Source organism: Pseudomonas sp. ICMP 3272, assembly GCF_001466905.1.
GTDB classification, from domain to species: Bacteria; Pseudomonadota; Gammaproteobacteria; order Pseudomonadales; family Pseudomonadaceae; genus Aquipseudomonas; species Aquipseudomonas amygdali.
In genome coordinates this window covers 1-44647 of record NZ_LKEK01000071.1, presented here as the reverse complement: position 1 = coordinate 44647, position 44647 = coordinate 1, and the positions used below count along the sequence as shown (strand labels likewise).

General features: G+C 59.4%; 35 protein-coding genes, 1 tRNA gene and 3 pseudogenes. 20 read left to right on the top strand and 19 right to left on the bottom strand.

Features of this window, described 5'->3' with window-relative positions; translation table 11 throughout:
* Positions 1–118: 118 nt before the first annotated feature.
* From AO068_RS20145 to AO068_RS20115, 7 genes are all read right to left on the bottom strand, one after another.
* Positions 119–841: an oligogalacturonate-specific porin KdgM family protein gene (locus AO068_RS20145; RefSeq protein WP_058409263.1), complete on the bottom strand. Its 723-nt coding sequence runs from the start codon at positions 839–841 to the stop codon at positions 119–121.
* A 135-nt stretch (positions 842–976) separates the two neighbouring features.
* Positions 977–1741 carry an ABC transporter ATP-binding protein gene (locus tag AO068_RS20140; RefSeq protein ID WP_005731967.1) on the bottom strand — a complete coding sequence of 255 codons (765 nt, stop codon included), beginning with the start codon at positions 1739–1741 and terminating at the stop codon, positions 977–979.
* Between the two features lie 10 nt (positions 1742–1751).
* Positions 1752–2591 carry an ABC transporter ATP-binding protein gene (locus AO068_RS20135; protein ID WP_029240939.1) on the bottom strand — a complete coding sequence of 280 codons (840 nt, stop codon included), beginning with the start codon at positions 2589–2591 and terminating at the stop codon, positions 1752–1754.
* A gap of 49 nt (positions 2592–2640) precedes the next feature.
* Positions 2641–3546, bottom strand: coding sequence for an ABC transporter permease (locus tag AO068_RS20130; RefSeq protein ID WP_058409262.1), 906 nt, complete (start codon positions 3544–3546; stop codon positions 2641–2643).
* Positions 3546–4583, bottom strand: coding sequence for an ABC transporter permease (locus tag AO068_RS20125; RefSeq protein ID WP_058409261.1), 1038 nt, complete (start codon positions 4581–4583; stop codon positions 3546–3548). The genes AO068_RS20130 and AO068_RS20125 overlap by 1 nt, the downstream gene beginning before the upstream one ends.
* A 40-nt stretch (positions 4584–4623) precedes the next feature.
* Positions 4624–6246: an ABC transporter substrate-binding protein gene (locus AO068_RS20120; protein ID WP_058409260.1), complete on the bottom strand. Its 1623-nt coding sequence runs from the start codon at positions 6244–6246 to the stop codon at positions 4624–4626.
* 86 nt (positions 6247–6332) lie between these two features.
* On the bottom strand, positions 6333–7487 hold the full coding sequence (locus tag AO068_RS20115; RefSeq protein WP_058409259.1) for a mandelate racemase family protein: 1155 nt from the start codon (positions 7485–7487) through the stop codon (positions 6333–6335).
* Between the two features lie 519 nt (positions 7488–8006).
* Between AO068_RS20115 and AO068_RS20110 the strand changes: the two genes are divergently transcribed.
* The 3 genes from AO068_RS20110 to AO068_RS20100 are packed head-to-tail and all read left to right on the top strand — an operon-like array spanning position 8007 to position 10265.
* Positions 8007–8702, top strand: a complete 696-nt coding sequence (locus AO068_RS20110; RefSeq protein WP_058409258.1) for a histidine phosphatase family protein — start codon at positions 8007–8009, stop codon at positions 8700–8702.
* Positions 8702–9571: a phosphatase PAP2 family protein gene (locus tag AO068_RS20105; RefSeq protein ID WP_058409257.1), complete on the top strand. Its 870-nt coding sequence runs from the start codon at positions 8702–8704 to the stop codon at positions 9569–9571. The genes AO068_RS20110 and AO068_RS20105 overlap by 1 nt, the downstream gene beginning before the upstream one ends.
* A 19-nt stretch (positions 9572–9590) precedes the next feature.
* Positions 9591–10265 (top strand): response regulator transcription factor, encoded by a 675-nt coding sequence (locus AO068_RS20100; RefSeq protein WP_004665622.1) that lies wholly within the window; start codon positions 9591–9593, stop codon positions 10263–10265.
* A 7-nt stretch (positions 10266–10272) separates the two neighbouring features.
* Here the strand turns inward: AO068_RS20100 and AO068_RS20095 are convergent, their stop codons facing one another.
* Positions 10273–11310, bottom strand: a complete 1038-nt coding sequence (locus tag AO068_RS20095; RefSeq protein ID WP_005755753.1) for an AraC family transcriptional regulator — start codon at positions 11308–11310, stop codon at positions 10273–10275.
* A 9-nt stretch (positions 11311–11319) separates the two neighbouring features.
* Positions 11320–12234, bottom strand: a complete 915-nt coding sequence (locus tag AO068_RS20090) for a GGDEF domain-containing protein (RefSeq protein ID WP_054072615.1) — start codon at positions 12232–12234, stop codon at positions 11320–11322.
* Between the two features lie 523 nt (positions 12235–12757).
* On the opposite strand from AO068_RS20090, the gene AO068_RS20085 reads away from it, so the two are divergent.
* From AO068_RS20085 to AO068_RS20065, 5 genes are read left to right on the top strand one after another with little or no spacing between them, the layout of a single operon-like run.
* On the top strand, positions 12758–15274 hold the full coding sequence (locus AO068_RS20085; RefSeq protein WP_058409256.1) for a TonB-dependent receptor: 2517 nt from the start codon (positions 12758–12760) through the stop codon (positions 15272–15274).
* A gap of 37 nt (positions 15275–15311) precedes the next feature.
* Positions 15312–17240, top strand: a complete 1929-nt coding sequence (locus tag AO068_RS20080; RefSeq protein ID WP_058401854.1) for a phytase — start codon at positions 15312–15314, stop codon at positions 17238–17240.
* A 55-nt stretch (positions 17241–17295) separates the two neighbouring features.
* Positions 17296–18006: a protein TolQ gene (tolQ, locus tag AO068_RS20075; protein WP_058401855.1), complete on the top strand. Its 711-nt coding sequence runs from the start codon at positions 17296–17298 to the stop codon at positions 18004–18006.
* 9 nt (positions 18007–18015) lie between these two features.
* Positions 18016–18462, top strand: a complete 447-nt coding sequence (gene tolR, locus AO068_RS20070; protein WP_057407804.1) for a protein TolR — start codon at positions 18016–18018, stop codon at positions 18460–18462.
* Complete coding sequence (locus tag AO068_RS20065) at positions 18459–19301, top strand: energy transducer TonB (RefSeq protein WP_058409255.1); 843 nt, start codon at positions 18459–18461, stop codon at positions 19299–19301. Before tolR ends, AO068_RS20065 begins: the two co-directional genes overlap by 4 nt.
* A gap of 41 nt (positions 19302–19342) precedes the next feature.
* Here the strand turns inward: AO068_RS20065 and AO068_RS29800 are convergent.
* Positions 19343–19918: pseudogene (locus AO068_RS29800) on the bottom strand (methyl-accepting chemotaxis protein); the annotation flags it as partial.
* A gap of 285 nt (positions 19919–20203) precedes the next feature.
* Positions 20204–21073, bottom strand: a pseudogene (locus AO068_RS29795) (HAMP domain-containing protein); the annotation flags it as partial.
* A 512-nt stretch (positions 21074–21585) separates the two neighbouring features.
* Between AO068_RS29795 and AO068_RS20055 the strand changes: the two are divergent.
* Positions 21586–21661: transfer RNA gene (locus tag AO068_RS20055), tRNA-Asn, on the top strand.
* A 167-nt stretch (positions 21662–21828) separates the two neighbouring features.
* Here the strand turns inward: AO068_RS20055 and AO068_RS20050 are convergent.
* Positions 21829–22869, bottom strand: coding sequence for a GlxA family transcriptional regulator (locus AO068_RS20050; protein ID WP_003435886.1), 1041 nt, complete (start codon positions 22867–22869; stop codon positions 21829–21831).
* Between the two features lie 122 nt (positions 22870–22991).
* On the opposite strand from AO068_RS20050, the gene AO068_RS20045 reads away from it, so the two are divergent.
* Genes AO068_RS20045 through AO068_RS20035 form a run of 3 tightly spaced genes read left to right on the top strand, consistent with a single transcriptional unit; the run spans position 22992 to position 24869 of the window.
* Positions 22992–23837 (top strand): alpha/beta hydrolase, encoded by an 846-nt coding sequence (locus AO068_RS20045; protein ID WP_122265413.1) that lies wholly within the window; start codon positions 22992–22994, stop codon positions 23835–23837.
* Between the two features lie 55 nt (positions 23838–23892).
* Positions 23893–24525, top strand: coding sequence for an FMN-dependent NADH-azoreductase (locus AO068_RS20040; RefSeq protein ID WP_003371994.1), 633 nt, complete (start codon positions 23893–23895; stop codon positions 24523–24525).
* Between the two features lie 26 nt (positions 24526–24551).
* Complete coding sequence (locus AO068_RS20035) at positions 24552–24869, top strand: YciI family protein (RefSeq protein ID WP_003435885.1); 318 nt, start codon at positions 24552–24554, stop codon at positions 24867–24869.
* 125 nt (positions 24870–24994) lie between these two features.
* Here AO068_RS20035 and AO068_RS20030 read toward each other — a convergent pair.
* The 5 genes and pseudogenes from AO068_RS20030 to mapR all read right to left on the bottom strand — a co-directional run.
* Positions 24995–25675: pseudogene (locus AO068_RS20030) on the bottom strand (alpha/beta hydrolase); the annotation flags it as partial.
* Between the two features lie 2 nt (positions 25676–25677).
* Complete coding sequence (locus AO068_RS20025) at positions 25678–26340, bottom strand: carboxymuconolactone decarboxylase family protein (protein WP_122258102.1); 663 nt, start codon at positions 26338–26340, stop codon at positions 25678–25680.
* Positions 26341–26465: 125 nt separating this feature from the next.
* Positions 26466–26945 (bottom strand): (R)-mandelonitrile lyase, encoded by a 480-nt coding sequence (locus AO068_RS20020; protein WP_058401860.1) that lies wholly within the window; start codon positions 26943–26945, stop codon positions 26466–26468.
* 65 nt (positions 26946–27010) lie between these two features.
* Positions 27011–27946 (bottom strand): aldo/keto reductase, encoded by a 936-nt coding sequence (locus AO068_RS20015; protein ID WP_058409253.1) that lies wholly within the window; start codon positions 27944–27946, stop codon positions 27011–27013.
* A 603-nt stretch (positions 27947–28549) separates the two neighbouring features.
* A complete protein-coding gene (gene mapR, locus AO068_RS20010) occupies positions 28550–29959 on the bottom strand; it encodes a GntR family transcriptional regulator MpaR (RefSeq protein WP_058409252.1) in 1410 nt (469 codons plus the stop codon).
* Between the two features lie 391 nt (positions 29960–30350).
* On the opposite strand from mapR, the gene AO068_RS20005 reads away from it, so the two are divergent.
* On the top strand, positions 30351–31838 hold the full coding sequence (locus AO068_RS20005) for a SulP family inorganic anion transporter (RefSeq protein WP_058401863.1): 1488 nt from the start codon (positions 30351–30353) through the stop codon (positions 31836–31838).
* A 23-nt stretch (positions 31839–31861) separates the two neighbouring features.
* On the opposite strand, the gene AO068_RS20000 is transcribed toward AO068_RS20005, so the two are convergent.
* Complete coding sequence (locus tag AO068_RS20000) at positions 31862–33037, bottom strand: sensor histidine kinase (RefSeq protein ID WP_058409251.1); 1176 nt, start codon at positions 33035–33037, stop codon at positions 31862–31864.
* A 5-nt stretch (positions 33038–33042) separates the two neighbouring features.
* Entirely contained in the window at positions 33043–33732 is a 690-nt protein-coding gene (locus tag AO068_RS19995) for a response regulator (protein WP_058409250.1), read from the bottom strand.
* A gap of 98 nt (positions 33733–33830) precedes the next feature.
* Between AO068_RS19995 and AO068_RS19990 the strand changes: the two genes are divergently transcribed.
* From AO068_RS19990 to AO068_RS19960, 7 genes are all read left to right on the top strand, one after another.
* On the top strand, positions 33831–35303 hold the full coding sequence (locus AO068_RS19990; RefSeq protein ID WP_058409249.1) for an efflux transporter outer membrane subunit: 1473 nt from the start codon (positions 33831–33833) through the stop codon (positions 35301–35303).
* A 19-nt stretch (positions 35304–35322) separates the two neighbouring features.
* On the top strand, positions 35323–36174 hold the full coding sequence (locus tag AO068_RS19985; RefSeq protein WP_004665610.1) for a MipA/OmpV family protein: 852 nt from the start codon (positions 35323–35325) through the stop codon (positions 36172–36174).
* Positions 36175–36256: 82 nt separating this feature from the next.
* Positions 36257–37324 (top strand): efflux RND transporter periplasmic adaptor subunit, encoded by a 1068-nt coding sequence (locus AO068_RS19980; RefSeq protein ID WP_058409248.1) that lies wholly within the window; start codon positions 36257–36259, stop codon positions 37322–37324.
* Positions 37321–40374: an efflux RND transporter permease subunit gene (locus AO068_RS19975; protein ID WP_058409247.1), complete on the top strand. Its 3054-nt coding sequence runs from the start codon at positions 37321–37323 to the stop codon at positions 40372–40374. Before AO068_RS19980 ends, AO068_RS19975 begins: the two co-directional genes overlap by 4 nt.
* 73 nt (positions 40375–40447) lie before the next feature.
* Positions 40448–41689: a M20/M25/M40 family metallo-hydrolase gene (locus AO068_RS19970; RefSeq protein WP_058401868.1), complete on the top strand. Its 1242-nt coding sequence runs from the start codon at positions 40448–40450 to the stop codon at positions 41687–41689.
* A gap of 698 nt (positions 41690–42387) precedes the next feature.
* On the top strand, positions 42388–44097 hold the full coding sequence (locus tag AO068_RS19965) for a ShlB/FhaC/HecB family hemolysin secretion/activation protein (RefSeq protein ID WP_058401869.1): 1710 nt from the start codon (positions 42388–42390) through the stop codon (positions 44095–44097).
* 39 nt (positions 44098–44136) lie between these two features.
* The coding region (locus AO068_RS19960) for a filamentous hemagglutinin N-terminal domain-containing protein (protein ID WP_152999753.1) at positions 44137–44647 on the top strand (511 nt) is incomplete at its 3' end.

Genomic DNA, 44647 nt, shown 5'->3' with positions numbered 1-44647 from the left:
AAAGAGGACGCAGAGCGTCCAGAACGGCATGCGACGCGGAGCGTCGGCACGATAATCAGAAGCCAGACAATGCATGCGACGCGGAGCGTCGCACGATGGTGTGCTCCAGTGGGACCCGCTACAGGAAGTTGTACTGCACGCCCACGCGCAATCTCAGTTGGCGCTTGTCATCTTCGGAATCGACCTTGATGTCGCCCACTTCAAAGAACGGCACCCAGTGCTTGTCCCATTTGTATTTGAAGGCCGCGTTCTGTTCGTAGTCGGTCTTGCCGTTGTCATAGCGAATGTAGTCGGCATCGAAGTAGGTGAACTGATACTCGTACGCCCACGGGCCTTTGCTGGCGTAGTTGACCCAGACGTCGTAACGATTGATCGACTGATCGTCCATCTGGTTGTCAGGCATTTCGTGGTTGACCTTGTCCCTGTCCAGCTTGATCGAGTCGTAGCGATAGCGGCCTGACACGCTCAACTGATCGTTTACTTTGTAACCCAGCTTCAGGCCCATTTTATAGGCCGTCGATTTCTCGATGCTTTCCAGTGCAAACGAAGGCGTCAGCAGCCATTTGTCGTCGAGCCGGTATTGATAGCTGACCGTCAATTCGTGGCCGTTGCCGACGGTGTTGTCGAACGCTACGTCCTGGCGGTCGCCTGCGGTCTTGTATTTGAGTTCACCTTCGAAGCCCCAGCCGCTGTCCAGCCGGCTGCCGAATTTGACCCGGTCGGCATGCATGCGTGTGCTTTCTGCATATTGGTGACGGTAGTTGATGTACGCGCTGTCGGCATTCGCCCAGGCGCCGGGGAACAGAGCAGTCAGAGAGATCAGTGCGAGTGATTTTTTCATTTTTTTATTCTTGTTTGATGGCTGTTTTGGGTGTGTTGAGGCAAATCGCAGGCAGCCGGATCCCTTGGCCGAGAGGGCCGGGGATCACAGTGTCGGCAGGGTTACGGGTTCAGCGGTCGTGAGCCCGGCGGCGGCTCATCCCGTCGGGCGCAGGTCCATGTCGCGGCTGGCCTGAATCAGCAGTCGCGAATACTCGTGCCGAGCCTGGTTGTTGATCAACTGGCTGCTGTCGAGGGTTTCCAGCACCTGGCCTTGCTGCATGACCGCAACCCGGTCACACAAGTGCGCCACTACACCGAGGTCGTGGGTCACCATGAGGTAGGTCAGGCCTTGCTGATGACGCAAGTCGGCCAGCAGGTTGAGAATTTCGGCCTGCACCGAAACATCCAGTGCCGAGGTGGGTTCGTCGAGCAGCAGCACACGTGGTTCGAGAATCAGCGCTCTTGCAATAGCGACCCGCTGGCGCTGGCCGCCGGACAGCTGATGCGGGTAACGGAAACGAAAGCTTTCGTTGAGACCGACCTTGTTCAGCACTTCACAGACGCGACGGTCGCGGTCACCGATCCGGTGGATGCTCAATGGCTCCTTGAGTGCCGCGTCGATGGTGTGGCGCGGATGCAGTGAGGCATAGGGGTCCTGAAAGACCATCTGCACGGTGCGGTAGTGACTGGCATCGAGCTTGCGCTGTACGGTCTGGCCGGCCACGCTCAGTGCGCCGCTCCAGTGATGATATTGTCCTGCCAGGCAGCGCAGCACGGTGGTCTTGCCCGAGCCGGACTCGCCGACCAGGCCGAACGACTGGCCTTGCTCGACCTGCAGGTTGACGTCACGCAGCACCTGATTCAGCGCTGGGCCAGTGCCGAAGCTCAGGTTCAGTGAATCGACTGTGATCATTGCCATGGGAGCATTCTCAGTGAGTGAGCCAAAGGGGATCGCGTTGCAGAACCGGCAGGCTGGCACGCGGGTGATCCAGGCTGGGCAGGGCGGCCAACAGGCCTTGCGTGTAGGGATGACGCGCCTGGTCCAGCTCGCTGGCGTTCAGCGATTCCACGACCCGCCCGGCGTACATCACCAGCACCCGGTCGCAGAAGTGACGGACCATATTCAGGTCGTGGCTGATAAAGATCAGGCCCAGATCGCGCTCGCTGACCAGCTCTTCCAGCACGTTGAGCACCTGACGGCGCACCGACACATCCAGTGCGGAAGTCGGCTCGTCGGCGATGATCACTTGCGGGTCGGTGATCACCATCATCGCGATCATGATCCGCTGGCCCATACCGCCCGAAACTTCATGGGGATACAGTTCGTAGACTCGCGCCGGTTCGCGGATGTGCACCTTGGCGAGCATGTCCAGCGTGCGTTCGCGGGCTTCCTTTTTAGAAACCCTGTGATGCGCCAGATAGGCCTCGGCGATCTGTTCGCCTACCTTGATCACCGGGTTCAGCGAGTATTTCGGGTCCTGCATGATCATCGACATGCGCCGCCCGCGAATGCTCTGCATCTGTTTTTCGCTGCATTCAAGTAAATCGATATCGCCGAAACGCAGGGTTTTCGCCGTGACCCTGGCCGTTGCCGGATGCAGACGCAGCAGGCTGCGACCGACCGTGGATTTGCCCGATCCCGATTCGCCAACAATCGCCAGCTTTTCCCGGCCAAGGCTGAATGACACGTCGCGAACGGCTGCCGTGACCTTGCCCGCATGACTGAACTCGACGCGTAAATCTTCTACTGCAAGCTTTATCTGTGGCATGGCTGTGTGTGACATGGTGTTAGCCCCTTTTATTATTGTTCGATGCGTGTCATTCGCTGCGTGGATCAAGTACATCGCGCAATCCATCGCCCAACAGGTTGAACGCCAGACTGACCAGCATGATGGTTGCGCCGGGTGCGGCCACCAGCCACCAGCTTTCCAGCATGTAACGACGGCCGCTGGAGATCATCGCGCCCCATTCCGGCAGCGGCGCCTGTGCGCCGAGGCCGAGAAAGCCCAGTGCGGCGGCGGTAAGAATGATGCTGGCCATGTTCATGGTCAGGCGGATGATCACCGAAGACAGGCACATCGGAATGATGTGACGGCCGATCACCCGCACTGCCGAGGCACCTTGCAGCTTCACCGCGACAACGAAATCGGCGTTGCGCAACGACAGGGTTTCGGCCCGCGCCAGGCGGGCGATCGGTGGCCACGCAGTCAGGGCGATGGCGATCACTGCGTGTTCCAGGCCAGGGCCCAGGGCGGCGATGAAGGCCAGTGCCAGCACCAGACTGGGGAACGAGATGAAGATGTCGGTGATGCGCATGAACAGGCTGTCGACCCAGCCGCCGAAATAGCCGGACACAGTGCCGATCAGCAGGCCGATCGGGCCGACGATCACCGTCACCAGCATCACGATGTACAGCGTGATGCGCGAGCCGTAGACCAATCGGCTGAACACGTCGCGGCCGTATTCATCGGTGCCTAACCAGTTCTGTGCACCGGGCATGCGCAGCGCGGCCGACAGGTCCTGAGCCAGCGGGTCGTGAGTGGCGATCCACGGCGCGAACAGCGCGACGATCATCAGCGTGCCGATGACGATCAGCCCTGCCAGCGTCATCGGGTTGCGCAACAGAAAACGCATCAGGCGCGCACTGCTGGCGGCCAGTGCCGCGAGGCTGGAGGTTGGCGCCTGAACCATGGGCGTGGCGCTGCTTGCAATGGAAGTCGTCATCAGCGGGTTCTCGGGTCGAAGACTTTATAAAGGGCGTCACTGATCTGATTGAGGATCACGAAGATCAACCCGATCAGCAGAACGCAGGCCATCACGGCATTCATGTCGCCCAGCAGCAGGCTGCTGGTCAGGTACTGGCCGAAGCCGGGCCAGGCGAACACGGTTTCTATGAGCACCGCGCCCTCCAGCAGGCCGCCGTAGGCGAGGGCGACGATGGTCAGCAGTTGCACGCGAATGTTGCGGAACGCGTGGCCCCAGACGATACGTCGCTGCGAGAGGCCCTTGACCCGGGCGGTGATGATGTATTCCTGCGAAAGCTGTTCGAGCATGAAGCTGCGGGTCATGCGGCTGATATACGCCACCGAATTGAAACTGAGGATTACCGCAGGCAGGAGGATGTGGCGCAGTGCGCTGCGAAAGGCTTCCCAGTCGCCGGACAGTGCGGTATCGATCAGCAACAGGCCGGTGCGGGTTTCGATCAGGCCGTCATAAGCCAGGCCAATGCGTCCGACCCCTCCGGCCCAGCCCAGCCAGGCGTAGAACACCAGAAAAGCCATCATGCCCAGCCAGAAGATCGGCGTGGAATAGCCAAACAGGGTGATGACCCGGGCAATATGGTCGCCGCTGCGGCCCTGATGCGTGGCTGCATACACCCCCAATGGCAAACCCAGCAACACGCCGAACAGGATTGCCAGGGTGGCCAGCTCCAGCGTGGCCGGGAAAACCCGCACGATATCGTCTATCACCGGGTGGCCGGTCAGCAGGGCTTTGCCCAGATCACCATGTAACAGGTCACTGAGGTACATGACGAACTGGGTGGTCAGCGGTTTGTCCAGGCCCAGTTCCTGATACGCCTGAGCGTAGGCGGCCGCATCTGCGTCGGGGCCGACGATGGCCAGCACCGGGTCCAGCGGCATGACCCGGCCAATGAAGAAAGTGAGCAACAGCAGGCCGAACAGGGTCGCCGCCACTGATCCGCTGCGACGGGTGCCGTGGGCAACCCGACTGCTCCAAATTGAAATCGATGCACTCGACATGGTTATTCCTGCCTTGGCTTGAGCGATTGAACGCATGGGTTCAGCGTTGCTTGTAGACGTCACGCAGGCGCGTGGTCGCGGCGCTGTGACCCAGGTAATCCCGGACGTCAGCGTGAATGACCACTTCATCGGTCATCTGCGAAATCGGCATGATCGGCCCGGCTTTCTGGTCATACAGGGTCTGGATGCGCTGGTAGTCGGCCAGTTGCCGGCTGGCGTCACGCTCGCGTTCGGCCTGCTCGATCAACTGGTTGATCTCGGCGTTGTAGAACGAGGTGCGCCAGCCCTGAAAGTTGCTCAACCTGGCTTCTTCGCGGTTGTCCGGGTTGTAAATGAGCGCTCGCAGGCTGGAGTGCGGATGGCGCTCGGCACCGCCACCGCCACGCCCGACCAGAATGTCGAAGCGCCGGTCGCGCATTGCGCCGTAGATCTGGTTACCGGTGCCGGTAATGATCGACGCCTGAATGCCTGCCTGGGCGAGCGTCGATTGCAGGCTGGTGGCGATGTTGATGAAGGGCGAGTCGGTCAGCGAGCGAATGGTGATCTTGAAGCCATTCGGGTGCCCGGCTTCGGCCAGCAGGCGCCTGGCCTCGGCGACGTTGAGCGCATAGCCCGGATCATCCAGTCTGGCCGCCAGCCCCAGTTGCAGCGGGCGCTGGTTGATAACTCCGTAATGTGGCATGACCACGGAGTTGATGCCTTGATAGTCGATCAGCGCACGAATCGCCTGGCGCACCCGGATATCCTGAAACAGTGGCTGCTCCATGCTCAGTGCGACGTAGTACAGGGTGCCGCGCGGGATGGTCTGCACATTGACGTCTTTCGAGCGGGTCAGTGCCTTGATGTCGGTGGCCGCCATGCCGCGCGCCACGTCCAGGTCTCCGCGCTCCACCATTAGGCGCAGCGCCTGGGATTCGGTCATGTTGCGCATGATCACCCGACGCAGTCTGGCCGGGCCGCGCCAGTATTGCTCGAAGCGGCTCATCAGAATCACGTCGTTGGCACGCCAGATGTCCAGCTTGAATGCGCCGGAGCCCGCTGTGTTGGTGGTCAGCCAGGCGGCGCCCAGATCATCACCCCTGGCGTGCTGCAACGCGGTCAGCCGATCAATGATGAAGGCGCTGGGCGAGGTTGCCAGCGTGTTGAGCACCAGCATGGGGTCGGTGGCTTTGGGCAGGTCAAGCACGAAGGTCGATGGTCCTTCGGCGCGCATCAGTTTGCTGACGTTGTCAGCGGTGTAACCGTAGGCTTTCCAGGTGGAAGCCAGGGCCTTGTTGAGTGTGACCACACGTTGCAGCGACCAGGCAACGTCCTGGGCAGTAAGCGGGTTGCCGGAGTGAAACGTCACATCCGGGCGGAGATGGAAGGTCAGGCGCATGCGGTCGGGGCTGATTTCCCAGCGCTCGGCCAGTGCCGGAATCAACTGGTCGGGGCGGGCAGCGTCCTGTTCCAGCAGCATGTCATAGACATTGGCGTTGACCTCGGACACCTCAAGGCCGGTGGCGCCTGCCGGGTCCAGTGACAGCAGGTTGATCATGCTCATGCCGACCACCAGTTGATCGACCGGTGTTTCACCGCGCGCCAGGGCGGGCGGGGTGTGCACGAGTGTCGCCGTCAGGGCGAGGCATAGCAGCCAGGGCAGGCGCTTGAGCCAGAGCTTCATGGGGGCAGTCCTTTTTTATATTTATAAGACGCTGTGTCGAGATGTCGAGCTAAGGGCGCTCGGCGTGCCCTTCGCAATGCTGCCAGTCAGTAACGCTGTTCGGTGTGTGTCTCGATATAGCTGAAGTTGATGTCTTCGCCCAGTCCGGGCTGCCCCGAAAGGTGCACGAAACCGTCGCTGTCCATTGGGTCGACCAACGTATTGAGGTAGGCCGGTACATCGTCGTATTCAAGAAACGGATGCAGCAGGCCGCGTTCATACCAGCGGCAGTTGCTGATCGCGCCGACCACGGCGAGGTTGGCAGCGCCGTTGCCATGCACTTCGCAGTCCATGCCGAACGACTCGGCCAGATGCGCGACTTTCAGGCACGGCCCGATGCCGCCGACGCCAGCCACGCCAGCGCGGAGGATGTCGCAGGCCTTGTTGGTCACCCAGCTGGCGCGGCTGTGGTACTTGCCGGCAATGCTTTCCGGGCCAAGCACCGGAATGTCCAGGTTGGCCGCCAGCCAGGCATAGGATTCGGCAGAGTCTTCCATCATCGGCTCTTCGAACCAGGCGAAGTCGAGCTTTTGCAGTTCACGCCCGATGTATAGCGCGTCGGTGCGGCTGTACCAGTGATACCCGTCGAGCATCAGGGCAATGTCCGGGCCGACCGCTTCCCGCACCGCAGAGCAGGCTTGCACATCCATGCGCGGGTCGGGGGCGAACGAGATCGGCGGCATCCAGGTGTGCAGTTTGATGCCTTTGTAGCCGCGCTTTACCAGCTTTTCGGCAAACTGACCGTATTCGTCCGGGGTGGACAGGCCGCCGGGCAAGTCGTCACCGCACATGGTCGAGCCGTAGGCCAGTACCTTGTCACGGTAGCCGCCCAACAGTTTGTGCACGGGCAGTTTCAAGGCGCGTCCGGCAAGGTCCCACAGCGCCTGCTCTACCAGTGCCAGCGCACGGTCGGTGAACTGGCTGGCGCTGCCGCGTTGCCAGTGAGCCAGTTCCTGCCAGATTTTTTCACGATTCATCGGGTTCTGGCCGATCAGCACCTTTTTCACGAATGACTCGATGATGTGCGGGCGGATCAGTTCGGGCGGGCCAAAGGAAAATCCTTCGCTGCCCTCGTCGCAGGCGATACGCAGCATGGCCATTCTGACCGGTTTTTCTTCGCCTGGATGGGCATGACCTGCGCTGTCTACAGCGCGGCGTGAAGGGAAGGAAAAAACGTCGACACTGACCGAGGTGATTTTCATGAGGACCTTCATGGATATTGTTGTTATCAGTTTATTAGTATGTCGTCATACAACATTGGGGCGATTATTTGCAGCCTTGTAGGGCGATGTCAATAGTCGTATGACGACTATTTCCTGTATTGATGGGCGTTATAGGCGGTTATGAGCGAATCGCGATGAGTGGCGTGAGGTATGTGCGCGGGATGACAGCGTTTAAGTCGTTATACCTTTGGCCTCTGAATAGCATTAAGTGCTGCACGCAACCTGCCGTCGCGCCAGGAACGCCCCGTGCAGGGCAGGGCGGCGCGCTGAATTTTCCGCAAAACGCTTAAATTATCTTCATGTTCAAGTCAGAAAAGCCGCAAAGCCCCGTTTTCAGGGCTTTCGTAAAAAACATGGCGCTGGGCCACAACATGTTTTTCACATCCTCTTCACTGCGTCAGCACGATGCTGAACCTATCTTGCCTGCACGGGAGCGGTGAAGACATCGGGTACCTCCCGAGTCAACACCACACATAGGTTCATGGCAGGAGTGGTCACTTGGCTGACACGACAATAAACAAGAATGTGCTTGCCGATTCGGGCATTCAGCAGCGCCACAAAGTGCATCAGCACATCGTCTCGATAACGGTGACTGTCGTATTGCTGGCGATCTGCGCCTGGTTTTATACGGCGTTCTCAAGCGTGCATGTGGTGGATCTGGGCATTGGCAGCAACCTGAAGGTTTCCGGTCTTCGCGAGCATTGGCGGCAAGGTGATGTGGTGGTGATGGTTCGGCACGCCGAACGCTGCGACCGCTCTAGCAACCCCTGCATGAGCGATGCTGACGGCATTACCTCCAACGGGCGGGATGCGGCACTGGCCGTGGGCGCCGGTTTGCAGAAAATGGGCATGGACCATGTGCGCATGATCGCCAGCCCCAAGACCCGCACTCAGCAGACTGCACAACTTCTGGCAGGCCATTCCGTGGCCGCTCAGGACTGGATCAACGACTGTGACGGCGGTTTCATGAAGGTCGTGGAAGACCACAAGGTCAGTGGCGAAAATCTGGTGCTGGTGACGCATAGCGGCTGTATCGACCAGTTCGAACGCAAGATCGGCGTGATCGGCGGCGAGCGTTCAAGTGAGTACGCTCAGGCATTTTTCGTGCAGATGGATGGTACCCACCGGCCGAAAATTCTCGGCTCGCTGACTTCCGGGCAATGGGCAAACCTCAACAGCGAGCAATTCAATTGATGACATCTTCCAGCCCCAGGCTGCGGTTTTACGCCGTCAATCTGGGTGTGCCCGTGTTTTTCGCTCTACTGGTCTTCGTGACATTCGACCTGACCAGTATTGACCGACAGTTGAGTGATCTGTTTTTTGATTCGGCAGCCGGTGTATTTCCCATCGGGCAGATGCACCTGTTCGAGACCATCACGCACAAGTGGGCGCGAATCATCCCGGACTGGACCGGAGAGTTGGCGATCATTGGTGCAATGCTTTCGTTTGTCTGGCCTTTACTGGAAAAAAAGGCCGGTTCGCGCTTCATGAGGCGCCTGTCGGGTTCCCGGACAGAGGCGCTTCTGCGCTTTACGCGCAGGCATCGGTTGGACTTTTTTTTCGTGATCGTTGCCTTTGCGCTAAGCACCGGCATGATCCATTACCTGAAAAGCCACACCAGTGTGTACTGCCCCGTTGAAACCACCTTGTACGGTGGCAGCGAGGCGCACATCGAGTGGTTCCGAAACTTCAATTTTCTGCATGAAGCCGGTGCCGGGCGTTGCTGGCCAGGCGGTCATGCGTCAAGCGCATTCAGTCTGCTGGCCTTGTACTTCGTGGCTCGGCGCTATTGCTGGCAGCATTCCAAGATCCTGCTGGCAGGCATTCTCGTGCTCGGCATGATCTACGGCACTACGCGGGTGCTGCAAGGCTGGCACTTTATGTCGCACACGTTCTGGGCGGGTATCGTGGTGTGGCTGAGCACGCTGCTGGTCGCACTGTGCTTTTATGGACGATCCAGGTTGCAACAGCCAATTCGTAACGCTGCGGTTTCCGGTCGGCGTGATGAATTTTTTACTCAACCTGCCGATTCAATGGCAACAGGGTCCCGCTCGGCCGGGTAGAAAACAAGAAGGCGCTGCAATGAACATTCTGGTTATTGAAGACCACCGTGACATTCACGATAACCTGCTGGAATTCTTCGAACTCAGGGGGCACGCGGTAGAAGGTGCGCTGGACGGCCTGAGCGGGCTGCACCTAGCGGCGTCGAAGCGTTTCGACGCGATCATTCTCGACATCATGTTGCCGGGCATTGACGGCAACCAGATTTGCCGCAGTCTGCGCCAGTATTCGAAGTCGGAAGTCGCCATTGTAATGCTCAGTGCGCGGGATGAGCTGGATGACCGTCTTACCGGCTTCAAGGTGGGCGCCGATGATTACATCACCAAGCCGTTCGCGATGTCCGAGGTGCTCGCCCGGGTTGAAGCGGTGGTGGGCCGACGCCAGCGCAAGGATAACCGGGTAATGGTGGTCGCTGACCTGCACTTCGATCTGGATACCCTTGAGATAACCCGCAACGGTGTGCCTTTGAAGCTCAACCCGACCAACATGAAACTGTTGGAATTGCTGATGCGCAAAAGTCCCCATATCGTGAAGCGATCCGAGCTGGAAGAAGTGCTTTGGGGGCGTGATGCCCCGAACAGCAGTAGCCTGCGCAGCAACATTCATATCCTCAGGCGGGTACTGGACGGCGACCACGAGACGCCGTTGCTGCATACCGCTCATGGCCTGGGTTACAAGTTGTGTGTACAGCGCTGAAGCCTGTTCAGTCGAAATTGAACAGGCGCTGGATCAAGGTCGGTGTGCTGCCGGTCCAGCGCTTGAACGAGCGGCGGAAGTTGGCCGGATCGTTGAAGTTCAGGTAGTCCGCCACAGCCTCGTTGCTCAGCCCCTTGATCTGATACAGGTACAGCGCGACATGCTTGCGCGCCAGGTCGTGCTGGGCCTGAAAACTGGTGCCGTGTTTGTGTAACTTGCGCTTCAGCGTAGCCGGGCTCATGGCGAAGGCATTTGCCACCTGTTCCAGGCTGGTAGCCTGGCGCACGTTGTCACGCAGGTGCTGGTGTAACCGGTCCAGCAGGCTGAATGGCATACCCAGTGCAGCGAGTTGTCCGGCGGCCTCCTGTTGTGCGACCTGCACGGCGATGGGCGATGCGCCTGGCCATGCGCGGGTGAGGTAATGCCGGGGCAGGCGCATCATGTCCAGCGGGCGGCCAAATGCCGTGTTCTCGCCCAGATGCACCCAGTATTGTTCGATGTAGCGCGGTTCCTCGTGACAGAAACTGCACTCCCACGGCAGGCGTTCCCCGCTGAGCAGCTGACTCATCGCCACCAGTGCAGTCATACCGGCCTCCAGCAGGAAGCGTTGCTGTTCGCCCGCGCCGCAACTGTCCAGCCAGTAAAGGTAGGCAAAATGCTCGTCCAGCTCCAGACGCGGCGTCAGCAACGGGCTGAGCAGCGCATGCTGGTGGATGAGGATTTCCAGCGCCTGATGCAGGTTTTGCGCATGACGCAGCGCATGGCTTGCAGCGCCGTAATGGCCGGGAAACAGTCGCTGGCCGAACAGAAAACTGGTGTCGTCGGCCTCCATCTGGCGCTGTGCGTTACCGATCAGAACGAAGAATTGCTGCGCACTGAGCCGCGTCTTGCCCGCAACGATGTCTTCGTAGAACAGGCCGGTTCCTTTGAGCAGGCGATGGCTGTCGATCCCGCGCGACAAGGCCAGATCAATCAGCGTAGCCGGCTGGTAATGGCCGGGGATGAAGCGGCTGTCGGCTTCGTACCAGTCACTTTTGAGGGTCACGGCAGTCGCTCAGGCAGTACGGGTCAGGGGACGTCGGGCGCGGGCCAGCGACAGGTTGAGGCGACGCAGCAGGTTGTCCGGCGTTTCATTGAGGGCCATGACCACCGCCACGCTGGCCGACAGTTGAATGCGTTCACCCTGTTGCCGGGTCTTGTGCGCCAGGCTGGCAACCGCCTGCTGCAGCTCCAGCGCCAGCAGTTTCGCCTGACTCTCTCCGGTATTGGGCAACAACACCACAAAGCGGTCGCCCGCCAGACGGCAGAGCAGGTCCTGGCGGCGCAGGTTGAGTACCAGCAGATGGCTGAGCGCCGATAAAACCTCATCGCCCTCGGCATGACCGAATGCGTTATTGATCGCACTGAAGTCATCCACGTCCACTACCAGCAGCGACAACGGTTGCTGCTGGCAGAGGCTCTGTTCCAGGCTGACGACCAGTTGGCGTTTCAAATAGTCGGCACTGCCCAGCGGGGTGAGCTTGTCGTACAGCCGATGCTCACGAAAGCCACGCTCGCGTTTTTCCATCTGCGCACTGATCGCCAGTTGCTCGCGATGCCAGTGGTAGATGCCGAGGGTCAGCAGGATCAGGCCGATTGGCATCGGTCCGGATTCCAGCCAGTGCCCCCAATGGATCTGGCTGGGCAGGCGAATGAACTCGTCCAGCGCGTCGATCCACCACGAGAAGAACACACAGCTCAGGCCTGTTGACAGGTAATTGGTGACCCGGCCGGCCGGCCGGCTCTTGAACACCAGAAACAGCCAGACCAGCGACAGCAGCGCAGAGCCGCCTTCGCCGACGATGTCGAGCCATTGCCATTCGCTGACCTGCTTGACGTTGCCAAATGCCAGAAAGGCCAGCAGGCCCAGATTGGAGGCGACCATCAGCGCAGCGAGTTTCCAGCGATGGGGTTGGATGATCCTGAACATGAAAAGACGGCTCCCGAGCTGCTGGTTATCGGCCAGCAGAACAGATGTACATGACACTTCGGTGACGGGTAACGCGGACCGCGAAAGGTCGAATCAGCTCACGGGTGTTGCAGGTTTTTTCTATGCGCCTGTCCGCCACCCGGCTGGTTCGCCTGCCAAGCGCATGCGGTTCGTGACGCTTTGCGTCACAAGTCTCCGGAGCAGCACAATGTCATGATGCGTCTGCAGGAGGTCGCCATACGTGCTTCTCGATCACGGCGGCACTGGCGACGCGGAGCGTCACGAACTGCATTCCAACGCAGAGCGTTGGAAAGAGAGTCATACGCACATCGGCTTTTGATTCCGGCCAGCCCCGCCTGAAAGTCAAATCAGCTCATTTGCCTGCCAAATCACCCTCAAACCCGCTGTTTCCAGCCCCTGCGCCCGTTACCTGTCACAGAACCGTCACTGCACGACTCTAGCTTGCGCCTCCAGTTGCCGGGTCATTTGCCTGGCCTGTCGGGATTATGGGGGAGGACTTAACATGCACAGGCGTCGCAGCAGGGCTCAACTGGTCGGCTTCACACTCAGCGCGCTGGCATTTGCCATTGCCAGCGAACGCTTACAGGCGGCCGAAGCCGATACCACCGAGCATGTGCAAGTGGTCGGGCAGGCGGCGAGTATCGACAACGCGCTCAAGGAGCAACGCAGCTCCGACAGCATCAAGAGCGTCGTGCATGCCGACGGTGTTGCGCAGCTACCGGACCAGAACGTCGCCGAAGCAGTGCAACGCATGCCGGGCGTCAGCGTCGAGCGCGATCAGGGCGAGGGGCGCTTTGTCACCGTCAGGGGACTGGCGCCTGACCTCAACAGCGTGACCATCAACGGCACGCTGGTGCCTGCCCCGGAAAGTGGCCGACGCGCCGTGGCGCTGGATGTGCTGCCTGCCGAACTGGTGCAGTCACTGTCAGTGATCAAAACCCTGACCCCGGACATGGACGCCAACTCGCTGGGCGGTACAGTCGATGTCGAAAGCCTCTCTGCCTTCGACCACAAAGGGCTGTTCTACACCGGCAGCAGCGAAGCCAGCTACGACAAGAACACCCACCAGACCAGCCCCAAGTTTTCCGGCGCGGCGAGCAATCGTTTCAGCCTTGGCGACGGCATCGACAACTTCGGTGTGGCGGCAGCACTGAGCTGGCAGAAGCGTGATTTCGGCTCCGACAACGTCGAGACCGGCGGAGACTGGGACGGCTCGCGACTGCAATCGTTTGAACAACGCGACTACGACATCAGCCGCGAGCGCACCGGGGGTGGTCTTAACTTCGATTACAAACCCGATGACCTCAGCAAATACTACCTGCGCACCCTGTACAGCCGTTTCAAGGATGATGAGGTGCGCACCACCAACGGTTTCGAATTTGCCAATGCCCAGAGCGCAGGGCAGACCGGCGATGCCGAAGGCACGCGCAAGCTCAAGGCGCGCACCGAAACCCAAGAAATCCAGTCCTACGTGTTTGGTGGCGAACGTATGGTCGGCCTGTGGACGCTCAGCGGCCAGGCCGGTTACAGCGAGTCCAGTGAAGACAGCCCTAGCCATATTGCCGGGGCCACATTCGTGGGCAACGATGATTTTGCCGACACCGGTTTCTACGACCGCGACAAGCCAAGGCCCATCGTCGATCCCTCGTTTTACGACAATTCGAACTTTACCCTGGACAAGGTCGACCGGGAAAAGCAGTACACCAAAGACACCGAGAAGAACGTGCGCCTCGACCTGGCCCGCGATTACGACTTCAAGGGCTATGCCTCGCAGTTCAAGTTTGGCGGCAAGGTCAGCCGACGCGACAAAAGCAACGATCTGGAAGTCTGGAAATACGAAGATTTCGATGACCAGGGTATCAGCGACCAGCAACTCAACCTGACACAGTTTCAGAAAGGCACCATCGACTATCGACTGGGCAATTTCGGCAGCGGCATCAGTCCCACTGCGATCAAGGGCCTGATCGGCGGCCTGAACGCTGATAACGCCTACGATGAGGCTGAAAGCCGCGCCAATGACTTCAAGATCAACGAAGACATCAATGCCGGTTATTTCATGAATACCCTGGATGTCGATAAGTGGCGCTTCATCGCCGGCCTGCGTTACGAAGGCACGGAAATGGACGCCAAGGGCACCGGTGTGCGCGATGGCGCGTTCGAGTCCAGTACCACCAACCGCCGCTATCACCACTGGTTGCCGGGTTTGCATGCCCGTTATCAGATCGACAAGAGCACCCAGTTGCGCGCCGCCTGGACCAAAACCGTGGTGCGCCCGACGTTCGGGCAGCTTGCGCCGGGCTTTGTGATCGACGATGACGAAGCCTCTTTCGGTAACCCGAATCTGAAGCCGCTGGAGTCGAGCAACCTTGATCTGGGCATCGAACACTTCATGGGCCGGGCGGGGACGGTGTCGGCGTTCGTGTTCTACAAGGACATCCAGAATTTCGTCTACAACACTGACCTGGCGGGTACCGGGCAGTGGGCGAACTTCTCCGAAGCCAACACCTACGCCAACGGCGACAAGGCCAAGCTCTACGGCCTGGAACTGGCCTACTCGCAGAAGCTCGACTGGCTGCCATCGCCATGGAACGGTCTGCTGCTGGGCGCCAACGCCACGCTGAGCCGTTCCGACGCCAGCATCAACGGTTTCGACCAGAGCACCGGCACCAATCGCAAGCGCGACATCGACCTGCCCAGTCAGTCAAAAACCGTCGGCAACGTCATGCTCGGCTGGGAGAACGACAAGCTGAGTCTGCGTCTGTCCGCCAACTACAAATCGGCCTATCTCTACGAGTTGGCGTCGATCGGCGACAAGGACCACGACCAGTACGTGGATGCGCAGACTTTCGTCGATTTCAGCGCCCGCTATTCACTGACCAAGAACCTCAAGGTCAGCTTCGAGGCGCAGAACCTCACCGATCAGCCGTATTTCGTCTACAGCGGTCATCGCGCCTACAACGGCCAGTACGAAGAATACGGCCCGACCTACAAAGTCGGCCTGACCTTCACTCACTTCTGATCGACCTGACGCGCTCATTCAAAGGATTCAACCGTTCATGATCATTTCGTTATCACCCAAGCCAGCGTGCCTGGCGCTACTGCTTTGTCTTGCGGCCGGGGCTGCGCACGCTTCGCCGCCGATGGACCTGAACCTGACACGCTGGGCTGAAAATGCTTCGTTCAAGGCTCAATCGGCGAGCTTTCTGCCGGGCAGTGACGGCACCCGCCGCCTGGCCGCGAGCGTCAAGGCCGGTCTGTTGCTGCTGGATGAGCAGGGCCGCGAGCTGGCGAAAATGCCGGGGTCGTTCCAAGGGCTCGACAGCCGTACTACAGGCTCAAGTGTGCTCATTGCAACGCTGGATAATGCCCGCCAGCAGGCCATGCTGACCCAGCTCGATCCGACCGGAGCACACTGGTCAAAGCTGGTTTATCTGCCCGCACGCGATTATTCAGTGGCCGGTCTGTGCCTGTACCGCGATGACGCCAGCAACCTGTTTGTGTTTCTGGTGGGCGAGGAGGGCAAGGGCGAACAATGGCTGATTGGCGCAGATAACCAACTGAACGACGCGCCACGCCTGGTGCGTAACCTGCCGCTACCACCCAAAGCCGAGTTTTGTCAGGTTGACGACGCTGCGCACAGGTTGTTCGTCAATGAACAAAACATCGGTTGGTGGGCCTACCCGGCGCACCCCGAGGCCGATGTCGCGCGTCAGCCTGTGGCCCTGCGCGAACCGTTTGGCGAGTTGAAACAGGCGGCGGGGGCAATGGCCATTGTTCCGGGCGGCTTGCTGGCGCTGGACCCGAAAGGCAAGGCATTGCATCTCTATCAGCAGCAGGAATCGCTGGAGAGCTGGACGCCGGTGGCCGATCTGTCGCTGATGAGCTTGAAAAAGCCGGAAGGGCTTTCTGTGCGTGAGGGCAAGAACAGCTTGCAGGTGTTGCTTAACGACAATGACGGCGAGCGCCTGTATCAGGGTGAACTGAACTGGTCGCCCAAACCGGTGAATAACGCCAAGCCGTTGCCGACTGTCATGGCGGCGAGTCAGAGCCAGCCGGTCGGGCGTCAGGGTGACGCCGCCGACGACCCGGCCATTTGGGTCCACCCGAAAAATCCGGCGCTCAGTCGCGTGTTGGGCACCAACAAAAAGCAGGGCCTGCTGGCTTATGACCTGACTGGCAAGCAGCTGCAGGAATTACCGGTAGGCCGCCTAAACAACGTCGATCTACGCCCAGGCTTCATGCTCGGCAAGAAGACTGTCGACCTGGCGGTAGCCAGTAACCGCGATCACAACAGCCTGAGCCTGTTCAGCATCGACCGGACCAGCGGCGTCATTCGTGAAGCGGGAGAGATCCCCACGCCATTGGCGGAAATCTATGGCGTCTGCCTGTTCAAACCTGCCAGTGGCGAGCTGTACGCCTTCGCCAACGGTAAAGACGGCAGCTTTCTCCAGTATCGGCTCAGCGCGTCCGACGGCAAGGCGAAAGGCGAGCTGGTACGCCGCTTCAAGGTCGACACCCAGCCGGAAGGCTGCGTGGCTGATGATCAGCGTCAACGCCTGTTTCTCGGTGAAGAGGACGTTGGCGTCTGGGAAGTCGATGCGCGCGCCGATCAGCCCGCAGCGCTTTCCAGTGTGATCAAGGTGGGCGAGGCGGTGCATGCCGATGTCGAGGGGCTGGCGCTGTATCAGAGTGACAACCACGACTATCTGGTGATCTCCAGTCAGGGCAACGACAGTTACGTGGTGGTCGATGCCGAGCCGCCTTACACACTGCGCGGCGCTTTTCGGGTGGGTCTCAATGCGAACGCCGGGATTGACGGCACCTCGGAAACCGACGGCATCGAAGTGACCTCCATGAACCTCGGCGGCCCCTGGAGCAAAGGCATGCTGGTGGTTCAGGACGGGCGCAAACGCATGCCCGAGCAGGCGCAGAACTTCAAGTTCGTGCCGTGGGCCGAGGTGATGAAAACCTTGAAGCTGCCGTAAGTCGTTTGTCATCAAGCGGTGCTAATCATTCGTTCCATTACAGAGGACTACCACGATGCACGCCACCCTCGAACACATGACCATCTGGGGCCTGATCAGCGATGCCAGCCTGCTGGTCAAGGCCGTGATGCTGATTTTGTTGCTCGCTTCGCTGGTCAGCTGGTACCTGATCATTCAGCGCAGTCTTGCGCTGGGCCATTACGAGCGGACACTGGATGCGTTTCAGCAGCGCTTTCGCGGTGAGGCAGAGCTGGCACCGCTGTACGCCGAGAGCCGTTCGGCTCAGGAGGGCGCTGACGGTATCGAGCGCGTCTTCAATGCCGGTTATGCCGAGTACGTGCAACTCAAGCCACGTCCCGGCATCGAGCCTGATGTGGTGCTGTCCGGCGTCGAACGCGCATTGCAGGTCGCCATCAGCGAGGAGGAGCTGCAACTGGAAAAAGGCCTGCAGTTTCTCGCCACGGTCGGTTCGGTCAGCCCCTATATCGGCCTGTTCGGCACGGTCTGGGGGATCATGAATTCCTTCATCGGCCTGTCTCAAGTGCAGCAGGCCACACTGTCGACGGTCGCGCCGGGTATTGCCGAAGCCTTGATTGCCACGGCCATCGGCCTGTTCGCCGCCATTCCTGCCGTTATCGCCTACAACCGCTTTGCCGCGCGTGGCCAGACGCTCACGGCCCGCTACTACAGCTTCGGCAATGAACTGCAGGTGCGCCTGAACCGCACCCTGCAAGGTCTGACCCGCAACATGGCCGCTGCGGCCTGAGGACTTGTCATGCTGGTCAAACCACAACGCAAACATGGTCCGAAAGCCGAAATGAATGTCGTGCCCTACATTGACGTGATGCTGGTGCTGCTGGTGATTTTCATGGTCACGGCACCGATGCTGACCCAAGGGGTGAAAATCGAGTTACCCAAAGTCGCCAGCGAAGCGCTCGCCAGCGATACCCGGCAGCGCATCGTGACCCTGTCCGTCAAGGCGCAGGGCGGCTACTACTGGAACCTGGGTGATACGGTCGATACTCAGGCGCAGACCGATCAGGCCGCGAGCCTTGAAGACATGCAGGAGCGCATTGCCCGACTGGTTGCCGAGCGCAAGGACACGCAAGTGTTCATCCGTGCCGATGACAAGGCTGATTATGGCCGGGTAGTCGCCGCCATGGCGGCGCTGCAGCGCAGTGGCGTAACGCAATTGGGCTTGGTGACCGAGGCCCCGCAATGAACACCCTGGCCCTCGATTACCACCCGCCGCGCCGCGAATGGGTGAATGGGCCCTGGCTGCGCAGCAATGGACTGGCCGTTGCCGTCGCACTGGCGTTGCATGGCGTGCTGCTGGGCGGTCTTATGTTCGGCTGGAGCCCACACGAAGCACCGCCCGCACAGACCAGAACCCTGACCACGCAATTAGTGATTTTGCCGCCAGCGCCTGAGCCGGTTCCAGTCACCGCTGCGTCGGTTGTCGAGCCTGTTCAGCTGCCGCCACCTGCACCGGCCTCGCTGCCGATCACCCAGCCGGTAGAAGCTGCAAAACCGCAGGCAGAGCCGCAGCGCCAGGTCGAACAGGCGGCGTTGGCACGCAAGCGCGTTGACGAGCAAAAGCGCGAGCGCGAACAGCAACAGAGCGTTCAGCGCCTGCACGAAGCCGAGCAGCAAAAGCGCCAGGAACAGCAGCGGCTGGCCGAACAGCAACGTCAGCAGGTTGAGCAACAACGTCAGGCCGAACAGGCGCGTCAGTCTGCCGAGCGCGCCCGCCAGTCGCAGCAATCAGCACCACAGCAGGCCGCCGCTGACAGCAGCCAGTATCAGCCGCTCAGCAAGGAGGCTCCGGACTATCCCGAACGGGCTCTCGACAAAGGCATCGAGGGTGATTGCACGGTGGTCTACGACGTGTCGCCGCAAGGCACGGTGGTCAACCCGCAAGTGCAGGGTGCGTGCCATCCATTGTTCATCCGTCCTTCACTGGCCGCAGCGCAAACCTTTCGTTATCAGCCACGGGTTGTCGAGGGCAGGGCGGTGACCGTGTCCGGGGTGAAGAATACTTTCCACTACCGGATCAAATAGACAGCGGGCCTGATGCATGCTGCGGCAGGCCCGCACAGGTTTTAACTGACCTTGAAGCGCCGTACCAGCGCAATCAGGCGAGTGTTGGACTCGGAAAGGGCAGCGGTGCTGCGTTCGTTGCTGGAGCCGCCTTCGACCAGCTCTTCGACGATGTGCCGAACGGCAATGATGTTACGGCTGATTTCCTCTGACACCGCGCTTTGCTCCTCGGCCGCTGTGGCGATTTGCGTGCTCAGGTCGTTGATCTGCAGAACCGAGCGAGTCATGTCGTCCAGGCCGCTTGTTACGGCAGTGGTTTTGCCTGCCGTGGTCTGGCAACTCTGGCGGGTTTTTTCCATCGCGGCTACTGCGGCGCTGACGCCTTGTTGCAGGCTGCCGAGCATTTCGTTGATCTCCGACGTGCTGGCCTGGGTGCGAGCGGCGAGGGCGCGCACCTCATCGGCCACGACCGCAAAGCCACGGCCCTGTTCGCCGGCGCGCGCCGCTTCAATGGCGGCGTTAAGCGCGAGCAGGTTGGTCTGCCCGGCGATTTCGCCAATCACCGCCAGCACCGCGTTGATGCGCTTGGCGTCCTGCTCCATCGACTGCACTTTGCTGGTGGCCGAATCGACCTCGCTGATCAGTGCATTCACGCTGTCAGAAGCGTCCGCAACCACGGTTTTCGACACCTGCGCGTTCTCGTTGGCCGACTGCGTGAAGCTTGCGGTCTGCGCCGCGCTGCGGGCCACTTCGTCCGCGGTGGAGGACATCTCGGTGATCGCAGTAACGGCCTGATCGGTTTCGTTGGCGTGACGGATCAGAATGGCATTGGTAACGCCCGCCTGACTGCGAAGTTGTTCGATACCGCTGGCAATCTCGCTGGTGGAACTGCTGACGTCGAGCATCATGCGTTGCAGGTAGGCAATGAAGTTGTTGACCGACTCACCCACCTGATCTACTTCATCGTGCCCTTTGACAGCAATGCGCCGGGTGAGATCGGCATCACCGGCCGACAGCGTGTCGATGTTGGTTTTGAGCACGCCCAGGCGGTTCATCAGCGTGCGCAACGCAACGATCATCAGCACCAGCAGCACCAGAACCATCGGGATCTGCAGCCAGGCCAAGGTCTTGAGGACGGTTTCGCTCTGGCTTTTCAGCAGGTCGGTGTTTTGCGAAACGGCCAGCAACCAGGGCGTTCCAGCAACCGGCATCAGAAACAGCGTTGATTCTTCGCCATCGCTGTTCTGGTAGGTCAGACGCGAGGTGCCAGAACCTTTGACGGCGAGTGCCGACTTGATTCCATTAATGAACGGCGATTGCGCCGCCAGTTCGGAGACATTGCGCAGCACGATCTTGTCGCTGCTGCCCGGTACGTTGGACAGAATCTTGCCATCGGCCTCGATGATCATGATCCGGCCATGGACTTCCTGCTCTTTGGCTTCAACCAGCTTGTTGAAGAAGCCCAGCGTCACGTCGATGGTCGACACGCCCCAAGGCTGTCCGTCTTTGGTAATGGCCATGGCGCAGTTGGTGCGCGGTTCCGGGCTGGCGGCATCCTGATAGGCGGGCGCCCAGGCGCATTGGCCAGCAGGGGAGTTCAAGCCGCCTTTGTGCCAGCCCTGTTCGAAATAGTTGAGCGACTCAGGCGAGTTCCAATGGGTGTTGACGATCAACTTGCCCGACGCATCGCGATGGTAAAAGGTGCTGTGCTTGGCACGACCGGGCGTGCGCACGTTCGGCAAAGGCCAGATCCCGCCGCCAAACACCTTGGCTTCGCCGTACTGGTTGACCATAAACGGCAGCAGGCGGTCGATGTCGTCACTGGACAGTTGCGGCACCAGTTCAGTAATCACCCGCGCCTGCGCCTGTACGCGGGCCAACTCGGTCTTGATCTCATTGCTGATGTCTGCCGCCTTGGCGGTCAGCATGTTTTCATCGTTGGCGGTAAGCCTGGGGGACACGAACTGACCGATGCCATACACCGTCAGAACAATGACCAGCGCCATGAATCCTACGAAGGTTGCGGTGTAGCGAGCTTGTACTGTCTTGAGCGAGGCCATTTTTTTGTTATACCTGGTCCGTAGGAAAGGAATTACCTGACTCAGATGTCGACCGGGATAGATGTTTCTTGATGTGACAGAAGTGCCAACTTCAGTACGATCAGCTGTGTCTCGTGTCGCGTAAGGCACTAGAGGTACTCTCCCGTGGGTGCATCAGGAACAACCGATATCGCGTAAGCCGCACGCAGAAAATTTTTCAGCCCCTCGCTTGACTTCCTTTTCCTAATCAGTAACATAGCGCTCATTCCGCGATAGCTCAGTTGGTAGAGCAAGTGACTGTTAATCACTGGGTCCCTGGTTCGAGTCCAGGTCGTGGAGCCAGACAAGGTTTCAGAGAAGACTTTAAAAATCTTTGAAACACCGAAAACCCGCCTTCTGGCGGGTTTTTTCGTTTTGGCGCCGAGCGCTGGCAACGCGACAATTCATGGACTTGGCTGAGAAAACACCTTGAGTAGTTTTTAAATCGCCTCCAGTACCAGAAATGAATCTTACGTCTGCACCGAACGCGTCGTTGATCCGCTCGCATCGGAGGACTGCGCTTTAGACCTGCGCTTGTAATCCGCAGGCGTCATCCCGGTAAGTTGAATGAAAGCCCGTCGGAACGAGGTATCCTCGTTGTAGCCGCACTTGAGTGCCACTTGTTTAATGCTGGCTCCCGGTGTCTGGAGGAGGACGCAAGCCGTTTCTATCCTCACTCGGGTAATGAGCTCTTTAGGCGACTCATTGGTTAGTTTCTTGAATCGTCGATGCATTGTCCGCTCGCTCAGATTCAACATTTTGGCGAGCTCTTCAGCCGTCAGCCCGGGTCTGGCATGGCGAATGATTTGCTCGGTTTCCAGAAGCAGCGGATCAGCACTATTTATAAAACCGCGGGGTGCATAAACCAGTTGAGGCAGTGGCAAGCTGTCGGTCACAGAAATATCTGCGGTCAACCTGGCGACATCGGCACCGGCCAGGCACCTGATCACGTAGAGGGCTAGATCAATCCAGGACAACGGCCCTCCAGTGGTAATGATGCCGTCTTGCTGCTCCACCGCAGCGCCCCACACGGGCTGAGCCTTTGGAAATCGTTTTTTGAAAGCGTGATGCAGCCACCAGGTAGTGGTGCAACGTCTGTTGTCGAGCAGCCCAGCCTCTCCCAGAACAAACGTACCCGCGCACGCCCCACAGACCAGTACGCCTTGTTGGTGGTTCACTTTGAGCCAATCCGCCGCGCGTTTGAGGGAGTCGGACGTGGGCGGCAATTTATCCGGGCCCAAGGCCATGCCGGTAACGAGGACTGCATCAAAAGACCCCGCGGTGTAAAAGTCTGCATCAACGGGAATCAGTCTGCCCTGAGGATCGCGCAGCGCCTTGCCATCCGAACTGACGATGATCGTCTCAAATTCAACATCGATCTTGGCCCTCATTTCCGAAGCCAACCCGGGCGGTGGTGATTTCAGCGCCTGATTGGTCATCCAGAACAAATCAGCCAGCCCAGTGATGGCGGACATCAAGCTACCTTCCACAGCAACAATCGCAATGCGCATGGCAAATCCTGCTTTGGCAATCAAGTTGGCGAGTTTTGCATGAAGTGTGGCCTATTTGTTATCTAACAGTTCCAGTTGGGCCTGCTTAAGCTGTGCACAGTCATTTGCAACGGCGCTCCGACATGAAACTGCCGCTCCACACGAACTCCATGCGTCAAGAAGAGAAACGTCCCAGTCAACTGAGCTGGCTGAGCTGGCTGAGCTGGCTGAGCCGGCTTGGCCTGGCCTTGGGTTTATCGCTGTTGTTCTCCAGTGGCCCGGCCATGGCTGCGTTGCCTAACGGCACTGTGCGCAACATCGTGCTGGTACATGGCGCATTTGCCGATGGCTCGAACTGGTCGTCGGTGATTAAGCAACTGACCGCCATGGGCTATTACGTCACCGCAGTGCAGAACCCGATGACCTCATTGCAAGATGACGTTTTGGCAACGCAGCGCGTGCTTCGCCGACAAAAAGGCGACGTGCTCCTGGTAGGGCACTCATGGGCTGGCACCGTGATAACACAGGCCGGTAACGCCTCCAATGTGAAGGGCCTGGTCTATCTCTCCGCTCTGGTGCCCGACAGCGGTGAATCAGCAGCGGGCCTCCTGCAGCGACTGAATGCACCTATGACTGGCCTGACACCCGATGAGGAGGGTTGGCTTTGGCTGGACGATCCCGCGCAGTTTCATCTCGTCATGGCGGCGGACTTGCCGATGAAAAAAGCGCAGTTGCTTGCATCAGTCCAACAGCCTATCGCAGCAGCCTGTTTCGCGGAGAAGATCCAGCACGCGGCGTGGCACGACAAGCCAAGCTGGTACTTGCAAACAACGGATGACAAGGCGCTTTTACCGTCGGTACAGCGGGCTATCGCGAAACAGATTGGAGCGCAGACCTTATCAATTCGATCCAGCCATCTGTCACTAGTTTCTCATCCCGATACGGTAGCCAAGTTCATTGATCACGCCGCCAGAGAAGCCGGACGATGAAAAGTGTTCACGGCTTTTTTGACAACAACCATTACTTATCTCAAGGGCCTCAAGCATGAAAATACTGCATATTGACTCAAGCATAATGGGCAGCAACTCCATAACCCGTGCACTTTCCTCGACCCTTGTTGCACACATTCAAGGCAGCCACCGCGAGGCTCATGTGAAGTACCGAGACCTGGTCGATGATGAGTTGAAGCATCTCACGGGTCCTATTGCAGCAGGGTTCCGGCAAACCGGGATCAATGATTTTCCGGAGGCCATTCTGCAGGAGCATCAACTGTCAGAAATCCTGGTTATGGAGTTCCTGGCGAGCGATGTGCTGGTTATCGGTGCTCCTATGTACAATTTCAGCGTATCGAGCCAGCTAAAGGCCTGGCTGGACAGGATCGCTCAGGTCGGACGAACTTTTAAATACACAGAACATGGCCCTGTAGGTTTGTCCGGCGGCAAACGCGTCATCGTGGTCTCGGCTCGTGGGGGATTCTACGCGGACGGACCACTGCAAAAAATGGACTTCCAGGAAAGCTATCTCAGGGCATTTTTTGGTTTTCTGGGAATTAGCGATGTCCACTTCATCCGCGCTGAGGGCGTTTCCAGAGGCCAACCAGTACGAGATCAGGGCGTTGAAAAAGCAACCGCTGCAATGTCCGCTGTCATTGCAGGGTTGTCAGTCCCTGCTCAATAACTCACCCAGTCTGGAGGCTTGATTTTATGCTATTTGCTATCAAACTTACTTACCTTCGTCCTGCTGAGGAAGTCAACGCTCATCTGGACGCCCACAAAGCGTGGCTGGTCAACTATATACAGTCCGGAACTGTACTGTTTGCCGGCCCTCTCGCCGATGGGAACGGGGGCTTCATCCTTGCGCACGGTGAACACATCGCGGACATTCAACGAATGGTCGCCGAAGATCCGTTCGATGTTCACCGGTTGGCGACTTTCGATATCCTGAGTTGTAATCCTGCAGTGCGCTCTGCCGATTTCGCAGCCCATTGGGCCAGCGGAGCCAAGTACATAGACCGTGTTTAGCGCGTTGTTTTTCGCATAAGCGTTTGTGATTTTTGGGTGCCTATACTTCTATTCAAGTCCAGCTCGTGGAGCCAGACAGTATTTCAACGCTGCCAGGCAATGCCATTGAACAAGAAAAAACCCGCCTTTATGGCGGGNGTCAGCCAGCCCGGGCCGCCCGCCTGGGAGTGAGTGAACAGAATGCCGGGGCCGATCTTGTCGAATATTGCCGATACCCCGTCAGAGATGACGTTCATATCGAATGGCCCGGTGTTTGGCGTCATGGCCCTGAAAAACTGCTCGCGTGTGCCGGGATCACGAGCAACCTGCACGCCATTGAAGTACTCGGGCCACAGGCCGATGCGGAACTGGTTGAACCAGAGTTGCTCGTCCGGTGTGGGTTTTAGTGTCGCTTCGACCATGCTGCGACCGGCGTCGCCGCGGCGCGGCTGATCGATCAGGTAGACGCCGAACCGGCGCCGCAGAAATATATTCTGAAAACCCTCACGGCCATCAGCGGTAGTTTCCCAGGTCCTGGAGAACTGACCTGCGCCGTGCCACATGACGATTGGCAGTTTTCGTGCGTTGACCGGCACTTGATAAAACACATAGGCATGATCCCCGTGGTAAGTCTGGCCATCGGGCTGCATGGGTTTGCGCGGGTTGAACGTGCCCGGTGCAGTGATCATCTCGCCACCGGCGGTAAAGCTGCCTTGTTTCTGGATCGCCAGTGGCGCGCTGTTGTTGCCCGGTTCGCTGGAACTCACCGCGCAGGCTGCCAGCATGCCCGCCATAGCAAGCGCCAGAAGGTTTCTTGCCATGTTCATGATCATTCCTTTGACGTTTCGAGTGCTTGTGTCAGCGCCTCGCGTGCGCGTCTGGCAATGGTTTCATCTGCCTGTTCGGCAAGTATGTTGGTCACTTCGCGCAACTGTGCAGCGCTTAAACCCACCCTCATGCTCGCCAGCATATGGGAACGCAACTGCGGCTCGGCACCCGGCGTTGCTGCCAGGGCGCCGACCGTGGTCAGCTCGCGGCTTTGCCAGTCGAGGTTGTCGCGCTCGAAGATGTCGCCGAACAGATGGGTTTGCAGGAACTGATTGATGACAGGGGCGAAGTCGAATAAAGGCCCTTTGACGGTGCCGCCGGAAATGCATGTCTGATTGGCTACTCCTGCCTCACGCAACGCCTCGCCTGTGGGGATCGCCCGGCCGGGTTCGTTTCCGGGTGCGTCCTGAATACCGCGCTGTTTGCGCGCCTCGACCGTTTGCATCAGTTCGCCCAGCGCATTGAGGCTGCGTGGAAACCCGGCATAGGCGTAGAGCTGAACCAGAATCTCCTTGGCCTCACTGATGGATAGGCCCGCGTCGAGCCCCTGATTCAGCGCCGAGTCAAGCTTTGGCATATCGTTGGTAGCCATGAACGCGGCGATCAATGGAATGGCTTGCTGCTTGCCAGACAGCGTGCCAGCCGGTGGCGTCGTGTTTGTCATGGCAGGCGCTGGCGCATGCTCCTGAGCGACGGCGGCCGTTACATTGCCCAACCCGAGGCACGCTGCCAGCAAGGCAGCCAGAGGCCGGGATCTGCGATGAACTACTGAGCCGAAAAGCGACGGTGTCATTGGCGCATGCCCTCGTATTCTGCGTCGGAGACCTTTTCGGCCCATGTAACAGCTTTACCTTCCAAAGCTTCTGCCAGCGCGATATGCGTCATCCCGTTGGTGGCCGTCGCTCCGTGCCAGTGGCGTACCGACGGTGGGATCCAGACGATGTCCCCGGGACGTATTTCCTGACGAGGCCCACTTTCTTTTTGCACATAGCCGACACCGGCAACCACGATGAGCGTTTGCCCGAGCGGATGGGTGTGCCAGGCAGTGTGTGCGCCAAGTTCGAAGGTCACGGTGCCACCGCCAATGCGGGCTGGACTGTCTGCCTTGAACAGGCTGTCAACACGCACTGCGCCGGTAAAGTTTTCGGCGCTGCCTTGAATGGAAGGCTGCGTGCCTGCACGGGTAATGCGGATGTCCGCGGACTGCTCGGCATGCGCCACTCCAGTGACCAACGAGAAGACGACAGGCAGAGCAATCAGGGTTTTCATCGGAATAATTCCTGACAGGGAAGGGACGCTGCTGCGCATCGGCAGCAGCCTTGATCAATGTGCGGTCACAGACCGGTCATCTTCAGCGCCGCTTCGGGCAGGCGATCACCGAGCAGAGCGATGCGGTCTGTCTGCTCGTGAATCATGTGCAGGTCCTCCGCAGTCAGTTCCAGCTCGACGGCCCCGAGGTTTTCATCAAGACGGTGTTGTTTCGTGGTGCCGGGTATCGGTACGATCCAGGGCTTTTGGGCCAGCAGCCAGGCCAGCGCCACTTGCGCAGGCGTAGCGTTCTTGCGCTGGGCAACCGCCTTGACGACGTCGACCAGCGCCATGTTGGCCTTGCGTGCGTCCTGGGAAAAGCGCGGTACGACGCTGCGAAAGTCCGAGGCATCGAACTGCGTGTGCTCGTCGATCTTTCCGGTCAGGAACCCCGCACCCATTGGGCTGAACGGCACGAAGCCGATCCCGAGTGCTTCAAGCCCAGGCAGAAGGTCCTGCTCGGGACCACGCCAGAACAGCGAGTATTCGCTCTGCACGGCTGTCACCGGCTGCACCGCATGGGCGCGGCGAACGGTATCGATACTCGCCTCGGACAGGCCAAAGTGCTTGACCTTGCCCTCGGCAATCAGGTCTTTGACGGTGCCTGCGACATCTTCGATGGGGACGGCGGGGTCGACGCGGTGCTGGTAGAAAAGATCAATGCGGTCAGTGCGCAGGCGCTTCAACGTCGCTTCGGCAACGGCGCGAATATGCTCCGGGCGACTGTTCGTGCCCGCGCCTCTGGCACCGCTGATCAGGTCGATGTCGAAGCCGAATTTGGTGGCGACGACCACGTGATCACGAATCGGCTGCAAGGCTTCGCCCAGTAGCTCTTCGTTGCTGAACGGGCCGTAGGCTTCCGCGGTATCGAAGAAGTTGACCCCACGCTCGTGCGCGCTGCGGATCAGGCTGATCATGGCCTGCCGGTCGGCGGCCGGGCCGTAGGCCGAGGTCATGCTCATGCAGCCAAGGCCCAGCGCCGATACCTGAAGAGAACTGTTGCCTAAATTGCGTTTTTGCGTCGTGTGCCTCCCGTGGAGCGAACCAGCACAGCTCGCGGGCGAAAAAACATGAATGGGCTGTTCTCAGTGACGATTGCACTGCAGCAACATCGGTCGAGAGGAAGTTATGCGAGGGAAGGCTGAGGTACTAGACGGGTAAATCGGCAAGGGTATATGAGGAAAACTAATTAATCGGCTGCTGAACGAGTCTGGAGCAGATTTTCGCGCCAATGCGCAGCATGGGCGCGATAGTCATCAGGACGTGTGTGTATAAACGTGAGCGATGAGCATGACGGCGGTAATCAATGCTCAATACGGCGAAATAGTCCCCAGCAAACCCACCGCTATTGCCAGCAACAAAAAACCTATCAATGAAAGTCCGAGCTTGCCCATGAGCGTCTCCTGCTGATCGATCTGTCTGTAACGAGTCGCAGGTTCCGGTCTATGACGGTTGTCCTGCGCGTTTTAATGCGTGGCCATTATCCTGCGCAGGCAGATTCTGGTACAGATTCAGAAACAGCTTAAAAATACGGATCAGTTGTACGTGGGCCGAACGTAAACACTTCAGAACGACGCGATGATTCGTCCAAGCATCGCCATGGCCTGCTCGCTGCGTTCATCCCAGGGCGTGCCGTAGTTCAGGCGTGCGCAGTTCTTGAAGCGCTGCGAGGCCGAGAAGATCGGGCCGGGTGCCAGGCTGATACCTTGGGCCAGGGCCATCTGGAACACCTGCAGCGAGTCTACTTGCTCGGGAAATTCGAACCACAGAAAGTACCCGCCAGCGGGGCGGGTGACGCGTGTCGCTGCCGGGAAATAACGAGCGGCGGCGGCCAGCATCGCGCCTTGTTGCAGTTCGAGGGTGTCGCGCAATTTGCGCAGGTGGCGATCGTAGCCGCCATGTTTGAGGTAGTCGGCAATCGCTGCCTGGGCGGGGACAGAGGGTGAAATGGTGGTCATCAGTTTCAGCCGATTGATCTGTTCGGTATGACGTCCGCCTGCCACCCAGCCGACACGGTAGCCGGGAGCCAGGGTCTTGGAAAACGAGCTGCAGTGCATCACCAGCCCGCTGCGATCCAGGCTTTTGACCGGATGGGGGGCATTGGCGCCGTAATACAGCTCGGCGTACACATCGTCCTCGATCAGCGGGATCTGCTGCCGTTCCAGCAGGTTGTAGAGCCTGAGTTTTTTCGCCTGGGTCATGCTCGCGCCCAGTGGGTTCTGGAAGCTGCTCATGAACCAGCAGGCTTTGATCGGCAGGCGTGTCAGGCTGTCCTGCAAAGAGTCCAGATCCACGCCGTCACGCGGATGCACGGGGATTTCGACGGCTTTCAGCTTGAGCCGCTCCAGTACCTGAAGGCAGGCATAGAAAGCAGGTGCTTCGATGGCGACCAGGTCGCCGGGCTCGGTGACGCATTGCAGACACAGGTTCAGGGCCTCCATCGCGCCGTTGGTGATCACCAGTTCGTCGGCGGGCAGGCGCACGCCACTGATCATGTAGCGCAGAGCAACCTGGCGGCGCAGTTCGGAGTTCCCGGTGGTCATGTCGCTGACAATGCCCGCTGGCGTCATCGCCCGCACCGCTGAAGACATCGACTTGGCCAGGCGCGGCAATGGGTAAAGGTGCGGGCTGGGAAATGCCGAGCCGAAAGGGACGGTGTCCGGGTTCTTGAGCGAGCCAAGCACGGAAAAAATCAGGTCGCTGACGCCCAGTTCGGTGCCTTCGCTGGTGTGCCTGACCAGTTCAGGCTCGGTCAGCGCATTGGCAGCATGCTCGCGCACGTAATACCCGGAGCGTGCGCGAGCCTGAATCAGGCCTTTGTCTTCCAGCAGGTAATACGCTTTGAAGACGGTTGCGGGGCTCACCGAATAGGTGCGACTGGCAACCCTGACGGAGGGGACTTTCTCACCGGCGGGCAACACGCCGCTGCGAATCATTTCCGAAATGTCGGCGGCGAATTTTTCGTAGCGTTTCATAGAAGGCATCGGGGGCAAATGATGGCTGCATCATGAGTGAAAACCGCCTTTGCAAACAGGGGCAAGTTATCCTGGAAAAAGCATATCAGCTGCGCTGTGTCGCTGTCGGGCAGGCATCTGCGTCTTGAACCCCTCAAACGGATGGGGCTATGATGCTCACGTCCTGCGACCCATCGAAGGAATCACTTTTGTCCCGTTCCAGCTGGCTGCCTACGCCGCCTTAGCGCTTCGCCCCCTCGCCACACCCTGACTGCCACTGACTGCGGTCGCCTGTCGCTGTGTCCGTTTTACGGTCGCCGCCACCTCCATCACTACTCATTCGAAAACCGATGCACACGTACGTCCGGCATTCGCTGCTGCGCGTCCCGCTGTGTTCGACACAGGTATTTCCATGCTCGAAAAAATCAAAGCTACGTGGTTTTCCAACGTTCGTGCCGATGTATTGGCCGGGCTTGTCGTTGCATTGGCCCTGATTCCAGAGGCCATCGCGTTCTCCATCATCACCGGGGTAGACCCGAAAGTCGGGCTTTACGCGTCGTTCTGTATCTGCGTGGTCATCGCGTTCGTGGGCGGGCGCCCGGCGATGATTTCTGCGGCTACAGGTGCGATGGCATTGCTGATGGTGAATCTGGTCAAAGAGCACGGGCTTCAGTATTTGCTGGCCGCCACCTTACTGTGCGGCGTGCTGCAGATTGTTGCGGGGTATTTGCGCCTCGGAGAACTGATGCGCTTTGTTTCACGATCAGTCGTGACCGGCTTTGTGAACGCGCTGGCGATTCTGATTTTTATGGCCCAACTGCCAGAACTGACCCATGCGACCTGGCCGGTCTATGCGATGACGGCGGCGGGCCTGGCGATTATCTATCTGTTCCCGCGCCTGCCATTGCTGGGCAAACTGCTGCCGTCGCCGCTGGTGTGCATTCTGCTGCTTACGGCAATGTCCATTTACATGGGCCTTGATGTACGAACAGTCGGTGACATGGGCGCAATGCCTGACAGCCTGCCGGTGTTCATGTGGCCGGACGTTGCACTGAATCTCGACACGCTGTGGATCATCCTGCCGTATTCCGCGGCGTTGGCGGTGGTGGGCCTGCTTGAGTCGATGATGACCGCAACCATTGTCGATGATCTGACCGATACCGCCAGCGACAGGAATCGTGAGTGCAAAGGGCAGGGCATTGCCAATATCGCCAGTGGTCTGATCGGCGGCATGGCCGGTTGCGCGATGATCGGCCAATCAATGATCAACGTGAAGTCGGGGGGCAGAACGCGACTCTCGACCCTCAGCGCGGGCTTGCTGCTGTTGATCATGATGCTGTTTCTGGGCGACTGGCTGGCGCGTATTCCGATGGCAGCACTGGTGGCGGTGATGATCATGGTGTCGATCAGTACGTTCAGTTGGGAGTCGATCCGCAACCTTAAACAGTACCCGCTCTCGACCAATATTGTGATGGTCGTGACGGTCATCGTGGTGGTCGCCACCCATAATCTCGCCTACGGCGTGCTGGTGGGTTCTCTGCTGGCCGCGATGTTCTTTGCCAGCAAGATCGCCCGTTATCTCGATGTCACTTCGCAACGCGACCCCGAGCACAGCCACCGCACTTATTACGTGACCGGTCAGGTGTTTTTTGCTTCTGCCGAGCGCTTCATGGCGTCCTTCGACCTGCGCGAAAACGTCGAAACACTCGCCATTGATCTGCGCGAGGCGCATTTCTGGGACATCACTGCGGTTGCCGCGCTGGACAAGGTGGTGCTCAAGCTGAGGAGGGCGGGTATCAGTGTGGACGTTGTAGGTATGAACCGGGCGACGGCCACGCTGGTGGATCGGTTTGGCGTGCACGACAAACCGGACGCTATCGATTCGTTGATGGGGCATTGATCCGCAGGTTCGGGTCAGCAGGGTCAGGCCGGGATTTCCAGGCGGATCACCGACCCGCCGCCAGGCCTGTTGCGCACCCCGATAGTGCCGTCATGCTCGAGGCAAATAGCCCGGGCGATGGACAGGCCAAGGCCGCTGCCTCCCGAATAGCGCGCCCGCGAACGTTCGGCGCGCCAGAAACGGTCGAACACCTGTTCAAGGTTTTCCGAGCCGAAGCCGGGCCCGCGGTCGGAGACGGTCAGTTCCATGCTCCGTGCGCGGGCCCTGCCGACAATCAGCAGTTCACCGCCCATCGCCGAGTAGCGCAGCGCATTATCGACGAGAATATTGACCACCTGGCCGATCCGGTCACGGTCGGCGGTGACGGTCAGTCGTTGGGGGATGTCGATCGTCACGACAACGCCCGCTTCATCGAGCTGTGTGGCAAACCAGCTCAGGCGTTCGGCCACCAGTTTCTCAAGGGAAAATACCGTCTTGTCCAGGGTCAGCTGGCCAGCGCTGGCCAGTGAGAGAAGGTGCAGATCGCTCACCAGTTTGTTCAACTGGTTGAGCTGGCGGTGGACCATTTCCAGTTGTGCCAGATCGCGCGGGAACACTTCATCGATCATGCCCTGAATGCGCCCCATGGCCGCGTTCAGTGGCGTGCGCAGTTCATGGGCGATCATCGCGCTGGACTCGCTGACCTCCAGTTCGTAACGGCCCAGTTGGGTAGTCATGGTGTTGAAGTCGCTGACCAGCGCCTGTAGCTCGTCCGGGTCTTTGTCGCTCATGGGCAGGCGCGTCTTGAAGTCGCCCTGGGCGACCTGACGCGCGCCCTTGGCAATCGAAGAGAACTGGCTGGAAAGCGGGCGGGAGAACAGAAAGCCGAAAAAGATGATGATCGGGATGGCCATCATCACCAGCGCTGCCAATACCCACCACTCCTTGTTGGCGATGCCCGGCAGCAGGTTTTCGATCGGGTAATACTCAAAGAACAGCTCGCGAAGCTTGACCATGTCCATGGCAGGTTCGGCCTGCAACCTCACGAACTCCGTGCGCACATCGGCTGGCATTGCCTGCAATGTGAGCCAGTCAGACACCGTGACGTGCAGCCACATGCAGAACGCGATCACGATGACTGCGCCGACGGCCAGCATGCTCATGCGCATGCCGACCCAGTGCCATAAAGGTTTCTGCCGGTGTCTGAAGAAACGTCGCATGAGGCTCACCTGAATCGATAGCCGACAGAGCGGACAGTCACCAGCACATTATCCACGCCTTGAATTTCGAGTTTGCGACGCAGATTGTGCACGTGCGCATCGACAACCCTGGCCAGCGCCTCGCTGTCGGGCAGGCAGATTTCCAGCAATTCTTCGCGGGTGAAGGCTTTGGAGGGTGTTTTCAGCAAGGTCGAAAGGATCTTGAACTCGGTGGGTGTCAGGTCGAGCAGTGTGTCTGTGCCGTCGTGTCCTTCAATGATGGCGGTGACTGCATCCAGGTCCACCAGCAGGTTCTGGTAACGCAAATGGCGGTCGTTACTGGCGTTCTGCTGGGAGCGGCGCAGCACCGCGTGCACACGGGCCACTACTTCCTTGGGGTTGTAGGGCTTGACCACGTAATCGTCAGCCCCGTAGCGCAATGCACCGAGCTTTTCCGGTTCGTCGCCCATGGCCGTGACCATGATCACCGGTGTGTCGCTGCAACGGCGCACCGCCGACAGCACGTCCGTACCACTGACCAGCGGCAGCATGACGTCCAGCAGAATCAGGTCGGGTTTCCACTGGCGATGCATATCGATACCGCGCTGCCCGTTTTCGGCCAGCCCTACGCTGAACCCGTCACGACGCAGATAAGCCTCGAGAATGCTGGCGCTGTCGGCATCGTCTTCGACGATCAGAATGCGTTTTCCTGACACAAGAATGCCTCTTGATCAAATCTTGATAATTCACGAACGGTTTATTGAAAGTCGACGTTCAGGATTGCGTCCAGAGCCCACTGTCGCGGACAGATCCTATGCTGATGAGTACACCGCTGTCCAAGCGTATCCGCAACCTCGGATGCTGTTGCCTGGCTATGCTGCTGAGCCTGGTTTTTTCGGGTTGCTCGTTGATTCCCGAGTATCAGCGCCCGGCCTTGCCGGTTCCTGCAAACCAGTTGTCTGCTGTCGTCCCGGCCGGTGATGCGTCCATTGCCATCGCGCTGACTGCGGACGAAGAAGCGCTGGCTGCCGAGCTGTCGCCAAAGGGTGAATTGCGGGCTCTGCTGCAATCAGCCCTGACGTTCAATCGCGATTTTCGCGTGGCGTTGCTGAGAGTGGATGAAGCCAGGGCGATGCGCGGCATAACCCGTGCCGATCGTTTTCCGACAATTGCCGCAGGCGTCCAGCGTAACCGCCAGCACTTCGATAATGCGGCTGCCGATGAGCGTTATGGTCAGGACATTTCCATAGCATCGGTGGGCGTCTCGGACTTTGAGCTGGATTTTTTTGGGCGCGTGCGCAGCCTGTCCGAGGCCGCGCGGCATGATTATCTGGCCAGCACGTATGGCCAGCAGGCGGCGCGCAGTGCGCTGGTTGCCGAAGTGGCTCGCGCCTGGCTGGCCGAGCGTCTGGCCGCCGCCGTGCAGCAGGATGCGCAGACCGTTCATGACGCCCGGCTGATGCTGGTAAAGGCCGCCGAAGAGCAGCAGCGCCAGGGTGCCATTTCACTCGACGATCTGATGGCGCAGCGCCTTGAAACCTTGACTGCACAGCAGCAGGTGCAGGATGCGCTAAGCGATCACGCGAACGCTTCCCAGGCTTTGCTGCTGCTCACCGGCTACTCGGCAGTGTTGCCAGCCACCACGCCGGAAACGCCAGCGCTGACCGCCGCGCTGGTCGAGACACCGGCCTGGCTGTCGAATCTGCCGTCTCAGCGTCTGCTTGAGCGTTTTGATATTCGTCAGCGCGAAGAAGCACTCAAGGCCAGCAACGCCAATATTGGAGCCGCCCGTGCTGCATTCTTTCCGTCCATAAAACTCAGTACCAGCGTAGGCCTGCAAAGCGACAGTCTGCGCACGCTGTTCAGCAATGGCAGCGGTACCTGGCTGTTCTCCCCGCAACTGAACCTGCCGTTGTTCGACGGCGGGCGTAATCAGGCCAACCTGGATCTGGCGCATGTGCGCCAGCAGATCGCGGTCGCCGAGTATGAAAAAGCCATTCAGAACGCCTTCCGTGAAATGGCCGGTGTGCTGACCCGTCGTCAGCAGGCCCTGGGCCATGTTCGCAACGAGATCGAGCGCGTCGCGCTGGTCCAGGAAAAAGTGCGCCGCCTGTCCTTCGAGCTCAATGCCGGTGCTGCCGAACGCACGGCATTGCTGGGCTCCACCATCCGTATCGCCGAAGCCGATGCAGCCGGTCGCAAGTCACTCGATGAGCTGCAACAAAACCGGATCGACCTGTTTCGAGTGCTTCGCGGCGCAGAACCGACAACCCCCCCTCAATCCTGAATGAAACCGGAGTATCACCATGAGTCCTGAAATCGCTCGTCCTCACGTTCGTCCTGCACTGCTCAAGCCTGCGCTTGGCGTGTTGATCGCCTCAGTGGCCATGACACTGGTCGGTCAGGCCTGTGCTCAGGACAGCGCGTCCACGCAAAGCCAGTCCATTTTCGGCGACAGGTTCAACGTCAATTTCGGCCTCGGTATGGCCGTGCTGCCGCGCTACATGGGGGCCGATGAATACCGCAGTCAGGTGTTGCCGATGCTCACCGTCCAGCGCGGCATCTTTTTTGCGGATACCGCGCGGGGAGTGGGGCTGCAATGGCAGTCGGATTCCGGGTTCGGGGCCAGCGCAGCGCTCAACTACGATTTCGGCCGTACCGAGAAAAACAGTACAAACCGCCCTGGTTCCAATGAGCTCATAGGGATGGGCACCGTCAAAGGTGCAACGGTTGGCGACTTCATGATCTCTCAACAGCTCACACCGTGGTTGTCGGCCAGTGCCGAGGCCGAACTGCGTGTGGCCGGTGAAAAGCGTGGCAATCGTTACCGCTTGGGTTTTGAGGGCATCGCCTACCACAGCCAGACCGATACGGTGACGCTGGATATCGATGCGCATGCCGGTGACGGCCGTTACAACCAGACCTACTTCGGTGTGAGCCCGATCCAGAGCCAGCGCACCGGCTTTTCCAGGTTCACGGCAGACAGCGGGATTTACGCGTACTCGGCTGCGCTCGCCTGGCAGCACACCTTTGATGCCCACTGGTCAACCGTTGCAAGCGTCGGTGTGACTCACTACACCGATCAGACCCGCGGCAGCCCGCTGGTCGAGACCGATGCCGAAGGCAGCGGTTTGATTGCCTTGAACTACGCCTTCTAAAGGGGTGAAGCCTGCCATGCGATTACATCCCGATGGGTTTCCTGATCTACAGCGATGTGTTTTACACGCTTGCAGTATCGTAATGATCGCCCTGATGGTCAGTGGGTGCAGCGATAAACATACGGCCAGCGTCTCGGCCATCCGTGCCGTCAAGGTTGAAGCTGCACGGGCAGGAGAGGGAACCACGGTGCGCTTTATCGGCACCGTTCGGCAGCAGGAGCGCGCCAGTCTGGCGTTTGAATCGGCAGGCACCCTGACAGAACTGCGGGTCGACATTGGCGATACCGTTGAAAAGGATCAGGTGCTCGCCAGCATTGACCGACAGCCTGCGCAGCTGCGTCTGCAAGAGGCGCAGGCCAGTCTGCGTCTGGCCAGAGCGCAGGCGGTTGAACGTGAGCTTAATTATCAGCGTCAGAAGCGTCTGCTCGCGGCAGGCAGTGTCGCCCAGAGTGTTGTCGAGTCGGCCCTGGCATCCAGCGAGCAAGCCAAAGCCGAGCAGGTCCGGGCCCAGGCCGAACAGGCTCTGGCCCATCGCGAGCTGGACCGCACCCGTTTGATCGCACCCTTTGCCGGGCTAGTAGTCGCACGGCATGCACAGCCGCGCACCGTGTTGCCCGCCGGGCAAGTGGTGCTGGACATCGAATCCGCTGCCGGGCAGGAGGTGGTGGCTGCTGTTCCGCTGGCGCTTGCCGAAACGCTCAAACCTGGTGACCTGGCCAGAGCCTCAAGCACGGCAGACGGCACTTCAGGGTTTGATCTGGCACTCGAAGGCATCTCACCCCGTGCCGATGACGGGCTGGTCAGAACGGCTGTGTTTCGTGTGCTGCGACCTGCCAGTAGATTGCCCAGCGGCGTCACGCTGCTGGTGCAGATGCATCCCGATACCGGCACACAGCCCTTGTCGGTCCCGGTCCAGGCGTTGTGGATGGGCACCGGCAGCAACGCCGCCGAGGTCTTTGTTTACCAGCCAGGCGGAACAGTCGCCATCCGCTCTGTTTCGCTGGGTACGGTTAAAGATGGCCGGGCGTTGATCGCCAGCGGCCTGGCTGTCGGGGAGCGAGTGGTCACTGCCGGCGCTGCTTTCCTGCAGGACGGCGAGACCGTCACTCTGTTTCAGCCTGGCACACGTTTGACCGGGGGCACGCAATGAGTCTTACCTACCGCGCAATGAGCGCGAGCCGCCTGACCCTGTTTGCGGCCTTCCTGATTTTGCTCGCCGGTGTCGCGACCTTTTTGGGGTTTCCGTCGCAGGAAGAACCTTCGGTGACGGTTCGCGACGCACTGGTCAGCGTATCCCTGCCAGGACTCTCCACCGAGCGGACGGAAGAGCTGCTTGCCAGGCCACTCGAAGAACGTATCCGTGAACTGGCCGAGATCAAGAACATTGTCACCACGGTCCAGCCAGGCCGGGTGATTGTGCAAGTCACGGCGTATGACACCATCAAGGATCTGGGGCTGCTGTGGCAACGACTCCGGGCGAAGGTGAGCGAAACGAACGGCGTCTTCCCGGCTGGCACCCAAGGGCCCTTTGTGGACGATGATTTCGGTCGCGTGGCAGTGGCTTCCGTTGCGTTGACGGCGCCGGGTTTTACCATGAGCGAGATGCGTGCGCCGATAAAACGCCTGCGCAATCAGCTTTATGAGCTCAAGGGTGTCGATCAGGTCGAGCTGTATGGCCTGCAGGACGAGCGAATCTACCTCGACTTCGATCACCAGACACTGGCGGCAGCCGGGCTTTCGCCGCAGCAGTTGCTCCAGCAATTGCAAAACCGCAACCTGATCGCGCCGGGAGGCAACCCGGTCATCGGGCAACAGAGCACCACGCTCTCGGTCAGCGGCGAGGTGCTGTCGCTGGATCAGCTTCGTCAGTTTCCCGTGCAGTTGCCCGGCGGGCAGATGGTAGCGTTGCATGACCTGACCCGAATATCGGTGAGCCCTGTCGACCCGCCGGAAACCGAAGCGATCTATCAAGGGCAGGATGCTGTGGTGCTGGCCGTTTCGATGCAGCCCGGGCTCAATGTCCAGACGTTCGGTGCCGCTCTGCGCAAAAAGCTCGGTGAGCTGGAACAACAACTTCCAGCGGGTTTTACCCTGCACATCGTGACGTTTCAGTCCAGCGTGGTTCAGCACGAAATGAACAAGATGTATCACGTCATGGCCGAAACGGTCGTTATCGTGATGTGTGTGGTCATGCTGTTTCTGGGCTGGCGTACCGGCCTGGTGGTCGGGGTGATTGTGCCCCTGACCATCCTGAGTACATTGCTGGTCATGCGCTCGCTGGGGATAGAACTGCAGACGGTGTCGATTGCCGCGATCATCCTGGCCCTCGGGCTGCTGGTGGACAATGGCATTGTCATCGCCGAGGACATCGAGCGGCGTCTGCACGCCGGGGAGGACCGACGGCGGGCCTGTGAGGAAGCCGGGCGTACGTTGATGATCCCCTTGCTGACTTCGTCACTGGTCATTGTGCTGGCGTTTTCGCCGTTCTTTCTGGGGCAGACCAGCACTAACGAATACCTGCGTTCGCTGGCGATTGTGCTCGCCACCACGCTGATCAGCTCGTGGCTGCTCAGCATCACCGTGACGCCCCTGTTATGCTTTTACTTCGCCAAGGCACCGGCAGTCTCAGGTGCGACTGACAACGCCGATGAGTATGCATCGGTGTTCTATCGAGGCTATCGAAAAGTCATCGAGAGTCTGCTGAATCACTCCTTGATCTTCATCACCAGCATGCTGGGATTGCTGACGGTTGCGGTCGTTGTGCTGACCCAGGTGCCCTACGACTTTCTGCCCAAGTCCGACCGCATGCAGTTCCAGATTCCGCTGGTGCTGGAGCCCGGCAGCAGCTCGCGTGCCACGTCTCAGGCCGTGCGCGATATCAGTCAGTGGCTGAGCAGCGATCAGGACGTCAAACACAGCATCGGCTATGTCGCCAATGGCGGGCCGAGAATTGTTCTGGGGCTCAATCCGCCTTTGCCCGCACCGAATATTGCCTACTTCACGGTCAGCGTGCGCGACGGTGCCAACCTCGATGCAGTCATTGAGCGAACCCGGCACTTCATCCTGACCCAGCACCCTGAAGTTGAAGCGCAGCCCAAGCGGTTTTCCATGGGCACCACCGAAGCCGGGATTGCGGTCTACCGGGTCATTGGCCCTGACGAAAAAGTGCTGCGAAATATTGCCCGCAAAATCGAGCAAGCCTTGTCGGCGTTGCCCGGAACCCTGGACGTACATGATGACTGGCGTACCCGGCTGCTGCGTTATGACGTAGTCGTCGATCAGTACAAGGCGCTGCATGCCGGTGTTTCCACTCAGGACATCGCTCAGGCCCTGCAACTGAGGAACACCGGGCTGTCTGTGTCATCGCTGCAGGATGGTGAAACGGCTGTGGCGATTGTGGCTCGTGAGCAGGGCACACCGATTACGCCTGCCAATGATCTGGACAGTACGTTGATTTACCCGGCTTCCGGGGCGGCACCGCTGATGTTGTCCGCCATCGCGACGGTCGAGCCCCAGGCCGAGGCATCGACCATTCAGCGCCGCAATCTGGAGCGTGCGATCACTGTGGTCGGACACAACCCGTCGTTGACCGCCACCTCGATCATTGAGCATCTGGCGCCACAGATTGCGACGCTAAACATGCCAGCGGGGTATCGCATCGAACTGGGTGGCGAAATAGAGGATTCGGCCGAAGCCAACCAGGCGCTTCTGCAGTACATGCCGCACGCGCTGGTGGCGATGCTGTTGTTGTTCGTGTGGCAGTTCAATTCGTTTCGCAAGCTGCTGATCGTCATCTCCAGTGTGCCCTTTGTGCTCATCGGCGTGTCGTTGGCGCTGGTGCTCACCGGATACCCGTTCGGCTTCATGGCGACGTTCGGGCTGCTGTCGCTGGCCGGGATTATTGTCAACAACGCGGTGCTATTGCTCGAACGCATCGAGGTTGAGCGCGGGCACGGGCTGTCTGTTCGTGAGGCGGTGGTCAACGCAGCGATCAAGCGTTTGCGGCCGATCGTGATGACCAAACTGACCTGCATCATCGGCTTGGTCCCACTGATGCTTTTTGCCGGCCCGCTCTGGGAGGGTATGGCAATCACTATCATGGGCGGGCTGGCGTTGGGCACACTGGTGACGCTGGGCTTGATCCCGATTCTGTATGGGCTGCTGTTTGACACGTTCGAACGCTGGCGTACCGCGAGTTGACTCATGACGGCCGGTGCTTGTGTAAGGTATGGTCCTGAAAACCTCGACGAAATGAACACAAGGACGGAACAACATGCGCTCATTCTCCCGCTCGCCACTGGCCGCTCATCTCGCCCTGGCACTTGCGTTGACAGCTCTGGCACCAGCGGCCATGGCCGAACCGCACAAGGCGATTCAGGCCGATGCCGAGCAATACAAGGACGAAGCCTTGCAGCTGCTGGAGCGTCTGGTGAACATCGATTCAGGCTCCGGGTATGTACCGGGCCTGACCAAAGTCAGTGATATCGCGATTGAGGAACTGAAAAAGCTCGGTGCCACTATCGAGCTCGTTCCGAATACGCCCGAGGCCAGCAATCATGTAGTCGCTACCCTGAAAGGCACCGGCAAGGCGAAGATTCTGCTGATGGCACACATGGACACCGTGTTCAAGGAAGGCTCTGCGGCCGAGCGTCCGTTTCATATCAAGGATGGTCGTGCCTATGGCCCTGGTGTGATGGATGACAAGGGCGGCATTGTGGCGGCCATCTACGCATTGAAGGTTCTGCACAACCTGAAATTCACTGACTACGCGCAGATCACGGTGTTGCTCGACGCCAGCGAAGAAACCGGTTCAGGTGTCGCTACCGAGCTGATCAAGAAAACCGCGAAGGAGCATGACGTGACGCTCAACCTGGAGCCGGGTCGTCCTGCCGATGGTCTGGTGGTGTGGCGCAAGGGGTCTGCGACGGCACTGGTCGAAGTCAAGGGCAAAGCCTCGCACGCGGGCGTTGCGCCGGAACTGGGGCGTAACGCTGCCACCGAGGTTGCGCATCAGATCCTGCAACTCGGCAAACTGGGCGATGAGGAGAAGAAGACCACCGTCAACTTTACCGTGCTCAAGGCGGGTGACCGCACCAACGTGATTCCTGATCAGGCCAGCGCCAAGGCCGATGTGCGTGCCGCCGTGCCGGAAGAGTTCGACCGCGTCGAGCAGGACCTGGCCAGGGTGTCGGCCAACAAACTGGTGCCTGACACCGAGGTCAAGACCAGTCTGGTCCGTGGCTTGCCGCCAATGCCGCAGACGCCGCAGTCCGATGCTTTGGTCGCGATGGCACAGGGCATCTACGGTGAGCTGGGGCGCACCCTGACCATCGAGAGCAGCGGCGGGGCGGCTGATTCAAGTTTGTCTGCCAGCGTAGGAACGCCAACACTGGATGGTTTTGGCATCGTCGGTGGCAACATCCATACGCCTGAAGAGTACGCCGAGGTGGGCAGTGTGGCGCCACGGATCTACCTGCTGTCGCGGATGATCATGAAGTTGTCCGGGCAACAGTGACTCGAAAAGCCTCTCGCGCAGGGTAATGAGAAGTGTTTTCCGCACGCTTCTCGTTCCTCGCGCTCCGCAGTGGAACAATAAGCAGTTAGATTGTGTATAACGAGGAGCGCAAGGCACGGGAGGCTTTAGAGTCCATAACGCGCTTTTAAACAGATACAAGACTGCAGCGCCCCCGATAGTGCATACAACGGGAGGCGGCTGGAATAGCGGTTCATTGTCGGGTATTTGCCGACAACTAGTTGTTATGACCCATCCCGTGTTTACTCATGCGCCACATTGCAGGGTTTGACCGATAACCTGCAGCCTCTTTATTTACACCTTAGCGATACAGAAAGACCGTCGTTGCGGCTCCAGAGCCTTGGAGGATCAGCGTGCTTTCACCTATTTGCTTTAAACCATGGCCATTTTATCAGTGCGTCCGCTGCCTTGGCGCGAGGCGGTTTTCGTGTGCTAGCCGATTAGCATTTCTGCATATATTTAATTATGACCTTAATGCTATGCCGAAAAGATACGCTGTCGCCTATCAAAACTAAGCACACGATCCTTTGATGCGGGCTAGAGGTCGGTACTGTCAAAATCAATTTCAAAAAAAGTTCAACAAATCGGATACAGGGTCGATACAAATATTTGACGTCATGATGATGGCGTTCTAATATTGCCCACCTTTTGATATCAATATGCTACTGCAAGGACGCACCGTGTACCCTCATGCTCCCAGAGTGGCCCTGCTGCTCATGCTCGCCATTGCGCCGTTCCCCTTGCTTGCAGCCAGCCCTCCCGCCAGTTTGCCAGGCGAACAAGACCTCATTCGTGATCGTCAGGACCGCTTGCTCGAAGAGCAACGCCGTCGTCTTGAAGACCTCAAGGACCTGCCGGGCAAACAAGCTGCACCCGCGGTACCAGGCGCGCCTGCTGACACCCGCTGCTTCACCATTCAGCGTATAGAGCTCAAGGGCGCTGATTCACTGTCGCCCGCCGAGCGTGATGAGCTGATCGCGCCGTATCAAGGCAATTGCCTTGGCGTCGCCCAGCTCAACGAGTTGCTGAAAGTCATCACCGATCATTACCTTGAAAAAGGCCTGGTGACGACTCGCGCCTATCTGCCGCAACAGGACCTGTCTACAGGCGACCTGCAAGTGCTGGTCATTGAAGGCAAGCTGGAGCATCTGCGTGGCGATGCTGCCAGCGGTCTGTCGGCGCGTGAGCTGGCCATGACCTTTCCCGGCAGGGAAGGCGAGATGGTCAACCTGCGCGAAATCGAGCAGATGGTCGATCAGCTCAACCGTCTGCCGTCCAACCAGGCGCAGATGGAACTGACCCCCGGCCAGGTCGTCGGCGGCAGCGATGTGGTGGTCAAGAACACTCCGCAAAAACCGTGGCGAGCCAACCTGTCGCGTACCAACGAGGGGCAACGCAGCACCGGTGAGCAACAATGGAACGCCGGGCTTGAATGGGACAATCCGCTGGGGCTGGCCGATCAGTTCAGCCTGCGCGGCGGCCACGACGCGATCAGCGACCGGCAGAAAGCCTCGCGCAATGCCTCGCTTGCCTACAGTTTGCCCTGGGGCTGGTGGACATTCAGCTATCTGTACAACACCAGCGAATACCGCTCGGTGGCCCAGGCCTCGAACATCAACTTCAAGCAGGACGGCGACAGCCAGAACCACCAGTTCAAGGCCGAGCGGGTCGTGTACCGCGACGCGCTGAGCAAGACCTCGCTCAATGCCGGTTTGTCCTACCTGCGCACCAACAATTATGTAGAAGACAGCAAACTGGCGCTCAGCAGCAACCGCATCACCGAGGCGCAGTTCGGCATCAACCACGGTCGACGGGTCGGTTCGGCGTTCATCAACATCGACCTGGGCATGCAGCAGGGCATCGGCGCGCTGGATGCGCAGGGTAGCCATGATCCTGGCCCGGGCCAGGCCGATGCGCGTTATCGCAAATACACCGGCACCCTTAGCTACCTGCACCCTTTTCAGCTGTGGGGCGAGAACCTGAGCTTCACCAGCCTGGCCACCGGGCAGCGCAGCGAAGATGTGTTGTTCAGCTCGCAACGTACCAGCCTGGGCGGGTCGTCGTCGGTGCGCGGTTACAAGGATGAGTTTCTGTCTGGCGACAGCGGTGGCTACTGGCGCAATGAAGTACGCCTGACCCGCCCGGTCACGCTGGACTGGCTGCGCCCGGTGTTCGCCGAATATGGCGCTGCTGCCGGTTACGACCAGGGCGTGATCCGCAACGACCGTTACAACGGCGACCAGCATGGTCGCTTGTCGAGCAACTCGTTCGAGCTGTTTACCCGAGGTCAGCACGTTGCTGCCTCAGTGACGTTCGCTCATTCCCTGGAACGTCCCGATGTGATCGAGCGCGAAGCGCCGATCTATTTCCGTATGGACTTTTTCCTCTAACCACACCGTATTCAACCTACTTGTTCCGAGGTCATTTACATGGACGTTCACCAACTGGCTCTGCTTGCTCGTCAGCCTTCTGCTGTGCTGATTGAGCGCCAGTCCTTTTGGGGAATGCCCAAACGCGGCCTCGCGCTGATTCTGGCCAATGCCCTGTTCTGGCAGCCATTGCTGGTTCAGGCCGAAGGCATCGTGGTCAGCGGGCCTAATACCAGCCTGAGCCAAGCCGGTAATGGCGTGCCCATCGTCAACATTGCCACGCCCAATGCCAGCGGCCTGTCGCACAACCAGTTCCAGCAGTACAACGTCGACAGTCAGGGCGTCATCCTCAACAACTCCACGAACCAGACCCAGAGCACCCAACTGGGCGGCATCATCGTTGGCAACTCCAACCTGCGCGGCACGGCCGCTACCACCATTCTTAACGAAGTAGTCGGGGCCAACGCCAGCCAACTCAGGGGCTACACGGAAGTGGCCGGGCAAGCGGCGCGGGTCATTGTCGCCAACCCGTATGGCATCAGTTGCAACGGCTGCGGTTTCATCAATACCC

Excerpts from the sequence above, each read along its gene's own strand:
- AO068_RS20020 (WP_058401860.1), bottom strand. The coding sequence starts at position 26,945 with ATGAAAACCCTGATTGCTCTGCCTGTCGTCTTCTCGTTGGTCACTGGA.
- AO068_RS20005 (WP_058401863.1), top strand. The coding sequence starts at position 30,351 with ATGCTCGAAAAAATCAAAGCTACGTGGTTTTCCAACGTTCGTGCCGAT.
- AO068_RS20065 (WP_058409255.1), top strand. The coding sequence starts at position 18,459 with ATGAACACCCTGGCCCTCGATTACCACCCGCCGCGCCGCGAATGGGTG.
- AO068_RS20105 (WP_058409257.1), top strand. The coding sequence starts at position 8,702 with ATGACATCTTCCAGCCCCAGGCTGCGGTTTTACGCCGTCAATCTGGGT.
- AO068_RS20040 (WP_003371994.1), top strand. The coding sequence starts at position 23,893 with ATGAAAATACTGCATATTGACTCAAGCATAATGGGCAGCAACTCCATA.
- AO068_RS20045 (WP_122265413.1), top strand. The coding sequence starts at position 22,992 with ATGAAACTGCCGCTCCACACGAACTCCATGCGTCAAGAAGAGAAACGT.
- AO068_RS20015 (WP_058409253.1), bottom strand. The coding sequence starts at position 27,946 with ATGAGCATGACCTCGGCCTACGGCCCGGCCGCCGACCGGCAGGCCATG.
- AO068_RS20115 (WP_058409259.1), bottom strand. The coding sequence starts at position 7,487 with ATGAAAATCACCTCGGTCAGTGTCGACGTTTTTTCCTTCCCTTCACGC.
- AO068_RS20100 (WP_004665622.1), top strand. The coding sequence starts at position 9,591 with ATGAACATTCTGGTTATTGAAGACCACCGTGACATTCACGATAACCTG.
- AO068_RS20000 (WP_058409251.1), bottom strand. The coding sequence starts at position 33,037 with ATGCGACGTTTCTTCAGACACCGGCAGAAACCTTTATGGCACTGGGTC.
- AO068_RS20145 (WP_058409263.1), bottom strand. The coding sequence starts at position 841 with ATGAAAAAATCACTCGCACTGATCTCTCTGACTGCTCTGTTCCCCGGC.
- AO068_RS20080 (WP_058401854.1), top strand. The coding sequence starts at position 15,312 with ATGATCATTTCGTTATCACCCAAGCCAGCGTGCCTGGCGCTACTGCTT.
- mapR (WP_058409252.1), bottom strand. The coding sequence starts at position 29,959 with ATGAAACGCTACGAAAAATTCGCCGCCGACATTTCGGAAATGATTCGC.
- AO068_RS19975 (WP_058409247.1), top strand. The coding sequence starts at position 37,321 with ATGAGTCTTACCTACCGCGCAATGAGCGCGAGCCGCCTGACCCTGTTT.
- AO068_RS19980 (WP_058409248.1), top strand. The coding sequence starts at position 36,257 with ATGATCGCCCTGATGGTCAGTGGGTGCAGCGATAAACATACGGCCAGC.
- AO068_RS20135 (WP_029240939.1), bottom strand. The coding sequence starts at position 2,591 with ATGCCACAGATAAAGCTTGCAGTAGAAGATTTACGCGTCGAGTTCAGT.
- AO068_RS20090 (WP_054072615.1), bottom strand. The coding sequence starts at position 12,234 with ATGTTCAGGATCATCCAACCCCATCGCTGGAAACTCGCTGCGCTGATG.
- tolR (WP_057407804.1), top strand. The coding sequence starts at position 18,016 with ATGCTGGTCAAACCACAACGCAAACATGGTCCGAAAGCCGAAATGAAT.
- AO068_RS20085 (WP_058409256.1), top strand. The coding sequence starts at position 12,758 with ATGCACAGGCGTCGCAGCAGGGCTCAACTGGTCGGCTTCACACTCAGC.
- AO068_RS19990 (WP_058409249.1), top strand. The coding sequence starts at position 33,831 with ATGCTGATGAGTACACCGCTGTCCAAGCGTATCCGCAACCTCGGATGC.
- AO068_RS20050 (WP_003435886.1), bottom strand. The coding sequence starts at position 22,869 with ATGCGCATTGCGATTGTTGCTGTGGAAGGTAGCTTGATGTCCGCCATC.
- AO068_RS20140 (WP_005731967.1), bottom strand. The coding sequence starts at position 1,741 with ATGGCAATGATCACAGTCGATTCACTGAACCTGAGCTTCGGCACTGGC.
- AO068_RS20035 (WP_003435885.1), top strand. The coding sequence starts at position 24,552 with ATGCTATTTGCTATCAAACTTACTTACCTTCGTCCTGCTGAGGAAGTC.
- AO068_RS20130 (WP_058409262.1), bottom strand. The coding sequence starts at position 3,546 with ATGACGACTTCCATTGCAAGCAGCGCCACGCCCATGGTTCAGGCGCCA.
- AO068_RS20025 (WP_122258102.1), bottom strand. The coding sequence starts at position 26,340 with ATGACAAACACGACGCCACCGGCTGGCACGCTGTCTGGCAAGCAGCAA.
- AO068_RS20120 (WP_058409260.1), bottom strand. The coding sequence starts at position 6,246 with ATGAAGCTCTGGCTCAAGCGCCTGCCCTGGCTGCTATGCCTCGCCCTG.
- AO068_RS19985 (WP_004665610.1), top strand. The coding sequence starts at position 35,323 with ATGAGTCCTGAAATCGCTCGTCCTCACGTTCGTCCTGCACTGCTCAAG.
- tolQ (WP_058401855.1), top strand. The coding sequence starts at position 17,296 with ATGCACGCCACCCTCGAACACATGACCATCTGGGGCCTGATCAGCGAT.
- AO068_RS19970 (WP_058401868.1), top strand. The coding sequence starts at position 40,448 with ATGCGCTCATTCTCCCGCTCGCCACTGGCCGCTCATCTCGCCCTGGCA.
- AO068_RS20125 (WP_058409261.1), bottom strand. The coding sequence starts at position 4,583 with ATGTCGAGTGCATCGATTTCAATTTGGAGCAGTCGGGTTGCCCACGGC.